The 55,610-nt window shown below is 67.8% G+C and carries 57 protein-coding genes and 4 tRNA genes (2 of these 61 cut by a window edge); 15 read left to right on the top strand and 46 right to left on the bottom strand.

The genetic code is table 11. The features are described 5' to 3' along the window. The 4 genes from carA to aroC all read right to left on the bottom strand — a co-directional run. Positions 1-851: the 5' portion of a glutamine-hydrolyzing carbamoyl-phosphate synthase small subunit gene (gene carA, locus G020_RS0106050; protein WP_024328983.1), read on the bottom strand. Its footprint begins 283 nt before the window's first position; the window shows 851 of its 1,134 coding nt (coding positions 1-851); its start codon is at positions 849-851; the stop codon falls past the left edge of the window. 79 nt (positions 852-930) lie between these two features. Further along, positions 931-1,725 carry a 4-hydroxy-tetrahydrodipicolinate reductase gene (gene dapB / locus G020_RS0106055; protein ID WP_024328984.1) on the bottom strand — a complete coding sequence of 265 codons (795 nt, stop codon included), beginning with the start codon at positions 1,723-1,725 and terminating at the stop codon, positions 931-933. 55 nt (positions 1,726-1,780) lie between these two features. Next, positions 1,781-2,947 (bottom strand): MFS transporter, encoded by a 1,167-nt coding sequence (locus tag G020_RS0106060; protein WP_024328985.1) that lies wholly within the window; start codon positions 2,945-2,947, stop codon positions 1,781-1,783. 139 nt (positions 2,948-3,086) lie between these two features. Then, positions 3,087-4,214, bottom strand: coding sequence for a chorismate synthase (aroC, locus tag G020_RS0106065; RefSeq protein ID WP_024328986.1), 1,128 nt, complete (start codon positions 4,212-4,214; stop codon positions 3,087-3,089). A 94-nt stretch (positions 4,215-4,308) separates the two neighbouring features. Between aroC and G020_RS0106070 the strand changes: the two genes are divergently transcribed. Both G020_RS0106070 and G020_RS0106075 read left to right on the top strand, forming a co-directional pair. Beyond that, entirely contained in the window at positions 4,309-4,857 is a 549-nt protein-coding gene (locus G020_RS0106070; protein WP_081647393.1) for a heme-binding protein, read from the top strand. 22 nt (positions 4,858-4,879) lie between these two features. Next, on the top strand, positions 4,880-5,341 hold the full coding sequence (locus tag G020_RS0106075; RefSeq protein WP_024328988.1) for a rhodanese-like domain-containing protein: 462 nt from the start codon (positions 4,880-4,882) through the stop codon (positions 5,339-5,341). A gap of 22 nt (positions 5,342-5,363) precedes the next feature. Here the strand turns inward: G020_RS0106075 and prmB are convergent, their stop codons facing one another. Next, on the bottom strand, positions 5,364-6,257 hold the full coding sequence (gene prmB / locus G020_RS0106080) for a 50S ribosomal protein L3 N(5)-glutamine methyltransferase (protein WP_018946373.1): 894 nt from the start codon (positions 6,255-6,257) through the stop codon (positions 5,364-5,366). Positions 6,258-6,341: 84 nt separating this feature from the next. On the opposite strand from prmB, the gene asd reads away from it, so the two are divergent. Continuing rightward, complete coding sequence (asd, locus tag G020_RS0106085; RefSeq protein ID WP_018946374.1) at positions 6,342-7,205, top strand: archaetidylserine decarboxylase; 864 nt, start codon at positions 6,342-6,344, stop codon at positions 7,203-7,205. 18 nt (positions 7,206-7,223) lie between these two features. Here asd and epmA read toward each other — a convergent pair whose 3' ends face one another. After that, entirely contained in the window at positions 7,224-8,204 is a 981-nt protein-coding gene (epmA, locus tag G020_RS0106090) for an EF-P lysine aminoacylase EpmA (RefSeq protein WP_024328989.1), read from the bottom strand. A 10-nt stretch (positions 8,205-8,214) separates the two neighbouring features. Next, entirely contained in the window at positions 8,215-8,778 is a 564-nt protein-coding gene (gene efp, locus G020_RS0106095; protein WP_019589311.1) for an elongation factor P, read from the bottom strand. 100 nt (positions 8,779-8,878) lie between these two features. Between efp and epmB the strand changes: the two genes are divergently transcribed. The 3 genes from epmB (at position 8,879) to G020_RS0106110 (ending at position 13,959) form a co-directional block, all read left to right on the top strand. Continuing rightward, positions 8,879-9,901: an EF-P beta-lysylation protein EpmB gene (epmB, locus tag G020_RS0106100; RefSeq protein ID WP_024328990.1), complete on the top strand. Its 1,023-nt coding sequence runs from the start codon at positions 8,879-8,881 to the stop codon at positions 9,899-9,901. Between the two features lie 104 nt (positions 9,902-10,005). Next, complete coding sequence (locus G020_RS0106105; protein WP_018946377.1) at positions 10,006-11,874, top strand: hypothetical protein; 1,869 nt, start codon at positions 10,006-10,008, stop codon at positions 11,872-11,874. 18 nt (positions 11,875-11,892) lie between these two features. Then, the gene (locus G020_RS0106110; protein ID WP_024328991.1) at positions 11,893-13,959 is read left to right on the top strand and encodes an EAL domain-containing protein; all 2,067 of its coding nucleotides are present in this window, start codon (positions 11,893-11,895) and stop codon (positions 13,957-13,959) included. Positions 13,960-13,983: 24 nt separating this feature from the next. On the opposite strand, the gene dnaJ is transcribed toward G020_RS0106110, so the two are convergent. The 4 genes from dnaJ to hrcA all read right to left on the bottom strand — a co-directional run bounded on the left by dnaJ (position 13,984) and on the right by hrcA (position 19,104). After that, positions 13,984-15,129: a molecular chaperone DnaJ gene (gene dnaJ / locus G020_RS0106115; protein WP_018946379.1), complete on the bottom strand. Its 1,146-nt coding sequence runs from the start codon at positions 15,127-15,129 to the stop codon at positions 13,984-13,986. Positions 15,130-15,264: 135 nt separating this feature from the next. Beyond that, positions 15,265-17,205, bottom strand: a complete 1,941-nt coding sequence (gene dnaK, locus G020_RS0106120) for a molecular chaperone DnaK (protein WP_024328992.1) — start codon at positions 17,203-17,205, stop codon at positions 15,265-15,267. A 159-nt stretch (positions 17,206-17,364) separates the two neighbouring features. Next, positions 17,365-17,943, bottom strand: a complete 579-nt coding sequence (gene grpE / locus G020_RS0106125; RefSeq protein ID WP_018946381.1) for a nucleotide exchange factor GrpE — start codon at positions 17,941-17,943, stop codon at positions 17,365-17,367. A gap of 99 nt (positions 17,944-18,042) precedes the next feature. Further along, complete coding sequence (gene hrcA / locus G020_RS0106130) at positions 18,043-19,104, bottom strand: heat-inducible transcriptional repressor HrcA (RefSeq protein ID WP_018946382.1); 1,062 nt, start codon at positions 19,102-19,104, stop codon at positions 18,043-18,045. 115 nt (positions 19,105-19,219) lie between these two features. On the opposite strand from hrcA, the gene G020_RS0106135 reads away from it, so the two are divergent. Together G020_RS0106135 and recN are read left to right on the top strand one after the other, a co-directional pair. Continuing rightward, entirely contained in the window at positions 19,220-20,098 is an 879-nt protein-coding gene (locus G020_RS0106135) for an NAD(+) kinase (protein ID WP_018946383.1), read from the top strand. 1 nt (position 20,099) lies between these two features. Next, positions 20,100-21,764: a DNA repair protein RecN gene (recN, locus tag G020_RS0106140; RefSeq protein ID WP_024328993.1), complete on the top strand. Its 1,665-nt coding sequence runs from the start codon at positions 20,100-20,102 to the stop codon at positions 21,762-21,764. A gap of 23 nt (positions 21,765-21,787) precedes the next feature. Here the strand turns inward: recN and fur are convergent, their stop codons facing one another. After that, positions 21,788-22,213, bottom strand: a complete 426-nt coding sequence (gene fur / locus G020_RS0106145) for a ferric iron uptake transcriptional regulator (protein WP_018946385.1) — start codon at positions 22,211-22,213, stop codon at positions 21,788-21,790. Positions 22,214-22,314: 101 nt separating this feature from the next. On the opposite strand from fur, the gene G020_RS0106150 reads away from it, so the two are divergent. After that, a complete protein-coding gene (locus G020_RS0106150; RefSeq protein ID WP_018869993.1) occupies positions 22,315-22,674 on the top strand; it encodes an outer membrane protein assembly factor BamE in 360 nt (119 codons plus the stop codon). A gap of 28 nt (positions 22,675-22,702) precedes the next feature. On the opposite strand, the gene G020_RS0106155 is transcribed toward G020_RS0106150, so the two are convergent. From G020_RS0106155 to G020_RS0106165, 3 genes are read right to left on the bottom strand one after another with little or no spacing between them, the layout of a single operon-like run. After that, complete coding sequence (locus tag G020_RS0106155) at positions 22,703-23,032, bottom strand: RnfH family protein (protein ID WP_018946386.1); 330 nt, start codon at positions 23,030-23,032, stop codon at positions 22,703-22,705. Beyond that, complete coding sequence (locus G020_RS0106160) at positions 23,025-23,465, bottom strand: type II toxin-antitoxin system RatA family toxin (protein WP_018946387.1); 441 nt, start codon at positions 23,463-23,465, stop codon at positions 23,025-23,027. The genes G020_RS0106155 and G020_RS0106160 overlap by 8 nt, the downstream gene beginning before the upstream one ends. Continuing rightward, the gene (locus G020_RS0106165) at positions 23,465-24,823 is read right to left on the bottom strand and encodes a sodium-dependent transporter (RefSeq protein WP_024328994.1); all 1,359 of its coding nucleotides are present in this window, start codon (positions 24,821-24,823) and stop codon (positions 23,465-23,467) included. Before G020_RS0106165 ends, G020_RS0106160 begins: the two co-directional genes overlap by 1 nt. Before the next feature lie 110 nt (positions 24,824-24,933). Between G020_RS0106165 and smpB the strand changes: the two genes are divergently transcribed. Further along, positions 24,934-25,413 (top strand): SsrA-binding protein SmpB, encoded by a 480-nt coding sequence (gene smpB / locus G020_RS0106170; RefSeq protein WP_024328995.1) that lies wholly within the window; start codon positions 24,934-24,936, stop codon positions 25,411-25,413. Between the two features lie 7 nt (positions 25,414-25,420). Here the strand turns inward: smpB and dnaQ are convergent, their stop codons facing one another. The 3 genes from dnaQ to G020_RS0106185 are packed head-to-tail and all read right to left on the bottom strand — an operon-like array spanning position 25,421 to position 27,303. Then, positions 25,421-26,137, bottom strand: a complete 717-nt coding sequence (gene dnaQ / locus G020_RS0106175) for a DNA polymerase III subunit epsilon (RefSeq protein WP_018946390.1) — start codon at positions 26,135-26,137, stop codon at positions 25,421-25,423. A 37-nt stretch (positions 26,138-26,174) separates the two neighbouring features. After that, positions 26,175-26,636, bottom strand: a complete 462-nt coding sequence (gene rnhA, locus G020_RS0106180; protein WP_024328996.1) for a ribonuclease HI — start codon at positions 26,634-26,636, stop codon at positions 26,175-26,177. After that, the gene (locus G020_RS0106185) at positions 26,629-27,303 is read right to left on the bottom strand and encodes a hypothetical protein (protein ID WP_024328997.1); all 675 of its coding nucleotides are present in this window, start codon (positions 27,301-27,303) and stop codon (positions 26,629-26,631) included. Before G020_RS0106185 ends, rnhA begins: the two co-directional genes overlap by 8 nt. 91 nt (positions 27,304-27,394) lie before the next feature. On the opposite strand from G020_RS0106185, the gene G020_RS0106190 reads away from it, so the two are divergent. Further along, positions 27,395-28,990 (top strand): LysM peptidoglycan-binding domain-containing protein, encoded by a 1,596-nt coding sequence (locus G020_RS0106190; RefSeq protein WP_081647394.1) that lies wholly within the window; start codon positions 27,395-27,397, stop codon positions 28,988-28,990. A gap of 88 nt (positions 28,991-29,078) precedes the next feature. Further along, positions 29,079-29,879 (top strand): enoyl-ACP reductase, encoded by an 801-nt coding sequence (locus G020_RS0106195; protein ID WP_018870002.1) that lies wholly within the window; start codon positions 29,079-29,081, stop codon positions 29,877-29,879. A 127-nt stretch (positions 29,880-30,006) separates the two neighbouring features. Here the strand turns inward: G020_RS0106195 and G020_RS0106200 are convergent, their stop codons facing one another. The 28 genes from G020_RS0106200 to G020_RS0106335 all read right to left on the bottom strand — a co-directional run bounded on the left by G020_RS0106200 (position 30,007) and on the right by G020_RS0106335 (position 53,804). Beyond that, entirely contained in the window at positions 30,007-31,896 is a 1,890-nt protein-coding gene (locus G020_RS0106200) for a SurA N-terminal domain-containing protein (protein ID WP_024328999.1), read from the bottom strand. Positions 31,897-32,014: 118 nt separating this feature from the next. Further along, positions 32,015-32,091, bottom strand: a tRNA-Asp gene (locus G020_RS0106205). Between the two features lie 40 nt (positions 32,092-32,131). Continuing rightward, a tRNA-Val gene (locus G020_RS0106210) sits at positions 32,132-32,207 on the bottom strand. Positions 32,208-32,218: 11 nt separating this feature from the next. Beyond that, positions 32,219-32,506, bottom strand: coding sequence for an HU family DNA-binding protein (locus G020_RS0106215; RefSeq protein WP_255349426.1), 288 nt, complete (start codon positions 32,504-32,506; stop codon positions 32,219-32,221). Positions 32,507-32,738: 232 nt separating this feature from the next. Then, the gene (gene lon / locus G020_RS0106220; RefSeq protein ID WP_024329000.1) at positions 32,739-35,219 is read right to left on the bottom strand and encodes an endopeptidase La; all 2,481 of its coding nucleotides are present in this window, start codon (positions 35,217-35,219) and stop codon (positions 32,739-32,741) included. 87 nt (positions 35,220-35,306) lie between these two features. Further along, entirely contained in the window at positions 35,307-36,587 is a 1,281-nt protein-coding gene (clpX, locus tag G020_RS0106225) for an ATP-dependent Clp protease ATP-binding subunit ClpX (RefSeq protein WP_018946396.1), read from the bottom strand. Between the two features lie 91 nt (positions 36,588-36,678). Next, positions 36,679-37,332: an ATP-dependent Clp endopeptidase proteolytic subunit ClpP gene (gene clpP / locus G020_RS0106230; RefSeq protein ID WP_018946397.1), complete on the bottom strand. Its 654-nt coding sequence runs from the start codon at positions 37,330-37,332 to the stop codon at positions 36,679-36,681. Beyond that, positions 37,329-38,636, bottom strand: a complete 1,308-nt coding sequence (gene tig / locus G020_RS0106235) for a trigger factor (protein WP_018946398.1) — start codon at positions 38,634-38,636, stop codon at positions 37,329-37,331. The genes clpP and tig overlap by 4 nt, the downstream gene beginning before the upstream one ends. 76 nt (positions 38,637-38,712) lie before the next feature. Next, positions 38,713-38,799 (bottom strand) — tRNA-Leu (locus G020_RS0106240). A 95-nt stretch (positions 38,800-38,894) separates the two neighbouring features. Then, a tRNA-Lys gene (locus G020_RS0106245) sits at positions 38,895-38,970 on the bottom strand. A gap of 103 nt (positions 38,971-39,073) precedes the next feature. Then, the gene (locus G020_RS0106250; RefSeq protein ID WP_018946399.1) at positions 39,074-40,345 is read right to left on the bottom strand and encodes a YeeE/YedE family protein; all 1,272 of its coding nucleotides are present in this window, start codon (positions 40,343-40,345) and stop codon (positions 39,074-39,076) included. Between the two features lie 162 nt (positions 40,346-40,507). Then, on the bottom strand, positions 40,508-41,194 hold the full coding sequence (queC, locus tag G020_RS0106255) for a 7-cyano-7-deazaguanine synthase QueC (RefSeq protein WP_019569110.1): 687 nt from the start codon (positions 41,192-41,194) through the stop codon (positions 40,508-40,510). Then, positions 41,194-41,892 (bottom strand): 7-carboxy-7-deazaguanine synthase QueE, encoded by a 699-nt coding sequence (queE, locus tag G020_RS0106260; RefSeq protein ID WP_024329001.1) that lies wholly within the window; start codon positions 41,890-41,892, stop codon positions 41,194-41,196. The genes queC and queE overlap by 1 nt, the downstream gene beginning before the upstream one ends. Then, entirely contained in the window at positions 41,889-42,716 is an 828-nt protein-coding gene (gene ybgF / locus G020_RS0106265; protein WP_018946402.1) for a tol-pal system protein YbgF, read from the bottom strand. The genes queE and ybgF overlap by 4 nt, the downstream gene beginning before the upstream one ends. Next, a complete protein-coding gene (gene pal, locus G020_RS0106270) occupies positions 42,716-43,285 on the bottom strand; it encodes a peptidoglycan-associated lipoprotein Pal (protein ID WP_018946403.1) in 570 nt (189 codons plus the stop codon). Before pal ends, ybgF begins: the two co-directional genes overlap by 1 nt. Positions 43,286-43,338: 53 nt before the next feature. Next, positions 43,339-44,628, bottom strand: a complete 1,290-nt coding sequence (gene tolB / locus G020_RS0106275; RefSeq protein WP_024329002.1) for a Tol-Pal system beta propeller repeat protein TolB — start codon at positions 44,626-44,628, stop codon at positions 43,339-43,341. Between the two features lie 43 nt (positions 44,629-44,671). Continuing rightward, complete coding sequence (gene tolA / locus G020_RS0106280) at positions 44,672-45,631, bottom strand: cell envelope integrity protein TolA (protein WP_018946405.1); 960 nt, start codon at positions 45,629-45,631, stop codon at positions 44,672-44,674. A gap of 10 nt (positions 45,632-45,641) precedes the next feature. Then, a complete protein-coding gene (gene tolR, locus G020_RS0106285) occupies positions 45,642-46,091 on the bottom strand; it encodes a protein TolR (protein WP_018946406.1) in 450 nt (149 codons plus the stop codon). A gap of 3 nt (positions 46,092-46,094) precedes the next feature. Then, a complete protein-coding gene (gene tolQ / locus G020_RS0106290) occupies positions 46,095-46,772 on the bottom strand; it encodes a protein TolQ (RefSeq protein ID WP_024329003.1) in 678 nt (225 codons plus the stop codon). A gap of 30 nt (positions 46,773-46,802) precedes the next feature. After that, positions 46,803-47,240 carry a tol-pal system-associated acyl-CoA thioesterase gene (ybgC, locus tag G020_RS0106295; RefSeq protein WP_018946408.1) on the bottom strand — a complete coding sequence of 146 codons (438 nt, stop codon included), beginning with the start codon at positions 47,238-47,240 and terminating at the stop codon, positions 46,803-46,805. After that, a complete protein-coding gene (ruvB, locus tag G020_RS0106300; RefSeq protein ID WP_018946409.1) occupies positions 47,237-48,265 on the bottom strand; it encodes a Holliday junction branch migration DNA helicase RuvB in 1,029 nt (342 codons plus the stop codon). Before ruvB ends, ybgC begins: the two co-directional genes overlap by 4 nt. 98 nt (positions 48,266-48,363) lie before the next feature. Continuing rightward, the gene (gene ruvA / locus G020_RS0106305; protein ID WP_024329004.1) at positions 48,364-48,975 is read right to left on the bottom strand and encodes a Holliday junction branch migration protein RuvA; all 612 of its coding nucleotides are present in this window, start codon (positions 48,973-48,975) and stop codon (positions 48,364-48,366) included. Continuing rightward, positions 48,972-49,484: a crossover junction endodeoxyribonuclease RuvC gene (ruvC, locus tag G020_RS0106310; RefSeq protein WP_024329005.1), complete on the bottom strand. Its 513-nt coding sequence runs from the start codon at positions 49,482-49,484 to the stop codon at positions 48,972-48,974. The genes ruvA and ruvC overlap by 4 nt, the downstream gene beginning before the upstream one ends. 29 nt (positions 49,485-49,513) lie before the next feature. Continuing rightward, positions 49,514-50,257 carry a YebC/PmpR family DNA-binding transcriptional regulator gene (locus G020_RS0106315; protein WP_018870022.1) on the bottom strand — a complete coding sequence of 248 codons (744 nt, stop codon included), beginning with the start codon at positions 50,255-50,257 and terminating at the stop codon, positions 49,514-49,516. Between the two features lie 57 nt (positions 50,258-50,314). Continuing rightward, positions 50,315-50,944 carry a triacylglycerol lipase gene (locus G020_RS0106320; RefSeq protein WP_018946412.1) on the bottom strand — a complete coding sequence of 210 codons (630 nt, stop codon included), beginning with the start codon at positions 50,942-50,944 and terminating at the stop codon, positions 50,315-50,317. A gap of 19 nt (positions 50,945-50,963) precedes the next feature. Beyond that, complete coding sequence (gene aspS, locus G020_RS0106325) at positions 50,964-52,751, bottom strand: aspartate--tRNA ligase (protein ID WP_024329006.1); 1,788 nt, start codon at positions 52,749-52,751, stop codon at positions 50,964-50,966. 100 nt (positions 52,752-52,851) lie between these two features. Continuing rightward, positions 52,852-53,502 carry a DUF502 domain-containing protein gene (locus tag G020_RS0106330; protein ID WP_018946414.1) on the bottom strand — a complete coding sequence of 217 codons (651 nt, stop codon included), beginning with the start codon at positions 53,500-53,502 and terminating at the stop codon, positions 52,852-52,854. Between the two features lie 5 nt (positions 53,503-53,507). Continuing rightward, positions 53,508-53,804 carry an FmdB family zinc ribbon protein gene (locus tag G020_RS0106335; protein ID WP_018946415.1) on the bottom strand — a complete coding sequence of 99 codons (297 nt, stop codon included), beginning with the start codon at positions 53,802-53,804 and terminating at the stop codon, positions 53,508-53,510. Between the two features lie 170 nt (positions 53,805-53,974). Here G020_RS0106335 and G020_RS0106340 point away from each other — a divergent pair, with 170 nt between their 5' ends. The 3 genes in view from G020_RS0106340 to G020_RS0106350 are tightly spaced (at most 19 nt apart) and all read left to right on the top strand, a layout consistent with a single transcriptional unit that may run on beyond the window. After that, a complete protein-coding gene (locus G020_RS0106340; RefSeq protein WP_018946416.1) occupies positions 53,975-54,352 on the top strand; it encodes a DsrE family protein in 378 nt (125 codons plus the stop codon). A 16-nt stretch (positions 54,353-54,368) separates the two neighbouring features. Further along, the gene (locus tag G020_RS0106345) at positions 54,369-55,229 is read left to right on the top strand and encodes an SDR family oxidoreductase (RefSeq protein ID WP_018946417.1); all 861 of its coding nucleotides are present in this window, start codon (positions 54,369-54,371) and stop codon (positions 55,227-55,229) included. Positions 55,230-55,248: 19 nt separating this feature from the next. Continuing rightward, positions 55,249-55,610 carry the 5' end (the start) of a nucleoside recognition domain-containing protein gene (locus G020_RS0106350; RefSeq protein ID WP_024329007.1) on the top strand. The gene runs 988 nt beyond the window's last position, so only the first 362 of its 1,350 coding nucleotides appear in the window; the start codon lies at positions 55,249-55,251; its stop codon lies off the right edge, out of view.

The raw sequence follows: 55,610 nt of genomic DNA on the forward strand, positions 1-55,610 counted from the left end.
ATCTTCACGCTCTGCGCCCCGCTGGCCAGCCCCAGCAGCTGGTGCCCCAGGCAGATCCCGAACAGCGGCACACGGCGTTCGCAGAAACCGCGAATCGCCTCGATTGCGTAGGTGCAGGGTTCAGGGTCCCCCGGCCCGTTGGACAGGAACACGCCATCGGGGGACAGCTCCATCACCTCGTCCACCGAGGTCTCGGCCGGGACCACGGTCACCCGGCAGCCCCGGTCCACCATCATCCGCAGGATGTTCTGTTTCATTCCGAAGTCGTAGGCGACCACGTGATACTCGGCCGCGTCCGGGCTCAGCTGCCGCGGCTCCCCGCCCAGCTGCCAGGTGCCCTCCAGCCACTCGTAGCGCTTGCGCGTGGTGACTTCCCGGGCCAGGTCCATGCCCTTGATGCCGGGGAACTCGCGGGCGGCGGCCAGGGCCGCGGACTCGTCCACCTCGCCTGCCTGGATACAGCCGTTCTGCGCGCCCTTCTCTCGCAGCAGACGGGTCAGCCTGCGGGTATCAATGCCGGAAATGGCCACGATCCCGTGGCGCAGCAGGTAATCCGGGAGCGATTCGCGCGAGCGGAAATTCGACACCAGCGGCGGCACGTCGCGCACGATCAGCCCGGCGGCCTGCGCCCGCGACGACTCGTCGTCCTCCGGGTTGGTCCCTGTGTTGCCGATATGCGGATAGGTCAGGGTCACCATCTGCCGCGCATACGAGGGATCCGTCAGGATCTCCTGATAGCCGGTCATGGCGGTGTTGAACACCACCTCGCCAACCGTCTGGCCGAGGGCGCCGATCGCCTGACCATGGAACACGGTGCCATCTTCAAGGACGAGCAGGGCGGGCGCGGGCACGGGCGAACCTCCGGCAGGGGATCATCAAACGGGATGTAACAAGTGTACGCCAGGGCCCAAATCCCCGTCCAACGCGGCGTCACAGCTCGCGCAGGCCGAGGACATCCTGCATATCGAAAAGCCCGGGGCCGCGTTCGCTGGCCCACACCGCCGCACGTACCGCCCCGGATGCGAAGATCCCGCGGTCCGAAGCCTTGTGGGTAATCTCCACCCGCTCGCCCTCGCCGGCGAACAGCGCGGTGTGCTCGCCGACAATGTCGCCGCCGCGCACCGTGGCAAAGCCGATGGTGCTGCGCTCGCGCGCGCCGGTGTGACCCTCGCGGCCGTACACCGCGTCCTGCTCCAGGTCGCGCCCCAGGGTGTCGGCCACGATGCGCCCCAGGCGCAGCGCGGTGCCCGACGGGGCATCCACCTTGTGCCGGTGATGGGCCTCAAGGATCTCCACGTCAGTGCTGTCGCCCAGGGCCCGCGCCGCCAGCTCCACCAGCTTGAAGGTCAGGTTGACCCCGACGCTCATGTTGGGGGCATACACGACCGCATGCTCCCTGGCCGCCTCGCGCAGCGCCGCCTCCTGCGTCGCATCCAGGCCGGTGGTGCCGACCACCAGGGTGCGCCCCGCCCGGCGGCAGATCTCGAGGTGTTCCATAGTTGCCTCGGGGCGGGTGAAATCGATCAGCACGTCGAAATCCCCGGTCACCGTGCCCAGATCCTCCACCAGGTGCACGCGGCCGGCCGTATCCACCGGCTGGCCGATGGCCTCGCTGCCGGGGCGTTCGCTGGCCGCACCCAGCTCCGCCTGCGGGTGTTCCTCCACCGCGCGCACCAGGTTCTGGCCCATGCGCCCGGCGGCGCCCGCGACTGCTACTCGGATCATGATCGTTGCGTCCTCCTGTCAGTTGCACAAAGCCTACGCGAGCCCCGGCGATGCGTCAGCCCGCCCGGGTCCGGGCCGCCACTCGCCGGTGGCGCCAGTGGCCGAACAGCGAGGCCACTACCCCGGCTGCCGCCAGCCCCGCGGCCAGCACGTAGACCGAGGCCGAGCCCACGCCGTCCCACAGATAGCCGGCGGCCAGACTGCCCAGCGCACCTCCGATGCCGAAGGCCAGCGACGAATAAAGCGCCTGTCCGCGCCCCTGCAGCCGGCCGGGGAAGAAATAATGGATCAGCGAGATCGCCGCCGCGTGATACACCCCGTAGCTGAAGGCATGCAGGGTCTGGATGAACAGCAGCATCGGCAGTGACTCCGGCACCGCCGCCAGCAGCGACCAGCGCAGCGTGGTCAGCACCAGCGCCAGGGTCACCAGGAACCACGCGCCGAAACGCAGGATCAGTCGCGGCGTGATCAGAAACAGGAACACCTCGGCCAGCACGCCCAGGGCCCACAGCTGCCCGGCCATCGAGCGGGAGAAACCCGCCTCCTCCACGTACAGGGTGAAGAATGCATAGTACGGCCCGTGACTCGCCTGCATGAAGAAACACGCCAGGAACAGCCCGATGACCTCGGGCCGCCGCAGCACGCTCCCGATCGACGGCACGTTGTTCTCGGCCACCTCGTCACGCGGCGGCTCCGGGACCTGCAGCGTGCTGGCATACAGTCCGACGAACAGCAGCAGCACCAGCCACGGGAGCCACGCGACCTCGATGTAGTCGAACAACCAGCCCAGCGAGGCCACCGCCACGATGAAGCCCACCGAGCCCCACAGCCGCACCAGGGCGTAGCGGTGGCTGTCGCGTCCCAGGGTCCGCAGGGTGGTGGCCTCGAACTGCGGCAGGATCGCGTTCCAGAAGAAGCTGAACACCGCCATCACCGCCGCCAGCCACCAGTAGCCGGAATACAGCAGCACCCCGGTGAAGGCGATCAGCCCCGCCAGCGCCCCCGAGCGCACCAGCGGCATGTGGGTGCCGGTACGATCCGCCAGCCATCCCCACACATTGGGCGCGATGATCTTGGTCGCCAGCACGATCGCCATCAGCTCGCCGATCTGCGAGCCGGAGAACCCCAGCTCGGACAGATACGGCCCCCAGTAGGGCATGAACGCCCCGATGGTGGCGAAATAGAAGAAGTAGAAGCTGGACAGGCGCAGATTGGGCGTCACGACCGGAACCACGGATAACGCTCCGTGCCGGATCCGGCACGGAGGGTGAAAACGCTGAAAGGCGCCGGGGCTCGACCCCGGGCATCGACGCCGGAGGCGTGACCCCGGACTCAGGAGCCGGGGTCACGCCTCCGGCGCATTACCCGGAGCGATACCCGGACTCGGGTCCCGGGCCTTCCCCGGGATGCGGGCCGCGGTCCGGCACGTCGGCATTCTGACCGCGATGGCGCAACGCGTGATCGGCCAGCACCAGCGCCGTCATCGCCTCGGCGATGGGCGCGGCGCGGATGCCCACGCAGGGGTCATGACGCCCCTTGGTCACCACCTCCACCGGCTCGCCGGCGGTGTCGATGCTGCGGCCCGGCAGGCGGATCGACGAGGTCGGCTTGAGCGCCAGGTTCGCGCGCAGCGCCTGACCGGTGGAGATCCCGCCCAGCACGCCACCGGCATGGTTGGACAGGAAACCGTCCTCCGGGGTGATTTCGTCGCGGTGCTCGGTGCCGCGCTGGGCCACGCTGTCAAAGCCGGCCCCGATCTCCACGCCCTTGACCGCATTGATGCTCATCAGGGCGTGGGCCAGCTCGGCGTCCAGGCGGTCGAACACCGGCTCGCCCCAGCCGGCCGGGACCCCCCGGGCTTCCACCGTCACCTGCGCCCCGATGGAATCCCCCGACTTGCGCAGCTGGTCCATGAATTCTTCCAGCTCGGGGACCCGGTCGGGATCCGGGCAGAAGAACGGGTTATCTTCGGTGCGTGCGAGGTCCTTCTCCTCCAGCCCCAGCGGCCCCAGCTGCGACAGCCAGCCCTGGATCACGATGCTGTAGCGCTCCTCCAGGAAGCGCCGGGCCACCGACCCGGCCGCCACCCGCAGCGCGGTCTCGCGCGCGGAGCTGCGCCCGCCCCCGCGATAGTCGCGAACGCCGTACTTGCGGTGGTAGGTGTAGTCCGCGTGTCCCGGCCGGAACTGGTCCTTGATCTCGCCGTAGTCCTTCGAGCGCTGATCGGTATTCTCGATCAGCAACCCGATGGGGGTGCCGGTGGTCACGCCCTCGAACACCCCGGACAGGATGCGCACCTGATCCGGCTCGCGCCGCTGGGTGGTATGACGCGACTGACCCGGACGCCGCCGGTCCAGGTCCTTCTGCAGATCGGCCTCGGTGAGCGGGATCCCGGGCGGGCAGCCGTCCACGATCCCGCCCAGGGCCGGTCCGTGACTCTCGCCGAATGTGGTGACGACGAACAGTCGTCCAAAGCTGTTTCCTGACATGGCGCCAGTTTACCGCCAGCCGCCGGGGATGTCGCCCGCCCATGGAAGCGACCCGGGTACCACCACCGGAATCCGCGTCGCCGTCCTTTCGTCTATGCTCCTGTCACTCAACCGCAAGGAGTTCTCCATGACCCGTCTGCAATCACTCCGCCGCACCGCCCTGGCCACCGTCCTGAGCGGGATGCTGGGCTTCGGCGGCTCGGCCGCGGCCGACGTCTACACCGAGCTGCCCAGCCTGAACCTGGACCTGGCCCAGGAGCTGGCGATGGCCACCGTGCAGTCCTGCCGCGACGACGGACACCAGGTCAGCGCCGTGGTGGTGGACCGCAGCGGCAACGATCGCGTCGTCATGCGCGACGACCGGGCCGCACCGCAGACCATCTCGATCGCCGGTGACAAGGCCCGCGCCTCGGTCATGTCCGGCCTGGACTCCGGTGACTTCGTGGCCAACCGCGAGGATATCCGTGACGAAATGAACAACGTCGACGGCATCCTGATGCTGGACGGGGCCATCCTGATCGAGGCCGCCGGCCGCATGCTCGGTGCGGTGGGGGTCTCCGGCGCCCCGGGCGGCGATCTGGACCGCGCCTGCGCCGAAGAAGGCATGGAGGCGATCCGGGAAGAACTGGACTTCGCCATGTAACCCTGCAACCGGAGACCATCGCATGAGCGAACATTCCGACCCGCACGGACACTCGCCGGACACCGGCGCCGACGTCCCCCGCATCCACCCGGTGGAGGCCCGGGAGCGCCTGCGCGAACGGCCCCGGGATCTGCTGGTCGATGTTCGTTCGACCATGGAGTTCCTGTTCGTGGGACACCCCGCCGGGGCGATCCACATCCCGTGGATCGACGAACCGGACTGGACGGTGAACCCGGACTTCGTGCCGCAGGTGCGCAAGCTGCTGCTGGGCGGGGCCATGGACACCGCCGAGGACGCCCCGTCGGTGTACCTGATCTGCCGCAGCGGAAAGCGCACCCTGGCGGCCGCCGAGGCCCTGCTGCAGGCCGGGGTGCACAACGTGTATTCGGTGGAAGAGGGTTTCGAGGGTCCGCTGGACGAGCAGCACCACCGTTCCACCGTGGGCGGGTGGCGTTACCACGGCCTGCCCTGGGAGCAGTGCTGATCCGCGCCCCTCCGGTGCGGCTTCAGTCCGCGGGCAGGTCCTCTGCCCGCACCACGAACACCCCGTGACCGCCGGCCTCGAAATCCAGCCACACCATCGGGATGTCGTGGAACGCATCCTCTACGGCCTCCTGGCTGTTGCCGACCTCCACCATCAGCACCCCCTCGTCGGTCAGATGCCGGCGCGCGCCGGCGAGGATGCGGCGCACGATGTCGAGACCGTCTTCCCCGGCCGCCAGCCCCAGTTCGGGTTCGTGACGGTATTCGTCCGGGAGTTCGGCCATGTCGCGGGCGTCCACGTACGGCGGATTGGTCACGATGAGATCGTAGCGATCCTCCGGCCCCAGCCCTTCGAAGACATCGCTCTCGACCAGCCGGACCCGGTCCTCCAGCTGGTAACGCGCCACGTTGTCGCGCGCCACCGCCAGCGCATCCGGCGAGATGTCGGCCAGATCGACGCGCGCCTGCGGCAGCACCAGCGCCACGGCGATGCCGATGCAGCCCGCGCCGGTGCCCAGGTCCAGCACGCGCTCCACGGCGTCCGGATCCACCCACGGTTCGAACCCCGACTCGATCACTTCGGCGAAGGGTGAACGCGGTACCAGCACGCGCTCGTCCACGTGGAAGGGCAACCCGGCGAACCACGCCTCGCGCGCCAGATAGGCCGCCGGCTTGCGCGACTGGATGCGCTCGCGCAGCAGGCCCTCGACCCGTTCGCGCTCCGCCTCGGTCAACCGGCTGTCCCACCAGTGCGCCTCCAGGTCCAGCGGCAGGTGCAGCGCGTGCAGGGTCAGCCAGGCGGCTTCGTCAAAGGCGTTGTCGGTGCCGTGCCCGAAGGACAGCCCCGCTGCGCGGAACTGCGACGCGCCGTAGCGAATGAAGTCGCGCAGGGTGAGCAAACCGGTACCGGGTTCCATTTTCACACTCCGGGAGGGGTTGAAGGGTCGTCATGATAAACCGCGACCGGCATCATGCACCCGATCCCACGCCACGAGAACCCCATGAGCGCCGTCGACCCCTGGCTTGCCCGCCTGTCCCACGCCCTGCCCCATCACGCCCTGTCGCGGCTGGTGCACCGGCTGGCCCGCATCGAGTCCCCGCGCGTGCAGCCGCTGCTGCGTGCCTTCGTGCGCCGGTTCGGGCTCGACATGAGCGAGGCCGCGGAGCCGGACATCGCCGCCTACCCCAGCTTCAACGCCCTGTTCACCCGTGCCCTGCGCGACGGGGTACGCCCGCTGGAGGGCGATCCCGCCACCGTGGTCAGCCCGGCGGATGCGCGGGTCAGCGCCAGCGGGCGCATCGAGGCCGGGCGCATCTTCCAGGCCAAGGGGCACGACTACTCGGTGGAAGAACTGCTGGGCGGCGAGAACGACCTCGCGGTGCCATTTCGCGACGGGCATTTCGTCACCCTGTACCTGTCCCCGCGCCACTACCACCGCCTGCATATGCCGCTGGACGGCACGCTGACCCACGCGATCCATGTCCCCGGGCGGCTGTTTTCGGTGGCCCCGCGTATCGTGCGTCACGTGCCGCGCATCTACGCCCGCAACGAGCGCGTGGTGGCGCTGTTCGACACCCGCTTCGGCCCTATGGCGACGGCCCTGATCGGCGCCCAGAACGTGGGCTCGATCGAGACCGTATGGGCCGGGGAGATCACGCCGCCCGCGGCCCGCGAGGCCAGCTGCGTGACCTGGCCGGAACGCGACATCGCACTGGAGCGCGGCGCGGAGATGGGCCGCTTCAACCTGGGGTCCTCGGTGGTCCTCCTGCTGCCCCCGGGCCCGCTGGAACTGGAACCGGCGCTGACGCCCGAAACCGAGGTGCAGGTTCGCAGCGCCCTGGGCCGTTACACCGGCCGGGACTGAGCCAACCCCGCGGGCACTTCAGGCGCGTCCCCAGGGGAAATCGATCACCCGCCGGATATCGTCCTCGCCCAGCAGGCGCATCAGCAGGCGGTCCACCCCCAGCGCCACCCCGGCGCAGTCGGGCAGTCCCGCCTCCAGCGCACCCTCCAGGAACGGATCGGCCGCGGGTTCCGGCTGGCCGCGCGCGCGCCGCCGCGCCCGGTCCTGCTCGCGGCGCCGGCGGAATTCCACCGGGTCGGTCAGCTCGAAGTAGCCGTTGGCCAGCTCCAGATCGCCCCAGTAGACCTCGAAACGCGCGGCACAGCCGGGACGCTCGCGACTGCGCCGGGCGAGGATCGCCTGGCTCTCCGGGTAGTCGTGCAGGATGGTGATGCGTCCCGGCGGAAACCCGGGCACCACGCACAGAGACACCAAAGCATCCAGCCAGGCGTCGCGGTCCAGTTCCCCGTGGACGGTCAGGCCGCGCTGCGCGGCCACGGCCTGCAGGCGCGCCGCGTCGTCGTTCAGCGCATCGACGCCCAGGGCCTCGTCAAGCAGGTCCGGGTAGGCGACCACCCGCGGCTCCGGGTCCGGCACGTGCCAGGCCGGGTCCGCCGCAGTGACCTCCTGCAGCAGGGTCACCACCTCGTCGGCCAGCGCCCGGTCGTCGAGCCCGAGACGATACCATTCCAGCAGGCTGAACTCGGGGTTGTGGCGGGCACCGCTTTCGCCGCCCCGAAACACCCGAGCGATCTGGTAGATGTCGCCCGCCCCGTCCGCCAACAGGCGCTTCATCGGGTATTCCGGCGAGGTCTGCAGCCAGCCCTCCATGCGCCCGCCGGCGCCATCGCCGGCCTGCGCGTGCCAGCTCTCCATGGCGGGGTCGAGGACCGTGCCCCGACCGAGGATCGGGGTCTCCACCTCCAGCACGCCGCGGCGCGTAAAGAAGCCCCGCAGTTCGGCCAGCAGGCGGGCCCGGGCCACGCGGGCTCCGGCGGCCCGCGGCCGCCAGTCCGACACGGACGCCGGATCAGACGCGCGAGACGTATTCACCCTTGCGGGTGTCCACCTTGATGGTTTCACCCTCCTCGACGAACAGCGGCACCTTGACCACCGCGCCGGTCTCCAGGGTGGCCGGCTTGGTGCCGCCCTGGGCGGTGTCACCGCGGATGCCCGGGTCGCACTGGGTGATCTGCAGCTCGACGAAGGACGGCGCCTCCACCGACAGCGGCTCGCCGTTCCACAGGGTCACGGTGCACATGTCCTGTTCCTTCAGCCACTGGTCGGAGCCGTTGAGCGCGGCCTTGCTCACCGCATACTGCTCGAAGCTCTCCGGGGTCATGAAGTGCCAGAACTCGCCGTCGTTGTAGAGATACTGCATCTCGGTCTCGAGCACGTCGGCGGCCTCGACCGACTCGCCCGACTTGAAGGTCTTCTCCACCACGCGCCCGGTGCGCAGGTTGCGCAGCTTGACGCGGTTGAAGGCCTGCCCCTTGCCCGGCTTGACGAACTCGTTCTCGACGATGGACATCGGGTCGCCGTCCAGCAGGAGTTTGAGACCGCCCTTGAATTCGTTGGTACTGTAGGTTGCCATTGCGCGTAGTCCTCGAAGGTTTCCAGCCAGTTCTTCCAGCCGTTCAAACGACGCGGGCCGGCCGTCCCGCCGGGAACCGACCATGCCCAAAAATCCGATCATGATAACGCGTACGCCGCCGGCAACCCATACGCCCCGCTGGCAACAGTCGCTGGCTACCGCGATCCGCGACCCGGCCACCCTCGCCCGGCGCCTGTCCCTCGCCCCGGAGCACCTGCCCGGGATGCACGCCGGCCACGCAAGTTTCCCGATCCGCGTGCCCGAGAGCTGGCTCGCCCGGATCGCGCCCGGCGACCCGGCGGACCCGCTGCTGCGCCAGGTGCTTCCGCTGGCGGAGGAGGCCGACGAGGTGCCCGGCTTCGTCGCCGACCCGGTCGGCGACCATGACGCGCTGACGGCTCCGGGCGTGGTGCACAAGTACGCCGGACGCGCCCTGCTGCTGACCACCGGGGCCTGCGCGGTCCACTGTCGCTACTGCTTCCGCCGCGAATTCGACTACGCCGACCACAACCCGGCGCGCGACGACTGGGGCCCGGCCCTGGAGTACCTCGCCGCGCGTCCCGACATCCACGAGGTCATCCTCAGCGGCGGCGACCCCCTGAGCCAGTCCGACAGCCGGCTGGCGCGTCTGGTGGCCCGTCTGGAAGCCATCCCCCACCTCGAACGCCTGCGCATCCACACCCGCCTGCCGGTGGTACTGCCGGAGCGGGTGGACGACGCCCTGCTCGGCTGGCTGGGACAGGGGCGCCTGCAGCACGTGCTGGTACTGCATGCCAACCACCCGCGCGAATTCGCGGCCCCGGCCGATCGCGCCCTGGAACGCCTGCGGGCCAGCGGCATCGCCCTCCTCAACCAGGCCGTACTGCTCGCCGGCGTCAACGACGACGCCGACACCCTGGTCGACCTGCAGGAAACCGGGTTCCGCCACGGCGTGCTGCCCTACTATCTGCACTGCCTCGATCGCACCCGCGGCACCGCCCATTTCGAGGTCGGAGCGGAGCGTGCTGCCGTGCTGTACGCGGAGATGCACCGCCGTCTGCCGGGCTACCTGCTGCCGCGCCGGGTCCGCGAGATCCCCGGCGAGCCGGGAAAGACCCCGCTCGGGGGAAACACGCCTGAATAATCCCCCGACAGACGCCAATGCGAAACAATCGTCATTCCCCGACTTTTACCCCGACTTTTGATCGGGTACCTTCTGGGGATATCCCACTATTGCCGGAACAGGCCATGATCGATTCGGATGCCGTCTTTCCACCCCTGCCCGAGACCGAACCCGAGCCGGAGGGTTTCCCGCCGCACACGGTCAGGGCCCTGCGTACGTGGTGCGAAGATCTGCCCCGCGCCGACCGCGAGGCGGCCATCGAAAAGCTCTGCGCCGTTCTCGGCTCCCTCAACCGGGTCGCGCTCAAGCCCGGCGTGCGGGACGAACTAGCAGACCTCATCGAAGAACATCTGCTGCCGCTGATCCCGGAAGTCGAACGCGGCCTGCGTCGCCGGCCGCTGCCTCTGGCCAACCGCAGTCTGCATCGTGCCCGGATCTTCGGCGACGCCCTGCGCGAACTGGCCAACATGCACCTTCTGCTGACCCCGGTCAGCGTGCCCAGCAACAAGGCATCGCGCGAAAAGGCCGTTCCCCACCTGCAGGCCGCCGTGGATGCCCTGGCCGCGCTGGCCATCCATCACTGGCGCCTGTACCAGCCGCTGCCGCGGGGGCTGTGGCGACAGATCTACGGCCTGCTGTTCTTCGCCCGTGAGCTGGGCGTGGATCAGCAAAAAGCGCTGCGCCGGGAGGCCATCAGCCCGCTGGGCCCCGACACCATCGACGCCACCACGGCACGCCTGTTCGTGCTGGGCAGCACCGGCGTCAACGCGCTGGAGATCGGCGACATCGACCTCCTGGCACGCTGGATCGCCGAGCTCCCGGTGCACGGCAGCGCGACCCCGAATCCGGAGGAGCACCCGGATCTTCCGGTGCTGCGCGCGGACCTCGATACCGATCACCCGCCCGGCCTCGTACTGCGCAACCTGCCGGCCGGAGAAAACAGCACGCATGTCGAACTCGGCCCCCTGCTCGAAGCCCTGCGCAACCAGCCCGAATCGCTGGACCCCGCACGCCGGGCCGACGGTCGCACTCTGGCCGAGCGCATGCTGCGCCTGTGGTCGCGCCTGCCCACCCGCCGCCACTCGCGCGAGAGCGTCAACGAACAACGCTACTGCCTGTTCGGCCTGACCCGCATCCAGGCCTACATGCAGGCGGCACTGGACAGCCGGCAGGGCCCTGCCCGGCCGGCACCCACCGATACGGCGACAACCGAGGCCCCGCAAGACGACGACGTTCATCCCGATGGACGACCGGCCACGGTTAACGTGATTCAGATGTCGGATGCTGCGCGCGCCGACAGCGGACTGAGCCTCAGTGACGGCCACCGTTCCACGGAGCCCGACGACGATCCGCACCCCCTGGCCGACCAGGGTACCGACCGGGCCGGCCACGCCTGGGAGGACGTTGGCCGGGGCCTGGAAATCGCAGACCACGAAGAGCCAAAGGCCCCGATCGTCAAGCGCCAGCAGCCGGAGCACTGGCAGGTCGAGGACATCGGCGCCGGCGGTGTCCGCCTGCGCCTGCAGAATCCGCAGCAGACACTGTTGATCGGGGATCTGGTCGGACTGCGCGAACAGGACCCCGGTCAGATCGGGTGGACCGTGGGGGTGCTGCGCTGGATCCGCTTCGAAACCGACGACGAGATCAGCATCGGCGTGGAATATCTCGCCCAGCGCTGCATGCCGGTCCTGGTCCAGCTGTATCGCGCCGGCCGTGCCGTGCGCGAGCCACGACCGGGGCTGTTCGCGCCGGTCCGCATCGGTCAGGAGGGGGCGGCACTTATGCTGCCGGCACAGGAACTGGATCACGAACAGCGCCTCGTGGTCTGGCTCAACGGCCGCGCACGCGTGCTGGCTCTGGACGCAGAGCGCACGGGCACTACACTGTTCACGGAAGTCGGCTGCCGCATGACCGATATCGAGCTGGACGAGGCCCCGACGGACGAACCGGGAACCCCGGATGCGGGAGATGCGCTCTCCCTGGACCCGCATTAACCGAGTGCCCCCACTTCCATGATCGAATCCATTCGCGTCCTCTTCGTGACCGCCAATCCCAACCTGGCGGAACAGGTCATCAGCAGCATCCGGTCCCGCGGGTGCGCGGTGCGCCCGGAACAGGTCGATGACGGCGAGGGTCTGACCACGGCGCTGCGGGAAACCCGCTTCGAGGTCGTCGTCTTCACCGAACCTGGTCTCAATCTGGCGCGCAGCGACGTGGATGCGGCCCTGCAGGCCAGTGGCCGCCGCACCCCCCTGGTCCTGATGACGGAACGCCCGGAGGAGGAACGCCTGCCCGACTACGAGGCCGGTGTATTCGCCGTGGTGGACCATCAGCTGGTGGAGCTCACCGCGATCCTGACCCTGCGTGCGGCCGACTCGCTGCATTTGCGACAGCAGATCAAGCGCATGGAGAACTCGCTGCAGGAGTCCGAGCGGCGCAGCCAGCTGCTGCTGGACAACTCGCGCGACGCCATCGCCTACATCCATGACGGCATGCATGTGTACGCCAACGCCTCCTGGCGCGAACGCTTCGGCGTTGACGATCCCGACGACATCGAGGGTCTGCCGCTGATGGATCTGGTCGCGCCGGACAGCCGCGACGACCTCAAGCGCTTCCTGCGCAGCTACCAGGAGGGCAGCGAGGAGGCCATGGCGCAACATTTCCAGTTACGCACGCTGGACGGCGAGGCCTTCGAGGCGGAGCTGCACCTGTCCTCCACGACCGTGGAAGGCGAGGCCGCGACCCAGGTCCAGCTCAGCTCCGGCGAAGACAAGGAGCTGGCGCAGAAGATCGATTATCTGTCACAGCGCGACCTGGTCACCGGCCTGTACAACCGGCAGTACTTCCAGGACGCCATCGAAACCACGCGCACCCGGGCCGCGGAAACCGAAAAGCCCTTCGCCCTGCTGACCGTGGCGGTGGACCATTTCCCCGAAATCCGCGCCAACGCCGGGATGTCCGGGGCCGACCTGATGCTGGCCGACGTCGGCCAGCTCATCGAGAGCCATTTCCCGGAAACCGCGGTGATCGCACGGCTGGAGGCCGAACGCTTCGGTGTGCTGCTGCCCGAAGCCCAGCAGGCCGCCGCAGAAGAACGCCTGAATGCGCTGCAGGAGGCCATCGCCTCGCGGGTGTTCGAGGTGGGCACGCTGTCCACCCACGGCAGCGTTTCGGCCGGCGGGGTCATCGCCGACGAGACCGCGCCGGACACCGAGGAACTGCTGGCGCAGACCGACCGTGCACTGGAAGACGCGGTGAAGGCCGGTGGCGGCACCCATCGCTTCTACCGCCCCGCCGAGGGCGAGCTGACCCAGGCGCAGCTGGATCAGCAATGGAAGAACCGCATCCTCGAGGCGCTGGAGGAGAACCGTCTTGAGCTGCGCTATCAGCCGGTGGTCAACCTGCACGGCGCCGACCGGCCGCGCTACAGCGTGTTCGTGCGCCTGCTGGATCCCGACGGCACGGTACACGAGCCGGTGGAATTCCTGCCCAGTGCCGAACGCACCGAAGTGGCGACCCGGATCGACCGCTGGATCCTGCGCCACGCCCTGGCGGTGCTGGCCCGGCAGCTGAAGAAGGACTCGCGCACGCAGTTCTTCCTCAAGCTGACCAACGGTTCGCTGGGCGACCCGTCCGTCCTGACCTGGCTGAACGACGACCTGCACGCCCTGCGCATCCCCGCGGACAACGTGGTGGTGGAACTCAAGGAACCGACCATCGTCACCCATCTCAAGCCGGCGATGAACGTGGGCCGCGGGCTGAAGGAAATGCACGGTCACCTGTGCGTGGACGATTTCGGCAACGGCCTCAAGCCGTTCCAGCTGCTGCAGCACCTGGATGCCGACCACATCAAGCTGGACGCCTCGTTCGTCAAGAACCTCGCCGAAAGCGAGGAGAACCAGGAGACGATCCGCGAATATACCGAGGCCGCCCACGCCAAGGGCAAGCAGGTCATCGTCCCGCACATCGAGGACGCCTCCGCGCTTGCCGTGCTGTACGGCCTCAACGTCAACCTGGTGCAGGGCTTCTTCCTGCAGGCCCCGATGCCCGAGCCGGACTTCGACTTCGAGTCCGTCTGAGGCAATCGGGGCCGGCTCGCGGCCCTATTTCGACCAGAACTTCAGGTCGTCGAAGAACGAGCGCACCCCGTCGAAGAAGGAGTGTTCCTTGGGGCTGTGCTTGGTGCCGCCGGCCCGGGTCTCTTCTTCGAATTCCTGCAGCAGTTCCTTCTGCCGTTTGGTCAGGTTGACCGGCGTCTCCACCACCACGCGGCAGATCAGATCGCCCACGCCGCCACCGTGCACCGATTTCACGCCCTTGCCGCTGACGCGGAACTGCTTGCCGCTCTGGGTCTCCGGCGGGATCTTGAGGTTCACGCGGCCGTCCAGCGCCGGCACCTCCAGCTCGCCGCCCAGTGCGGCGGTGGCGAAGGAAATCGGGACCTCGCAGTGCAGGTCGTTGCCGTCGCGGCGGAACAGCTGGTGCGGCTTGACCCGCACCTGCACGTAGAGATCCCCCGGCGGGCCCCCGTTGAGTCCGGCCTCGCCCTGCCCGGACAGGCGGATGCGGTCGCCGGTGTCCACTCCGGCAGGCACCTTGACGTCCAGGGTGCTCTGCTCCTGCACCCGGCCCTGGCCGCCGCAGGCCTTGCAGGGCGTGGGGATGATGCGCCCGCTGCCATGACAGCGGGGGCAGCTCTGCTGCACCGAGAAAAAGCCCTGCTGGATACGGACCTGACCCATGCCGTTACAGGTGGGACAGGTCTCGGTGGAGGTCCCCGGCTCGGCCCCCGATCCGTCACAGACTTCGCAGGTGCTGGTCGTCGGGATCCGGATCTGCACCTCGGTCCCGAACACCGCCTCCTCCAGCGTCAGCTCCAGGTTGTACTGCAGGTCCGAACCGCGGTAAGCCCGCTGCCCGCCGCGACCGCCGCCGCCACCGAAGATGTCGCCGAAGATATCCTCGAAGATGTCGCTGAAGTTGGACCCTCCGGCACCGCCGCCGAAGCCGCCGGCGGCCGAGCCGTCCACACCGGCGTGGCCGTAACGGTCGTAGGCCGCCCGTTTCTGGTCGTCGCTGAGGACGTCGTGGGCCTCGCGGGCCTCCTTGAAACGGGCCTCGGCATCCTCATCCCCGGGGTTGCGGTCGGGGTGATACTTCATCGCCAGACGGCGAAAGGCCTTCTTGATGTCGGCGGCGGAGGCGTCCTTCGACACCCCCAGCACCTCGTAGTAATCGCGTTTTGCCATGATCGTTTTCCTGCGGATGGTCCGGGGCGTTCAGCCGTTGCCGGGAACGAAAGCGCCCGGGTTCGCGTGCGCGGGCCCGGGCGTGGTGGCTGGCAAGGGAAACCGGCCGGCACCTGGCCGGCCGGCCACGGCGGATCAGCCGTTCTTCTTGTCGTTGTCGTCGACTTCCTCGAACTCGGCGTCGACCACGTCGTCGCCCTGCTGCTGGCCGCCGGCTTCCCCGGAGGCATCGGCCTCGGCCGCCCCGGCATCACCGCCCTGCTGCGCATAGGCCTTCTCGGCGATCTTGCCGGAGGCTTCGGCCAGCTTCTGCGTGGCCTGCTCGATGGCCTCGGCGTCGTCGCCTTCCATCGCGGTCTTGACCTCGCTCACCGCCGACTCGATCGCGGAGCGCTCCTCATCGGAGACCTGATCGCCCAGATCACTGAGCGACTTCTCCGCGGAGTGCACCATCGCATCGGCCTGGTTGCGCGCCTGCACCAGCTGCTGGAACTTCTTGTCCTCTTCGGCATGGGCCTCGGCATCCTTGACCATCTGCTCGACTTCGTCCTCGGACAGGCCGGAGGAGGCCTTGATGACGATCTTGTTCTCCTTGCCGGTCGCCTTGTCCTTGGCCGAGACGTTCAGGATGCCGTTGGAGTCGATGTCGAAGGTGACCTCGATCTGCGGCACGCCACGCGGCGCGGCCGGGATGTCCTGCAGGTCGAAGCGGCCCAGCGACTTGTTGGCGCTGGCCATGTCGCGCTCACCCTGCAGCACGTGCACGGTCACCGCGGTCTGGTTGTCCTCGGCGGTGGAGAACACCTGCTGCGCCCGGGTCGGGATGGTGGTGTTCTTCTCGATCAGCTTGGTCATCACGCCGCCCATGGTCTCGATGCCCAGCGACAGCGGGGTCACGTCCAGCAGCAGCACGTCCTTGACGTCGCCACCCAGCACGCCGGCCTGCACCGCGGCGCCGACCGCGACCGCCTCGTCCGGGTTCACGTCCTTGCGTGCATCCTTGCCGAAGAAGCCGGAGACCGCTTCCTGCACCTTGGGCATGCGGGTCTGACCGCCGACCAGGATCACGTCGTCCACCTCGGAGGCGGACAGGCCGGCGTCTTTCAGCGCCACCTTGCAGGGCTCGATGGAGCGCTGGATCAGGTCCTCGACCAGGCTCTCCAGCTTGGCCCGGGTAACCTTGATCGCCAGGTGCTTGGGCCCGGTATTGTCGGCCGTGATGTACGGCAGGTTGACCTCGGTCTGCTGCGCGGAGGACAGCTCGATCTTCGCCTTCTCGGCGGCTTCCTTCACGCGCTGCATGGCCAGCGGATCGCCCTTGATATCGATACCCTGGTCCTTCTTGAACTCGTCGGCCAGGTAGTCGATCAGGCGGTTGTCGAAGTCCTCGCCACCGAGGAAGGTATCGCCGTTGGTCGCCAGCACCTCGAACTGGTGCTCGCCATCCACCTCGGCGATCTCGATGATCGAGATGTCGAAGGTACCGCCACCCAGGTCGTACACCGCGATCTTGCGGTCACCGCGCTGCTTGTCCATGCCGTAGGCCAGCGAGGCGGCCGTCGGCTCGTTGATGATGCGCTTGACGTCCAGGCCCGCGATCTTGCCGGCGTCCTTGGTCGCCTGGCGCTGCGAGTCGTTGAAGTAGGCCGGCACGGTGATGACCGCTTCGGTCACCTCTTCGCCCAGGTAGTCCTCGGCGGTCTTCTTCATCTTCTGCAGCACGCGCGCGGAGATCTCCGGCGGAGCCATCTTCTTGCCCTGCGCCTCGACCCAGGCATCGCCGTTGTCGGCCTTGACGATGCTGTAGGACACCAGATCGATGTCCTTCTGCACTTCGCCTTCGTCGAACTTGCGGCCGATCAGACGCTTGGCCGCGAAGATCGTGTTCTGCGGGTTGGTCACCGCCTGGCGCTTGGCCGCCTGGCCGACGAGCACCTCGCCGTCTTCACTGAAGGCGACGATGGACGGCGTGGTGCGCGCGCCCTCGGCGTTCTCGATGACCTTGGCCTGGTCGCCTTCCATCACGGCGACGCAGGAGTTGGTGGTCCCGAGGTCGATTCCGATCATCTTGCCCATGGCTGAATTCTCCTGAAATTGAAAGTTCGCGGGACAGGGGGAACCCTGCCCGTTTGTCCGGTGATCTGGGGGCCGTGACGGTCTTTTCAACCGCCGCGGACAAAAAATCGTTGTCGAGCCGCCACGCCCGGGACGCTCGCCACCGGGCGCGAAGGGCGATCAGGCGTTCTCGTCGATGCCAGGGGAGCTGGGAGCCCTGGAAACCATGACCATCGCCGGACGCAGGACCCGGTCCTGCAGCATGTAACCCTTCTGCATGGTCGCGACCACGGTGTTCGGCGGCTGCTCGGGATCCTCCTGCATCGACATCGCCTGATGGCGCTCCGGATCGAAACGCTCGCCGGTGGGCTCCTCGGCCTGGATGCCGAACTTGTCGAAGACCTTGTGCAGGTTCTTGAGGGTCAGGTCCACGCCCTCGATGACGCGGTCCACGTCCTGCGACTCGCGCGCGGCCTGCAGCCCCATCTCCAGGGAATCACAGACCTCCAGCATCTCGGAGGCGAATTTCTCCATCGCATACTTGTGCGCGTTCTCCAGCTCGCGTTCGAAACGCCGGCGCTGGTTCTCCAGCTCGGCCTGCGCGCGCAGGGCCTGGTCGCGCCGCTCCTCGGCCAGCGCCTCCAGCTCCTGGATGCGATCGGCCTCGCCGGCCGCCGCGGCCGCTTCCTGTTCCTCGGGGGAGGGCGACTCCTGCGCTTCGTTTTCGGGGGTTTCCCGGGATTCCGGCTGTTCGGACATGCTTCCCTCGCGTTCGTATCGAGTGTTGTTCGGACGGGCGCCGCCTGTCGCCGGCGCACAAGCAGGAAGGCGGGGCTCGCGGCCCCGCCTTCGCGGTGTTTACTGGGAGTCTGGGGATTCCCCGCGCACATTCAAGGCCGAGCCCAGCAATCGGGCGGTGACGTCCACGATGGGGACGACCCGGTCGTAGGACATGCGTGTCGGACCGATCACACCCAGCACGCCCACGACCTCGCCATCCACGCTGTAGGGGGCGGTCACCACCGAGCAGTTCTCGAACCAGTCAAGACCGGACTCGCGGCCGATGAAGATCTGCACCCGGTCCCCGCGGATGCACTGGTCCAGGATACCGAGGATCTCGCGCTTCTCGTTGAACGCTTCCAGCAGCTGCCGCAGGCGCTCCATGTCCGCGAGCTCCTCGTAACCCAGCAGCTGGGTCTGACCGGCCACCACCACGTCGTCGGGGTCCTCGTCGCCCAGCGCCTGTTCGCCCAGGTCGATGGCAGCCAGCATCTGCACGTCCAGGTCGTCGCGCACCTCGCGCATTTCCCGCAGGAGTTCGGCGCGCACCGTATGCAGGCTCTTCCCCGCGAGATGCGCGTTGAGATAATTGGCCATGCGCTGCAGGTCGTCCTGACTGAAGTCCCGCTCCAGTTCGAGGACGCGATTCTGCACCTCGCGGCCGTCGATCACCAGGATCGCCAGCACCCGGCCCTCGCCCAGCCGCAGGAACTCGATCTGCGACAACGCGACGTTGCGATGCCGTGGCAGCCGCACCATCCCGGCCATGCGCGTCACCTGGGACAGCACGCTGCTGGCGCTGTCCAGCAGGTCCTGGGTGGAGGCGCCGGGATCGAAGCGCGATTCGATCGCATCGATCTGCTCGCGACTGGGCTTGCGCACCTCCAGCAGGCTGTCGACGAACAGCCGGTAGCCGGCGGTGGTCGGAACCCGCCCGGCCGAGGTGTGCGGCGCCTGGATCAGGCCACGATCCTCGAGATCGGCCATCACGTTGCGCACCGTCGCGGCGCTCACCTTGAGGCCCGATGCGCGCGCGAGGTTGCGGGACCCCACCGGCTGACCGTCGCTGATATAGCTCTCGATCAGCGTCCGCAGCAGGGTCCGCTCGCGGGAATCGAGCTGGATCGACGAGTCATTCATGCTGGTATCAGCGCTCCTTCCGGACGAGTGCCACAACCGTCCAAGTTTTCGGGGGCGTTGCGCCAGCGTCAAGCGGCTGGATGCAGGACCACCCCGTTTTCCGGATAATGCCGGCATGATGCCAGAGTTCAAGACCGTCGGCCTGATCGGCAAGGCCAACGACCCGCGCACCGCTCCGCTGGTGGACCGGCTGGTGCAGCTGCTGTGCGAGCGCGAGCGACACATACTGATGGAGGCCGACATCGAGGGTTTCCAGCGCCCGGCCGACGTTCCGATCCGGCCGGTCGGCGAGCTGGCGCGCGAAGCGGACCTCCTGATCGTGATTGGCGGCGACGGCACGCTGCTGGCCACCGCCCGGGTGACCGCCGGGATCGGTACCCCGCTGCTGGGGATCAACCTCGGCCGCCTCGGCTTCCTGGTCGACGTCTCGCCGGAGGACGCCGTGGAGGAACTGGGCGAGGTCCTCGACGGGGCCTATGTCCTGGAACCCCGCTCCATGCTGGAGGCGGAGGTTATCCGCGACGGCGTAACCGTGCACACCGGAGTGGCGGTCAACGACGCCGTCCTGCACGTGCTCAGCGTGGTGCGCATCATCGAGTTCGACACCACCATCGATGGCGTGGACGTCGGGCGCCTGCGGGCCGACGGGCTGGTGGTAGCCACACCCACCGGCTCCACCGCCTACGCCCTGTCGGCCGGCGGCCCCATCCTCACCCCGCAGATGGACGGCATGGTGATCGTCCCGGTCGCGCCGCACAGCCTGAACCACCGCCCGCTGGTGGTAGGCGGTGATTCGGTCATCGAGATCCAGCTGTCCCCCGACAGCCGCTCGCCGGCACAGGTCGCGCTGGACGGTCAGGAGAACGTCGACTTCGGGCCCGGCGACCGCCTGCGCATCCGCCGCCGCGAATACGGCATGACCCTGATCCACCCGCACAACCACCAGTTCCTGCGCATGCTGCGCTCCAAGCTGCGCTGGGGAGAACAGCCCTGACATGCTGCGCCTGATCCACATCCGCGATTTCGCCATCGTCGACGAACTCGAACTCGAGCTCGACGACGGCCTCAACGCCCTGACCGGCGAGACCGGCGCCGGCAAGTCCATCCTGGTCGACGTGGTCGGCCTGCTGCTGGGCGACCGGGCCGACGCTTCCATGGTGCGCGAGGGCGCCGAACAGGCGGAACTGGGGGCCGAATGCGAACTCCCGGACAACAGCCCGGCGCATGCCTGGCTCGCCGAGGCCGGCCTGGCCGGCGAGGACGGCGACCCACTCCTGCTGCGGCGCGTGCTCACGCGCCAGGGCAAGAGCCGCGCCTGGATCAACGGGCGCCCCGCGACCGTCACCCAGCTGCGGGAACTGGGCCAATGGCTGGTCGACATCCACGGGCAGCATGCCCATCAGCAGCTGCTCGGGCGCGATACCCAGCGGGCCTGGCTCGACGGCTTTGTCGAGGCGCCCCTGCGCCACGCAGTCACCACGGCTTTCCAGCAATGGCGCGAGGCCCGCAGCGCCCTGGAAAAGGCCCGCGCGGAACTGGCCGAGGCCGGCGACCGGCTGGACCTGCTGCGCTTTCAGACCGGCGAACTGGCCGAACTGGCGCCGGAGCCCGACGAATACCCCGAGCTATCCACCGAACAGAGCCGGCTGGCGCACGGCACCGAGGTCCTGCAGGCCCTCCAGGCCGCCGACGACACCATCGGCGAGGACAACGGGCTGGATGCCCTCCTCGGCCAGATGCTGCACCGGCTGCAGGAGGCGGCCCGCCATGACAACCGCCTGCAGCCCGGGATCGAGCTGCTGGAATCGGCCCGCATCCAGATCGACGAGGCCGGAGACACCCTGCGCCGTCTGGCCGAGGACATCGACCCCGACCCGCAGCGCCTGGCGGAGCTGGATACGCGACTGGGGGAGTACCTGCGGCTGGCGCGCAAGCACCGGATGGAACCGGAGGAACTGCCCGGGCTGCAACGGCGTCTGATGGACGAACTGGAGCGTCTGGAATCCGGAGACCGCACGGTAGAAGAACTGGAAACCCGGGCCGCACAGACGCGTTCCGCGCTGGAGGACGCCGCGGCGGAACTCACCCGCGCACGCGAACAGGCCGCGCGGCGCATCGAGACCGCTGTCACCGAAACCATGCAGGAACTGGGCATGGCCGGCGGGCGCTTCGAGATCGCCGTGGAACCCGACGACGAACCCCGCGCCCACGGCGCCGACCGGGTGGAATTCCGCGTCGCCGCCAACCCCGGCCAGACCCCGCAGCCACTGGCCCGGGTGGCATCGGGCGGCGAACTGTCACGTATCGGCCTGGCCCTGCAGGTGCTCGCGAGCCAGCAGCAGACCGTGCCCACCCTGATCTTCGACGAGGTCGATTCGGGCATCAGCGGCGCGGTGGCCGAGGTCGTCGGGCGCAAGCTGCGGCGACTGGGGGAACGCCATCAGGTGCTGTGCGTCACCCACCTCGCGCAGGTCGCCGCGCAGGCCCATCATCAGCTGGAAGTGGCCAAGACCACGGCCGAGGATCACACCCGCACCGGCATCCGGCGTCTGGATCACGAGGACCGGGTGGACGCCCTGGCCCGTCTGATCGGCGGCAGCGCCCTCACCGAGAGCAGTCGCGCCCACGCACGGGAGCTGCTGGAAACGCCCGGCGATTGATCCCCGCTCCCGGGGGAGAAGGTTCAGGCGGGGCGGCGAGGGCAGGCCTCGTCGCTGCAGTCGCCGTACAACACCAGGGCATGATCCCGGATCGAAAACCCATGGTCACTGGCGATCTTCTGCTGGCGCTGCTCGATGGTCTCGTCGTAGAACTCCTCGACCCGCCCGCACTGGTTGCAGACGATGTGGTCGTGATGACCGCCACGCTCCAGCTCGAATACCGCCTGATTGCCTTCCAGATGCAGCCGGCACACCAGGCCCGCGGCCTCGAACTGGGTGAGCACGCGATACACCGTGGCCAGGCCGATCTCCTCGCCGGAATCCAGCAGCTCGCGGTAGATCGCCTCGGCCGTGAGGTGCCGCGTCTCCGACTGATCCAGGATCTCCAGGATCTTCATCCGCGGCAGCGTGACTTTCAGGCCGGCCTTCTTGAGATTGCTCGTTTCCATGCACGATCCCTGCATCGCGTCGGGCTCCGGGCATTGAGAGCCACCGGATGCTTTGGTGTACCATGCGCGTTTCCAGACTCGTTCAAGGTCCCGCGCGCTTGATGTACAAGATTCTCATTACTATCGCGGTCGCCGCAAGCACGCTTACCGCGTGCAGTGGCTTTAACCAGTTCCGTCTCGACGTGCAGCAGGGCAACGTGATCGACGCCACCGACGTCGCGCGCGTCCAGCCCGGCATGACGCCCGGCCAGGTGCGTTTCCTGCTGGGGACGCCGCAACTGGACGCGGCCTTCAAGAGCGAGGACCGCTGGGATTACGTCTATTATCGGCGTCCGGGGATCGGCCCCACCGAACGCCAGCGCGTGAGCGTGTATTTCCAGGACGGCGTGGTCGCCTACATCGACTCCGACGTGCCGCAGCCGGTCGCCCTGGAGGACCACCCGGTGGACATGGACGACTGAGGGAGACGGGCGGGCCGCGTCACCGGGGTCACGCCTCCCCGCCCTTTTCTTTCGTCTTGCCCTTGCCGGCGCGCTGGCGCCGGACCTCCTTCGGATCCGCGATCAGCGGCCGATAGACCTCCACCCGGTCGCGCGGCCGCAGCACGGTATCGCGGCGGGTAATCTTGCCGAAGATGCCGACCTTCGCATTGTCCAGATCGATCTCCGGAAATTGCCGGTCGATCTCGGACTGGCGCAGCGCCTGCTCCACGGTCGTTCCGGGCGAGACCTCCAGCGCAAGGATCACCTGACGGTCGGGCCGCGCATAGGCGACCTCGACCGTCATCGGCCCCTCGCCGCCATCGTCTGCCTCAGCCATTCCCGTGCACCTCCTGCGCGCGACGGACGAAGGCGTCCACCAGGGAGTTGGCGATCTGGTGGAACACCGGTCCGATGGCGAACGACATCAGCCGGCTGGCGAACTCGAATTCCAGCTCCAGCGAGATACGCGTGCCGCCGCCCTCCAGCTCGGTGAAGCGCCAGGTACCGTGCAGGCGCTGGAACGGCCCCTTCACCAGACGGATGTCGATGGACTCCGGCCGCCGCAGCGTGTTGCGGGTGGTGAACGACTTGTGCAGCGCCCCCTTGGCAAGCTCGATGGTGCCCTCCACCTGGGTCTCGGTCCGGTTGCGTGCGGACGCGCTGCGACAGCCCGGCAGGAATTCCGGGTAGGCGTCGATGTCGTCCACCAGGTCGAACATCTGTTCGCGCGAATGCGGTACGTCGGCCGAACGCTGGATCTTCGAGCCCATCAGATCAGCTCCACCGCACGCAGGAACACCAGCAGGATCGCGACCGGGGCGACGAAACGCACCAGGAAATACCACAGTCCGAACAGGCCCGGCGAGCGCATCGCCAGTTCCGCACTCACCGAACCCCGGGTCATGCGCCAGCCGGCGAACACCGCAATCAGGAAGCCACCCAGCGGCAGCAGGATGTTCGCGGTCAGGTAGTCGAGGAAATCAAGCACGCCCATGTCGAACAGGGTGTAGTCCGACCAGACGTTGAGCGACAGCAGCGCTGCGATCCCCAGGGTCCAGGCCGCGATCGCCAGCACCGTGGTCGCGGCCACCCGCGTCATGCCCACGGTTTCCACCAGCCAGGCCACGGCCGGCTCGGCGATCGAGATCGCCGAGGTCCAGGCCGCGAAGCTCAAGAGAATGAAGAACACCGTGCCGAAGATCAGCCCGCCGGGCATCTCGCCGAAGGCCAGCGGCAGGGTCACGAAGATCAGCCCCGGCCCCTCGCCCGGCGACAGTCCGGCGCCCAGCACGATCGGGAAGATCGCCAGCCCGGCCACGATCGCGACCAGGGTATCCGCCCCCACGACCACCCCGGCGGTGCGCGGGATGGAGGCGTCGCTCTGCAGATAGCTGCCGTAGATCATGATCGCCCCCATGCCCAGGCTCAGGGTGAAGAAGGCCTGCCCCATGGCCAGCAGCACCGCGTTGGCCGACAGCTCGGAGAAGTCCGGCGCCAGCATGAACGCCAGGCCCTCGGCGAAGTTGCCCTGCACCACCGCGTAGCCGACCATCACCAGCAGCATCACGAACAGCAGCGGCATGAGGATGGTCACGGCCTTCTCCAGCCCCGACTGCACCCCGCGCGCGACCACAATGCCCACCATCACCATGAAGATGGTGTGCCAGGCCAGCAGCGCCTCGGGCGATGCCAGCATGCCGTCGAACATCGCCTCGGAGCCCCCGGCGTCCAGGCCGACAAAGCCGCCCGCCCCGCTCTTGAAGATGTACGACAGGGCCCAGCCCGCGACCACCGAGTAGAACGACAGGATCAGGAAACCGGTCACCACGCCGATCCAGCCGATGGACGACCAGCCGGCCGACACCCCTTCCTCGCGCGACAGGCTGGTCATGGTGTTGATCGGCGACTGCCGCCCGCGACGGCCCAGCATGATCTCGGCGATCATCACCGGCAGGCCAATGAGCAATATGCAGCCCAGATACACCAGCACGAAGGCGCCACCGCCGTTCTCGCCGGCGATGTAGGGGAAACGCCAGATATTCCCGAGCCCGACGGCCGAGCCCGTCGCCGCGAGGATGAAGGCCAGGCGGGTGGTCCATTGACCATGGATCGATGCGGTGGGTGGCATGCGGATCTCCGTGTTTTTGCCCGTGGATTGTGAGCCAAGGCCGGCCGGCACTCAACTGAGTGCCGGTCCATGGATGCCCGCCGTTGACGCCTGGAGTACACTCCGCCCCCATGGGCAAGAAGAAGAAAACCGCCGGGGACGGCTCCAGTACCATCGCGCTCAACCGCCGCGCGCGTCACGACTACCACATCGAGGACCGGCTGGAAGCCGGGCTGGCCCTCGAGGGCTGGGAGGTCAAGTCGCTGCGGGCCGGCCGCGCACAGATCAGCGAGGCCTATGTCCTGCTGCGCAACGGCGAGGCATACCTGTTCGGCGCCCATTTCACTCCGTTGCCCACCGCCTCCACGCACATCAATCCGGATCCGAGCCGCACGCGCAAGCTCCTGCTGCACCGCTCCGAGATCAACCGACTGATCGGTGCGGTGGAACGCCGCGGCTTCACCCTGGTCCCGCTGGCCCTGTACTGGAAACGCGGTCGGGCCAAAGTGGAGATCGGCCTGGCCAAGGGCAAAAAGTCCTACGACAAGCGCGCCGACAAGAAGGAAAAGGACTGGCAGCGCGAACGCGCGCGCATCATGAAGAACGGCTGACGCGGCCTCACTCGCGGGCCGCGCGCCAGCGGCAGGCACCCCCGGCCGCCTCGTCCAGCACCGCCAGCAGCTCGGCATGGGCGGCCGCCTCCTCCGCCGACGGCTCCACGACCGGCAGGGGCTGCCCCGACCGCCGCGCCCGCGCCGGCGCCTGATCCCCCGCATCCTGCTCGCTGTCGCTGTCCAGGGTCAGGCTCACCTGCCCGCCGGTCATCGCCAGGTAGACATCGGCGAGCAGCTCCGCGTCCAGCAGCGCGCCGTGCAGCGTCCGGTCCGAGGCATCCACCCCGTAACGCTTGCACAGCGCGTCCAGCGAATTGCGGCTGCCCGGATGCATGCGCCGCGCCAGCACCAGCGAATCCAGCACCCCGCAGATCTCGCCGATGGAGCCCGCCGGCGCCTGCTCGCCCAGCAGCGCCAGCTCGTGATCGAGGAAGCCGATGTCGAACGGGGCGTTGTGAATCACCAGTTCCGCCCCGCGCACGAACTCCACGAATTCCCCGGCCAGATCGGCGAAACGCGGCTTGTCCGCGAGAAACTCGTTGTCGATCCCGTGCACCGCCACCGCACCGGCGTCGATCTCCCGGTCCGGCTGGATATAGTGATGCCACACCCGGCCGGTCGGCCGGCGATTGTCCACCTCCAGACAGCCGATCTCGATGATGCGGTGCCCGTCCGCCGGTTCCAGGCCGGTGGTCTCGGTGTCCAGCACGATCTGGCGCATGTTGCGTTCCCTTCAGTTCGGTCGTCCCGCGGATGGCTCAGCTGGCCGCCCCGCTCAGGAGTTCATCGATGCCGGCATTCGCCAGCTCGTCGGCGCGTTCGTTCTCCGGGTGCCCGCTGTGGCCGCGGACCCAGTACCACTCGATCGAATGGCGCGCCGCCTCGGCATCCAGGGCCTCCCAAAGATCCCGGTTCTTCACCGGCTGGCCGCTGGCCGAGCGCCAGTTGCGCCGTTTCCAGCCGGGCAGCCATTCGGTCACGCCCTGCTTCACGTACCTGGAATCGGTGACCAGCTCCACCCGGCAGGGCCGCTGCAGGGTCTCCAGCGCCCGGATGGCCGCGGTCAGCTCCATGCGGTTGTTGGTGGTCTCGGCCTCGCTGCCGTACAGCTCGCGCTCGTGCCCGCGGTAGCGCAGCACCGCCCCCCAGCCGCCGGGACCGGGGTTGCCGCGGCAGGCGCCGTCGGTATAGATGTACACCTGCTCGTCGTCGTCACTCATTGCCGTCCCTCGTTCGGCCGCGTTCGCCGGCGCATGATACGCGCGAAACGGCCACGCCGGGAGCACCCGTCGGCGGCGCGAAGCGCAGCGCACGTGCCGGCCGCAGGGGCTCCTCCACCCGCTTGTGCGCGATGGTCAGGATGACCCCGGCCAGCGGGGGAAGTCCACGCAGGGCCCAGCGGTCCAGTCGTGCCAGCCGGCGCTGCCAGGCCACCGACAGGCCGGGCGGCAGCACGCTGAGGTTCCATTGCTCCAGCACTTCCAGGCCGGCGGCCGCCAGCATCCCGCGATAGCGTACGCTGCGCAGTCCCTCGGGCAGCGGGGACGGGCGCAGGCCGGCTTCCGGATCGCCGTGCAGCCGGTTGGCCTCCAGCATGAACAGATGCCCCTCGGGCTCCAGGACCCGGGCCGCCTCGTTGACCACCACCTGCGGCTCCGGACTCCAGCTGCAGGGATGGCCCAGCACGATGATCCGCGCCCCGGCGGATTCCAGCGCCCAGGACTCCGGATCGATCCGGACCTGCGCCCCCGGGCCCGCCACGCGCAGGACCCGTGCCTGATCCGGGGCGTCGGGATCCATCAACGGCGCCGGCGCCAGCTCCACCGCGACGTTCAGCGGGCTCCCGGTCGCGTGGCGGCGCATGCGGTCCAGCAGGCGCGCGCGCACCCGCTGGCCCTGAGGCTGGGCATACCACCGGGCGAGGCAATCGCGTGCGCGTGCTTGGTGCTCCGGGTTGGCTGGTTTATCCTTCGTCCCCATGAAACTTCGATGCCCCGCTGTCCCCGTTCGCCCGCTGGCCCTCGCCGTTACCGTGGCCCTGTTCTCCGGTTGTAGCCTACACGACCGCGAGCGGTCACTGGATACTGCCGACACCGGTGCCGGGAGTCCGGCCGAGGCGCGTACGCCACAGGCGCGCACCTACGACACCGAAGACGTCGAAGCCGCCATGCAGCGCCAGGCCGAGAAGGCGGAAAAGCGTGCCGCCGAAACCGACGACCTGTGGGAACGTGCCCGGCTGAACTACGGTTTCAGCGACGAACTCGACCACGATCGCGTCCAGCGTTATCTCGACCATTATCGCGATCAGCCGCGGATCATCGAACTCTCCACGCGGCGGGCCGAACCCTTCGCCTATTTTATCCTGTCGGAGCTCGAGGCTCGCGACATGCCGGCGGAACTCCTGCTGCTTCCCATCGTGGAGAGCGGCTATGCCCCGGAAGCCACCTCCAGCGGACGTGCCGCCGGGATCTGGCAGTTCATACCGTCCACCGGGGATCATTTCGACCTGCACCGCGACGACTGGTACGACGGCCGGCGCGATGTCTACCAGTCGACCCTGGCGGCACTCGACTATCTCGAATACCTGCATTCCCGCTTCGACGACTGGTACCTCGCCCTGGCCGCCTACAACTGGGGCCAGGGGAACGTCCGCCGGGCGATGGATGCCAATGCCGCGCAGGGCCGCGACACCGACTACTGGAGCCTCGACCTGCCGGCCGAACCGCATGCCTACGTTCCCCGCCTGCTGGCCCTGCGCGAGCTGTTCCGCGCCCCGGATGAACACGGTGTGACCCTGACCCCCGTGGCCAACGAACCGGCACTCGAGATCATCCGCCCGGAACGCCAGGCGGATCTGGCCCTGGTCGCGGACATGGCCGAGCTGGACCGCGCCGAGCTGGAACGCCTGAACCCCGGCTACCACCGGCACGCCACGCATCCCGAACATGCGCGGCACCTGTTCGTGCCGGCCGAAGCCGCGGACCGTCTGGAAACCGCGCTGGCGGAACACGGCGACGATCCGCTGCTGCGTTTCCGCGAATACACCGTGCGCGCGGGCGACAACCTCGGCCGTATCGCACGCGACGCCGGCACCGAGGTCGCGGTCGTACGGCAGATGAACGATCTCAATGGCGACCTGATTCGCGCGGGCCAGACCCTGCGCCTGCCAGTGGGCGGGGACGACGCCGGGGCCACCACCGCCGTCGCCGAGGCCGGCGATGCGGATTCACTGACGGAATACGAAGTCCGCCGCGGCGACAGCCTCTGGACCATCAGCCAGTCCACCGGCATGAGCCTGAGCGAACTGCGCCGGGTCAACGACCTCGGGCGCGACACCACCCTGCAGCCCGGGGATGTACTCCAGGTCGCGGCGGCACACGGCGATGAAGGCACGGTGCAGTACGAGGTCCGCCCGGGGGATTCGCTGTCCGGCATCGCCCGGCGCTTCGAGGTCTCGGTGGACGACGTGCGGCGCTGGAACGGCCTTAACGGCGACCGCATCCGCGCCGGCGAGACCCTGGTCCTGCACATCGAGCGCGACGATGACGCGACCGTGGCCCGCGCGGACACCTGACGCGCTGGCCCGACCCGGGGCACATCGGTATGATCCCGGAAACACGCGTCCGCGACGCCAATCGCATCAAACCAGCAAGGAGAGTTTCATGGGCTTTCTCACCGGCAAGCGCGCCCTGGTCGTCGGGGTCGCCAGCAACCGTTCCATCGCCTATGGCATCGCCGCGGCGCTGCACCGGGAGGGCGCGGAGCTGGCCTTCACCTATCAGAACGAACGGATGCGCGACCGCGTGGAAAAACTGGTCGCCGATTTCGACTCGGACATCCTGATCCCCTGCAACGTCGAGAGCGACGAAGAGATCGAACAGGTCTTCGAGCACCTGGACGACTACTGGGACGGCGTCGACATTCTGGTTCACTCCGTGGCCTATGCGCCCAAGGAGGAACTGGACGGCGATTTCCTCGACAACATGACGCGCGACGGCTTTCGCACCGCGCATGATGTCAGCTCCTACTCGCTGGCGGCCTTCGCCAAGGCCGGACGCGCGATGATGAAGGATCGCGATGCCTCCATCCTGACGCTCAGCTACCTGGGCGCCCAGCGATCCATGCCCAACTACAACGTGATGGGTCTGGCGAAGGCGAGCCTCGAAGCGAATGTCCGCTATCTGGCCTACACCCTCGGTCCGGAGGGCACCCGCGTGAACGCCGTCTCCGCCGGCCCCATCCGCACCCTCGCGGCATCCGGGATCGGGGATTTCAAGCGCATCCTCGACCATGTCGAGAGCAACGCCCCGCTGCGGCGCAACGTCACCATTGATCAGGTTGGCAATGCCGGGGCGTTCCTGTGCTCCGACCTGGCCTCCGGAATCACCGGCGAGGTGATGTACGTCGACTCCGGCTACAACACCGTCGGCCTCGGCCAGCACGAGATCGGCCTCGACAGCTAGGCCACAAGCAGCGGCCTGCCGGCTGCCGGGGCTCTGAACCGAGAAAGGCCCGGCCAGTCATCTGGCCGGGCCTTTTTTGTGCGCGGCCGGGCGGTCTGGGTACCGCCCGGCTCTTTCTCTACTCCCTCTAATCCAGGTTCTCCGGATACCGCTGAATATCGGCCTCGGACTCCAGCCACTCCAGATAGGCACGCATCTCGGCACCGCCGTAGGCGTTGCGCAGCTGATCGCGGGCCTGCTGGCGCAGAGCCGGGTCCTCCTGCATGCCCCCGGCCTGCACCGCCTCCAGGGCCACCACGGCAAAGTCACCACCGGACAGCGTCAGGCCCGCCAGCCGCGGTGCGTCCTCCTCGGCTGCGGCCAGACGGAACACCGGTGCCACCAGGCCGTCCGGCACGTCACCGTCGCGGGTATCCCGGCGCAGCTCGCGCGAGCGCGTCCAGCTGCCCTCGTCTTCGATGGCGGCCGCCCAGTCGTCGGCCTCGCGCAGGTCTTCCAGCAGGGCCTCGCCGGCTTCGCGCGCCGCGTCGGCGGCCGCTTCGGCCTGCAGCCGGGCCCGAATCTCGTCCTCGACCTCGGCCAGAGGACGCAGCTCCGCCTCTTCCCGCTCGGCCACGCGCAGCACGATCGTCGAGCCATCATCAAGATCCAGCGCATCGCTGTTCTCTCCGCGCTCGCGCACCCGCTCGCCGAAGGCCGCATCGCGCACGGAACGCGAGTCCGCGATCCCGCTGCCCGAGTTGCGGGTGAACCAGTCGCTCGTGCGGATCTCCAGCCCGGTCGCCTCGGCCGCGGGCTCCAGACTTTCCGGGAACTCGACACTCAGCGACATCAGGTCGTCCAGCGCATCGATCTGCATCTGCTCGGCACGCCGGTCGCGCAGGTCGGATTCCACGTCGTCACGCACCTGCTCCAGCGGCTGTGCGCGGGCATCCTCGACCGCAGTCACCTGGATGATGTACCAGCCCTGATCGGTCCGCACCGGCTGGCTCACCATCCCCTCGGGCAGACTGAAAATCACCGTCTCCAGGGTCGACGATCCCAGATCCCCGCGGGCCAGCTCACCCATGCGTCCGCCCCGCGGCGCGCTCAGGGAGTCCTCGGAGTATTCCTCGGCAAGCTCTGCAAAATCTTCGCCGTCCTCGACCCGTTGATGCAGCTCGCCAATCCGTGCCTCGGCGTCATCCTCGTCCGCCAGGCGAATGACCCGGACATCACGCAGTTCCGGTTCCTCGTAACGCGACCGGTTGGCACGGTAGTGCTCCTCGATGTCTTCCTCGCTCAGCTCGACGGCCTCTTCCAGCGATGCCGGATCGAGCTGAAGATACTCCACCCGCAGACGCTCTTCGGTCGTGAACTCGTCCGGATTCGCCTCGTAGTACGCCTCAACGGCGTCCTCATCCACCACGCCGGGGCGATCGAAGTCTTCCGCCGCGAACACCCGCCAGCTCACCGTGCGCACCTGATTGCGCAGCGCGGCGTACTCGTCCACCAGGGCTTCATCGAAACGCCCCGACTCGCGAATCCCGGTCTGGATCTGCGACATCACCAGCGAGCGACCGATGTCATCCTCGAAATCCGCGGGGCTGATGCGCTGGGCCGACAGCAGCTGGGAATAGCGCTCGGGACTGAACTGCCCGCCCTCCTGAAACACCGGCATCGCACGGATCTCGCGGCGCACCGATTCGCTGGCGGCGGTAAACCCGAGATCAGCAGCCGCCTGACGCAACAGGGTCTCGCGAATCAGGCTCTCCAGCGCCTGCAGCCGAATCCCCTCGTCGTCGAATTCGTCCGGGATCTCGCCGCCGAACATGCGGCGGAGCTCATCACGCTGGGCGCGCGCCTCCTGATGCACGGACCGGGTATCGATGTCCACGCCGTTGACCTCGGCAGCCACGATGTCGCCGGCTCCGCCGAAATATTCGCCCACGCCCCACAGGGCGAAGGGGACCGCGATCAGGCCGATGATTACGTAGGCGAGCCAGCCGGTCGCCCGATCTCGAATTGCTTGCAGCATGCTGGTTTTGTCCGTTCGGGTTCAGCAGGAAAAACAGATCAATGGTAGCAGGCGCGTCCTCCGCCGTCTGTCGGACGCACCAACAAAAAAGGCGCCCCGGAGGGCGCCTTTCGAAATATGGCGGAGCGGACGGGACTCGAACCCGCGACCCCCGGCGTGACAGGCCGGTATTCTAACCAACTGAACTACCGCTCCGTATTCTTTTCAGCGCAGCCGCATCGAGCAGGTCTGCGCCTGGTGGGTGCTGACGGATTCGAACCGCCGACATTCGCCTTGTAAGGGCGACGCTCTACCAACTGAGCTAAGCACCCGGTAAAGCTCTTTAGTTTACCCGATCCTTCAACGCTTTGCCAGCCTTGAAACCGGGCGTTTTCGACGCGGCGATCTGAATCGTCTCGCCGGTGCGCGGGTTGCGCCCCGTGCGCGCCTCACGTTCGCGGACGAGGAACGTCCCGAAGCCAACCAATGATACCTGATCACCCTTGGCAAGGGAATCCCCGATTACGCTGACCATGGCATCGACCACCTTGCCGGCCTGAGCCTTGGGAACATCGGCTTCCGCGGCGATCGCGTCGATCAATTCGGATTTATTCATGAAACGGTTCCTTATCGTTTTGGTGACTCGGGCGTGCAGCCGGCAGAGCCAAGCTTACAACAATCCGGGCCGATGCCGCCACGGCCTGTGCAGGGAACGGGAATGGGTTCGACAGCCGGATCCGGACAATGCGATCAGGGTTATAGCAAGGCTGCGAAAATGGTGTCAAACGCCGGTCGCCGCTCCCTGCGACCGGCTCGACAAAAGCCCTCTCCCCCGGGCCCTCTCCCCCGGGTGTGCGGACCGATCAGTGATGCCGGACCCGGCCACGCCCCCGCGACGGTTTCTTCTTGTCGGAGACGACTTCTTCGGCGGGCTCCTCGCCCTCCGCCGATTCGCCGGTACGGGCTTCCGGCATCTCGGCCAGGGCGACTTCCAGGACCTCGTCGATCCAGCGCACCGGGCGAATATCCAGCTTCTGCTTGATGTTCTTCGGGATATCCACCAGATCCTTCTCGTTTTCCTCGGGGATCAGGACCGTACGGATACCCCCGCGATGCGCCGCCAGCAGTTTCTCCTTGAGCCCGCCGATCGGCAGCACCTGCCCGCGGAGGGTGATCTCGCCGGTCATGGCCACATCGGCACGGACCGGGATGTTCGTCAGCGCAGAAACAATGGCCGTGCACATGCCGATCCCGGCCGAAGGACCGTCCTTGGGCGTGGCGCCCTCGGGGACGTGGATGTGGAGGTCCTTTTTCTCGTGGAAGTTCTCTTCCAGGCCGAGGGCGGCGGCGCGGGACCGGACCACCGTGAGCGCGGCGTGGACCGACTCCTGCATCACGTCACCGAGCTTGCCGGTCTGCTGGGTCTTGCCCTTGCCGGGCACCACCGAGGACTCGATGGTCAGCAATTCACCGCCCACCTCGGTCCACGCCAGCCCGGTGACCTGGCCGACCCGGTCGGCCTCGTCGGCCTGGCCGAAGCGGTAGCGCCGCACACCCAGGTACTTGTCCAGGGTCTTGGGCGTCACCGAAGTCATGCGGTCGGCGTCCCTGCCCTTCGACAGGGTGCGCTGCTTGACCACCTTGCGGCAGATCTTGGCGATCTCGCGCTCCAGCGCACGCACCCCGGCCTCGCGGGTGTAGTAGCGGACCACGTCGCGCACCGCCGCATCGGAGATGTTGATCTCGCCCTTCTTCAGACCGTTGGTCTTGATCTGCTTGGGGATCAGGTAGGTGTGCGCGATGTTGACCTTTTCGTCCTCGGTGTAGCCGGACAGGCGGATCACTTCCATGCGGTCCAGCAGCGGCCCGGGGATGTGCATGCTGTTGGCCGTGGCCACGAACATCACGTCCGAGAGATCGAAGTCCACCTCCAGGTAGTGGTCACTGAAGGTGTGGTTCTGTTCCGGATCCAGTACCTCGAGCATCGCCGAGGCCGGATCGCCACGGAAATCCATGGCCATCTTGTCGATCTCGTCGAGCAGGAAAAGCGGGTTGCGCACCCCGACCTTGGACAGGTTCTGGATGATCTTGCCCGGGAGCGACCCGATATAGGTGCGCCGGTGACCGCGAATCTCGGCCTCGTCACGCACTCCGCCCAGCGCCATGCGCATGAACTTGCGGTTGGTGGCCCGCGCGATGGACTGCCCCAGCGAGGTCTTGCCGACGCCGGGAGGCCCCACCAGACACAGGATCGGGCCCTTCAGCTTGCGCACGCGCGACTGCACCGCGAGATATTCCAGGATGCGCTCCTTGACCTCTTCCAGCCCGTAGTGATCCTCGTTGAGGATCTTCTCGGCACGCTTGAGATCCTTGGAGACGCGGGTCTTCTTCTTCCACGGCAGCGACACCAGCCAGTCGATGTAGCTGCGCACCACCGTCGCCTCGGCGGACATCGGCGACATCATCTTGAGCTTGTTGAGCTCGGCGGTCGCCTTCTTCTTCGCCTCTTCGGACATCCCGGCGTTTTCGATCTTTTCCGCCAGGTCCTCCTGCTCGTTGGGTGCGTCCTCGAGGTCGCCCAGCTCCTTCTGAATGGCCTTCATCTGCTCATTCAGGTAGTACTCGCGCTGGGACTTCTCCATCTGCTGCTTCACGCGACCGCGGATCTTCTTCTCGATCTGCAGCACGTCCATCTCGCCCTCGATCTTGGCGACCAGATGCTCCAGGCGCTGGCGCACATTGGCGATCTCGAGGACCTGCTGTTTCTCCTCGAGCTTCAGCGACATGTGCGCGGCGATGGTGTCGGCCAGACGCGAGGTGTCGTCGATCCCGGCCAGCGAGGTCAGGATCTCGGGCGGGACCTTCTTGTTCAGCTTGATGTACTGCTCGAACTGGTTCAGCGCGGAGCGCCCGAGGACCTCGAGTTCCTTGTCCTCGGTATCGAATTCCTCGTCGATCAGCTTGATGTCGGAGACGAAGTAGTCTTCTTCCTGCTCCGGATCCCCGGTGGTGGAGACATCCATCACGCGGGCACGCTGCGCGCCTTCCACCAGCACCTTGATGGTGCCGTCGGGCAGGCGCAGGAGCTGGAGGATGTTGCCGAGGGTCCCGATCTCGTGGAGATCCCCGGCGTCGGGTTCGTCCACCTCGGCGCTCTTCTGCGCGACAAGGAGGACCTGCTTGTTCTCTGCCATCGCCGAATCCAGCGCGCGAATCGATTTCTCGCGCCCGACGAACAGCGGAATGACCATGTGCGGATACACCACGACATCGCGCAGCGGCAGCACCGCAACGCGCTTCACGGGCGATTCCACCTCGTTCTGGGAAGGACGGTCGTCGGTCATGTGGCCCCCTCAGGGCTGGGCGAATGTAGGGGGGAAATGGGGGCGACCCGCGCGGCTTTCAAGGGTCGCCCGGCCGATGTTTCCCGCTCAGGAGTCCGCGGCGGCCTGCCGGGTGTACGAGGTGTTGTCGTATATCAGGTAGGGCTCGGCGTCCCCGCGGATCACCGCCTCGTCGATCACGACCTTGGTGACCCCCTCCATGGACGGCAGTTCGTACATCGTGTCCAGCAGGATGTTCTCCAGGATGGTCCGCAGGCCGCGGGCACCGGTCTTGCGCTCCAGCGCCTTCGCGGCGATCGCGTGCAGTGCATCGTCGCGGAACTCCAGTTCGACACCCTCCATCTCGAACAGCCGTGCATACTGCTTGATCAGCGCGTTCTTCGGCTGCGTGAGGATCGTGATCAGCGCATCCTCGTCGAGCTCGTCCAGGGTCGCCTGCACCGGCAGACGCCCGACGAATTCCGGGATCAGGCCGTAACGCACCAGATCGTCGGCCTCCAGCTGCTTCAGCCAGCGGTCCGAGGAGGCGTCCTCGTCCTTGCTTGCCAGCGCCGCGGAAAAACCGATGCCGGTCCCTTTCTCCGCCCGCTGCTGGATCACCTTGTCCAGGCCGGAGAAGGCACCACCGCAGATGAACAGGATGTTGCTGGTGTCGACGTTCAGGAATTCCTGCTGCGGATGCTTGCGTCCGCCCTGCGGCGGGATCGAGGCGGTCGTGCCCTCGATCAGCTTGAGCAGGGCCTGCTGCACGCCCTCGCCCGAGACATCACGGGTGATCGAGGGGTTGTCGGCCTTGCGCGACACCTTGTCGATCTCGTCGATGTAGACGATCCCGCTCTCGGCCTTCTCGACGTCGTAATCGCACTTCTGCAGCAGCTTCTGAATGATGTTCTCGACGTCCTCGCCAACGTAGCCCGCCTCGGTCAGGGTGGTCGCGTCGGCGATGGTGAACGGGACGTTGAGCACCCGCGCAAGGGTCTCCGCCAGCAGGGTCTTGCCGGATCCGGTCGGGCCGATCAACAGGATGTTGGACTTCGACAGCTCCACTTCATCCTTGCCGGCCCGCGCCTCCATGCGCTTGTAATGGTTGTAGACGGCGACGGAGAGGATCTTCTTCGCGTCGTTCTGGCCGATTACGTAATCATCCAGGGTGTCCCGGATTTCACGGGGCCGCGGCAGCGAGGCATGCTCGGTCTGGCCGGCCTCCTGCATTTCCTCGCGGATGATGTCGTTGCACAGCTCAACGCACTCATCGCAGATGAACACGGAGGGTCCCGCGATCAGCTTGCGCACCTCGTGCTGGCTTTTCCCGCAGAAGGAGCAGTACAGCAGCTTGCCGTCCGCGGGAGGGGTCTTGTCGTCGCTCATCCGTTGCCCTCGATTGGATTGCAATTCCTTTCGAACATGCCCCGTTTCGCCGACCGGTGCAAACGAGCCAAGTGTTCGTGCGGTCTAGGCATCAGGATCCGGCTTTCTCGCCGGCTTCCGCACGATCGGCCAGCACGTTGTCGACCAGGCCGTATTCCTGCGCTTCGGCCGCGGTCATGAAGCGGTCGCGATCCGTGTCCTGCTCGATCTGTTCCACCGTCTGACCAGTGTGCTTCGCCAGCACGCGGTTGAGTTCTTCCTTGATCTTGAGGATCTCGCGGGCATGGATGTCGATGTCCGTCGCCTGACCCTGGAAGCCGCCCAGGGGCTGGTGGATCATCACGCGCGAATGCGGCAGGGCGTAGCGCTTGCCCTCGGCGCCGCCGGCCAGCAGCACCGCCCCCATGCTCGCCGCCTGGCCCACGCAAAGCGTGGACACCTGCGGCTTGATGAACTGCATGGTGTCGTAGATCGCCATGCCGGCAGTGACCGCACCACCGGGCGAATTGATGTAGAGGCTGATTTCCTTGTCCGGATTCTCGGATTCCAGGAACAGCATCTGCGCGACGATCACGTTGGCCATGTAGTCCTCGACCGGCCCCACGCAGAAGATCACCCGGTCTTTCAGCAGCCGGGAGTAGATGTCATAGGCGCGTTCGCCGCGGGCGGTCTGCTCGACCACCATCGGCACCAGGTTCAGGCCCTGGGTATGCTGCGCGCCCTGATCGCCCATGTCGTGCGTCATTCGCTCGACTCCTTGTTCGGATTCATTACGTCCTGGAAGGTGGTGGGCTTGTCGGTGACGTTGCCCTGTTCCACCACCCAGTCCACCACCTGGTCTTCCAGGACGATGGACTCCAGGTTCTGCATGGCCTGGGGCTGCGTGCGGTAGTACTGCTTGACCTCTTCGGGGTCTTCGTAGGTCGCGGCCATGTTGTCGAGCTCCTGCTCGACCCGCTCGCGATCCACCTCGAAGCCCTTGTCGTCGATCAGATGCCGCAGCACCAGGCCCAGGCGCACCCGCCGTTTCGCCTCTTCCTCGAACAGGCTGTCCGGCAGCGGTTGCGTCTGCTCCGCCCCGCCGAACCGCTTCTCGGCGTCTTCGCGCAGGCGGTTGATTTCGGACTTCACCAGGGCATCCGGCAGGTCGAAGCCGTGGCGTTCCACCAGCGCATCCATGACCTGCTGCTTGATCTTGCTCTTCAGAGCCTGATTCAGCTCCCGCTCCATGTTGGACCGCACATCCTCGCGAAGTTTCTCCACCGAGCCGTCCTCGATGCCGAATTTCTCCGCAAAGGCCGCGTCGACCGCGGGCAGCCGGGCCTCTTCCACCGCCTTGACCGTGATGTCGAAGGTCGCTGTCCGGCCCTTGAGGACCTCCGCCGGGTAATCCTCGGGGAAGGTGACCTCGATGGTCTTTTCCTCGCCCGTTTTCACGCCTTCGAGCTGGTTCTCGAACTCCGCCAGCAGCCGCCCGCTGCCGATCTCCACCTGAAAGTCCTCGGCCTGTCCGCCCTCGAAGGCCTCGCCGTCGAGCTTGCCGAGGAAGTCCAGGGTGATGCGGTCGCCCGAGGCCGCCGCACGCTCGACCGCCTGCCATTCCTTGTGCTGTTCGCGCAGGGTGTCGATCACGCGATCGATGTCCTCGTCACCGATTTCGGCCACCGGGCGTTCGATCTCGACCCCGGACAGGTCGGCGACCTCGATCTCCGGGAAGACCTGAAAGGACGCCTCGAACTCGATCGGCTGACCGTTTTCCACCGATTTCGGCTCGATGCTCGGGCTGCCGGCCGGCTCCAGGCCCTCCTGCTGCACCGCCTCGCGGTAACTCTCCTGCAGGACTTCGCTGAGCACCTCCTGGTACACCCCGGCCCCGTAGCGCTGACGCACCACCTTGAGCGGCACCTTGCCCGGGCGGAACCCGTCGAGCCGGACCCGCTTGGCGAGGTTCTTCAGGCGGTTGTCGACCTCGGTGTCGACGCGTTCGGAGGGGACCTGGACGGTCATCTTGCGGTCCAGGTTGCCAGTGGCTTCAACGGAAACTTGCATGGAGGGCCTCGTCAAATGGTTCGGAAATCGTCGTGTCCGGGCGCGGGGCCGTCGTCTCGCGGCCGGACGGGGTTCCTGGTGCGAAAGGAGAGACTCGAACTCTCACGGGTGTTACCCCACTGGGACCTAAACCCAGCGCGTCTACCAGTTCCGCCACTTTCGCCGTTGGTTTCGTAACCCGACATTGTAGCGTGTCTGCATGCCGGAAACACAAAAGGCCCGCTGAACGGGCCTTGTGCCGGTCCGGGACCGGGGAGATGGTGGGTCGTGTAGGATTCGAACCTACGACCAATGGATTAAAAGTCCACTGCTCTACCAACTGAGCTAACGACCCGTGTGATCTGCAACGGGGGCGTAGTGTACGGCCCCGTCACCAAAACGCAAGGCGGGCCGCGATCGCGGCCCGCCCGGGCAGAAGGTTCCCGCCCCGCCGGCGATCAGATCGCTTCGAGGCTGCGCATCTTCGACGGCAGGAGCTTCATGTCCACCAGCGAGGTGATCAGCGCCTTGCCGAAGCTGGCTTCGTCTTCGTAGACCATCTTGTAGTACTGGATCTTCATGGTCAGGGCCGCGCCGAACACGATGAAGATGAAGGTCAGGAACCCGCCGATCGCCAGCGTGGAGACCCCGGTGATGGCCTGCCCCACGGTACAGCCCATCGCGAGGATGCCGCCCACGCCCATCAGGATGCCCCCGGCGAAGTGGTTCCAGAAATCACGCAGGGACGAGAACCACTCAATGCGGAAGCTGCGCGACACCAGCGACCAGAAGAACGAGCCCAGGATCACGCCCGCCAGCGCCATCACGCCGAAATACAGGAAGCGGCTGTCGAAGCCTTCCTTCACGTAGGCCGCGCTCTGGCCCATCGGCGCGATGAAGGTGAAGGACTGGTTGTTCCAGAAACGCACCTGGTCGGCCGGGCGCTCTTCACCGGGCTCGCCCAGGAAATCCCAGTCGGCCAGATAGGCCGTCGGGGTGTAGGTGTCACCCATCTCGTCGGCGACCTGCACGTTGCTGGTCAGCCACCAGGCACCGATCACCACCAGGCCGATCACCAGCCCGCCCAGGATGTTGTCGAAGCTCTTGCGGAAGTCCGCCGCCTTGAAGATCAGCGCCAGCAGCAGCACGCCGATGACCAGGCCCAGCACCAGACGCGCGGTGCCGTCGGCATCGCCCGCGACGATCGAGCCAAGATCCTGGCCGCCGGACAGCGTGATCGCGGTGGCGTCCATCCAGCCGAACAGCAGCTGATTGAGGGTCTCGCCGGTGCCGAACACCGACTGCGTGCTCAGCAGGAAGTAGGCGACGATGCCGATCAGGACCATCACCATCACCGACTTGATGTTGCCGCCGCCCACGCGCACCAGGGTCTTGTTACCGCAGCCCGAGCCGTAGGTCATGCCGATCCCGAACAGGAAACCGCCCAGCACGTGCCCGAGCCAGTTCAGGTTGTCCATGCGATAGGGAGGAAACGAACCTTCGGCGCTCAGCACGCCAAAGAATTCCAGGGTGCTCACGCCCAGCATGGCCACGGCGATGGCCAGCAGCCAGGAGCGCATGCGCCCGGTGTCACCCATGTTCACCCAGTCGGAGACCGCACCCATGGTGCAGAAGTTGGTCTTGTTGGCGACCGCCCCCATGATGAAGGCGAGGATGAACGTTCCGACCAGCACCGCCGTGGCGGCTGCGGAAAAGCTGGAGAATTCCATGCGTCAAACCCTCTTGATCAGTTGTCACTCGGGCTGCACGACCGACCGGAGCAAGGTATCCGGTTTCGCCGTTCAGGGCCGCGCAGCATACATCGACCACCAGACGAGATCGAGAGAGGTTTCATTCCGTGCTTCCCCGGGCGAATCTTCCGGGGCCGGGGCTCATCCGGCGTAACGGGTGGGATCGGGGATCCCGGCCGCCGCAAAACCGTCGGCACGCAGGCGGCAGGAATCGCAGGTGCCACAGGCGCGCCCGTCCGCGTCGGCCCGGTAACATGACACCGTCAGCGAATAGTCCACGCCCAGACGCGCCCCTTCGCGGATGATCTGCGCCTTGCTCAGATGCATCAGCGGGGCCTCCACCGACCATGGCGCGCCCTCCACGCCGGTGGCCGTCGCGACGCGCGCCAGCGACTGAAAGGCCTCGATGAACGCGGGGCGGCAGTCGGGATAGCCGGAGTAGTCGACCGCGTTGGCGCCCACCACCAGACGGTGGGCGCCCAGGGTCTCGGCAAACCCCAGGGCCAGCGACAGAAACACGGTGTTGCGCGCCGGCACGTAGGTCACCGGGATACCCTCGCCGCCGGCCTCGGGCACCTCGATGGCCGAGTCGGTCAGCGCGGAGCCGCCAATGGCAGTCAGGTCGACATGCACCACGCGATGGTCGGCCACCCCGGCGGCCGCGGCCACACGCCGCGCCGCCTGCAGCTCGGTGGCGTGGCGCTGCCCGTAGTCCACCGACAGGGCGTGGCATTCCAGCCCCTGCTCCTGCGCCAGCGCCAGGCAGGTGGCCGAGTCCAGTCCGCCCGACAGCAGGACCACGGCGCGTTCATTCACCCCCGTGGCCATCAACGCCCCGGCTCGTCGCCCCACAGCCACTTGTGCAGCTGCACCTGAAAACGTACCGGCTGGCGTTCGGCCACGATCCAGTCGGCCAGCAGCCGCGGCTCCAGCTCGCCATGTACCGGGGAAAACAGGACTTCCACCGCCGGATCCAGGCCCATCCCGGGGAGGGCGTCACGCGCCCATTCGAAATCCGCCCGGTTGGCGAGGACGAACTTCAGCTGGTCGCCCTCCCCCAGATACGCGAGGTTTTCCGCCCGGTTACGCCCGGACTCGCAGGACGCGGGTGCCTTCCAGTCCATGACCAGCCCGGCGCGCGGATCCACGTCGCTCACGTCCATGGCACCGGAGGTCTCGATGGTGACCGCCAGGCCGGCATCGCACAGGCCCGTGATCAGGGCACGGCTGCCCGGCTGGGCCAGCGGCTCGCCCCCGGTGACGCACACGTGGCGCACCCCCTCGCCCGTCACCCGCTGCAGCACCGTGTCCACGTCGGTGGTCTCGCCGCCCTCGAAGGCGTATTCGGTGTCACACCAGCGACAGCGCAGCGGGCAGCCGGTCAGGCGCACGAACACCGTGGGCCAGCCCACCTGCGCGGCCTCGCCCTGCAACGAAACGAACATCTCGCTCAGGCGCAGCCGGAGCGCGCCCCCGGACGCGGAGGCCGGTGCCGAGGTGCGGCGCAGCGGTGCTTCCACGCTCACGAGCCGTCCATCCGCTGCAGGCGTTCGCGCGCGAGGCGATCCAGCGTGGTGCCGCCGTATTCCTCGCGCACCTGTTCCAGCGCCTCGCTTGCGGCCTCGAAATCCTCGAGCTCGTAATGCGAGTAACCGATCTTCAGCAGGGCATCGCCCTGCTTGTCACTCTCCGGGAACTGCTCACGCAACCGCTCGAAGTCTTCCAGCGCGGCCTCGAAATCGCCACTGGCGTATTTGGCTTCGGCCAGCCAGTACCAGGCGTTGGCGGCAAAATCCCCGTCCGGGAACCGCTCGATGAACGCCTCCAGCTGCCGGATCGCCCCGGCATAATCCCCGTCCATCAGGACCGAGAAGGCCTCCTGGTAGGCCTCCTGCTCGCCCGCGTCCGGCAGATCGAAATCCACCACTTCTTCTTGCGGCGCCTCGCCTTCGCTGGCGACGCCTCCGGCCTCCAGCGTCGCCAGCCGCTCGTCCAGATGAGCAAACTGGTCCCGCTGGCGCTCTTCCAGGCGGTCAAGGCGGTGATTCAGGGTATCGACTTCTCCGCGCAGATTGCGCAGATCCCGCTGCATCTCCTCGACGCCGCGCAGCATGTCCGCCAGCGCACTGGAATCCAGCCTGCGCTCGATGCGATCCAGCCGGCGGTCCAGCTCGCGCACCTGCGACTGCGTCGCCACGATGCCGTCTTCCTGCGCCAGCACCGGGGGGCCGGCCAGCAGCAGCGCCGGAAGCATCCCGGCCAGCAGGGCGCCCCGAAGGGCACCCTGCGGGAAACGCTGCCCGGCCCGCCGCCGAATCGCCTGCATGGGACGCGTATCCATCACCATCATCACTGCCGACGGTCGTATACCAGTTCCACGCGCCGGTTCTGCGCCCAGGCCTCTTCGGTCTGTTCGAAGGCCACCGGCATCTCCTCGCCGTAGCTGACGACCTCGATCTGCTCGTCCTCGGCCCCGTTGAGGTTCAGCACCCGACGCACGGACTGCGCACGGCGCTCGCCCAGCCCCAGGTTGTACTCACGGGTACCCCGTTCGTCGGTATGCCCTTCCAGACGCAGCCGCGCACCGGGGTTGGCCGCGAGATACTCGGCATGCGCCTCCAGCATCTCCTCGTACTCGCGCTTCACCTCGTCACGGTCGAATTCGAAATACACCAAACGCTCGGCCAGCAGGCTGTCCGGGTCATCCAGCGCCGCGGCGTCCAGGCGCCGGTCCTCGCCCAGCCCGCGTGCCTCGCGCTCGCGCCGCTCGCGGGCCTCACGCTCGGCCTCGGTTTCGGCTTCGGCCGCCTCACGTGCCTCACGCTCGGCCGGATCCTCGGCATCGCGCACCGGCTGGGCGCAGGCCACCAGCGAGCCCACGACAAGGGCCAGAATGCCCCAGCGAATCAGGTGGTTCATCGTTTGTTTCCTCAGGGTGTTGTCAATCATCAAAGAATCCGGGCAGACCCTCATTATTCGCCGAGTGGCGACCAGGCCGGTTCACGCACCTCGCCGTCCCGGCCCTCCAGCCGCTGGTGTACCCGGCCATCCCGGCTCACCGAGCCCAGGACGCCACGAGTGCCTTCGCTGATGGCGTACAGAATCATGCTGCCGTTGGGAGCAAAGCTCGGGGATTCGGCGTTACCGGAATCGGTCAGTCGCGTGACACGACGGTCGCCGAGATCCAGGCGGGCCAGACGGAAGCCGCCATCGCCCCCCTCGACATACACTACCGAATCGCCATCCGGGGACACCGTGACACCCGCCGCATATCCGCTCTCGAAGGTCAGGCGCCGGACATCCCCGCCGTCGGCGTCCATGCGGTAGATCTGCGGTGCCCCGGCACGGTCGGAGGTGAAATAGATGGTCCCGCCGTCCGGCGACCACGCCGGCTCGGTCTCGATCGCGGAGGAGCGCGTCAGCTGCTCCAGGTCCCCGCTCTGCAGATCCAGCCGATAGATATTGGGACTGCCGTCGCGCGACAGGCTCAGCGCCAGGTGACGTCCGTCCGGCGACCATGCCGGCGCGCTGTTGATTCCCCGGAACCGGGCCAGGCTCACCCGCTCGCCGCTGCGCACGTCGTGGCGGAAGACCTCGGACTGCCGGTTCTCGAACGACACATACACCAGTTCGTTGCCATCCGGCGACCAGGCCGGCGACATCACCGGATCCGACGAGCGGTACAGGGTGCGCGGGTTCGCGCCGTCCGAATCGGCGACCTGCAGGCGGAACTCGCGGTCGTCGCCGTCGCGCTGCACCTGCACGAAGGCGATGCGCGCACTGAACGCGCCCGGATCCCCGGTGATGGCCTCGAACACGAGATCCGACACCCGGTGCCCGCCGCGCCGCAGCATGTCGGCCGGCACCGGGATGCGCCAGCCGCCGAGGCGTTCCTCGGCAAGCACGTCGAACACATGGAAATCCACCACCACACGGTCGCCGTCCGGGCGCTTGCTGCCGACCACCACGTACTCGGCCCCGGCCGCACCCCAGGGCTCCGGAATGAAGTCCGCAGGCCCGGTGGCCCCCGAAGGCAGGTCTTCGCGCAGCACCTCGAACAACCCGCTGCGATGCAGATTGTCCCCCAGGATCCCGCTCATGCGGGTCTCCGGCTCACCTTCGCCGCGCCACTCGAACGGCGCCACGGCTACCGGGATCGCCCCCGACACGCCCTCGGTCACCGTGACCTCCAGCACCGCGTGCGCCTGGGAGGCCCCCAGCATCAGGGCAATCCCGAGCAGGCCCGTCAGGGGCCGCAACATCTTTTTCATCATTGGTGCCTGCAATGCCATTGAAACCTCACCGTCACTGCGGTTCGAACTGGATCCGGACTCCGCGCGCCGCGGCGTCGGCATCCGGCGGCTCCGGCAGGGCACGCAGGCGCTCGATCGCCTCCTCCACGGACGCGCAGAAGGCCGGCCCTCCGGCGCAGCGCTCCACCTCGAAACTGATGATACGCCCGGTCTCGTTGACCCGCACGTGCACCGTCGCCCGGTCCGACGCGCTGACGTCCGCGGGTTCGCGCCAGCGGCGCTGGACCACCGCGCTGGCCTGTGCCTGCCACTCCTCGATCGCCTCGCGGCGTTCGGCGGCCGCCTGCGCCGCCTCGCGCCGTTCCGCGGCCTCGGCCATGCGCTGCATCTCCTCTTCCATGCGTTCGCGCCGGCGCTGCTCCTCGAGTTCGCGCTCGGCTTCGGCACGCCGCTCGGCTTCCTCGCGTGCCCTGCGTTCGGCCTCCTCCTGCTCGCGACGCTCCTGTTCCTCGCGGGCCTGACGTTCGGCCTCCTCGCGTTCGCGCCGTTCCTGCTCCGCGCGCTCGCGTTCCGCTTCCGCCTCGCGCCGGGCCTGTTCAGCGGCCTCGCGCTCGCGCTCCAGACGTTCGGCTTCTTCCTGTGCCTGCCGCCGCGCCCGTTCCGCCTCTTCCAGTGCCTCGCGTCGGGCCTGCTCCTCGGCCTCGCGCCGGCGCTGTTCTTCCAGCCTGCGCTGTTCCTCGGCGCGGCGGCGTTCCTCTTCCTCGCGCAGGGCCTCGGCGATCGCCTCCTGCTCCGCGACTTCGCGTTCATGCTGGATGCGGTCGAAGGTCTCGGCGTCGACCGCCTCGGCCTGAACCACTTCCACCTCGTCGCCGGTCGTGATCTCCAGGGGCTCCCCGGAACGGCTGTCCGGCGCAAGGTTGACGTTCAGCAACAGCGCCGCGAACAGCACGCCATGCAGCGCCAGCACCAGCAGCAGGGCAAACGGATGTTGTCGCAGCAGTTCGAACACGGCGGCCGGTTCAGTCGTCGCGCGGCGGTTCGGTGATCAGGCCCACGCGGCCGCCCCCTGCCCGCTGCAGCGCGATCATCGCGTCGATCACCCGTCCGTAGTCCACATTGCGGTCGCCGCGCACGTAGGTCTGCGTGCCCGGGTGGTCCTCGAGGAACTGGATAACGATCTCGGTCATCTCCTCGGGCGCCAGCGGTTCATTCACCCGCGGTCCCTGGTTGAGGCTCAGCGCGCCCGCGGCGTCCACCGTGACGACCAGCGGTTCGGCCGCCTCGGTCCCGTCATCCAGCGCCTCGGCCTGAGCCTCGGGCAGATCCACTTCCACCCCCTGCTGCAGCATGGGCGCGGTGATCATGAAGATGATCAGCAGCACCAGCATCACGTCGATGAACGGCACGACGTTGATCTGCGACATCGGCCGCCGGCTGCGACGCTGACTGCGGAGCGAGGTCTTCGCCATGGTTTATTCGCCGGTCGTGGCGACCGACGCCTCGCTTGCGCGCGGATGGGACTGGCGGTTCAGCAGGCCCGCGAACTCTTCGCTGAAGTTCTCCAACCGCCCGGCGATGCGATCCACGTCCCCCGAGAAACGGTTGTACGCGATCACCGCCGGGATCGCCGCGAACAGCCCCAGCGCGGTCGCGATCAGGGCCTCGGCAATGCCCGGGGCGACCATTGCCAGGGTCGCCTGCTGCACCCCGGAAAGCCCGAGAAACGCATGCATGATGCCCCAGACGGTACCGAACAGGCCGATGTACGGGCTGGTCGACCCGACCGTGGCCAGGAACTGCAGATAGCGCTCCATGCCGTCCAGCTCGCGCGAGATCGCCACCCGCATCGCGCCCTGGGCCGGCTCGGCGGGCGCCATTCCGTGCTGGCGCGCACGCAGGAACTCCTTGAACCCGGAGGAGAACACATGTTCCATCGGGTTCAGTACGGTCTTGCGCCGCAATCCCTCGTAGAGATGGGACAGATCCGCGCCCGACCAGAAACGTTCCTCGAAGTCATCGGCCGCACGGTCCACGCCGCGCAGCGTGCGCGCCTTTACGATGATGGCCAGCCACGAGAACACCGAGGCCAGCACAAGGATGATCATCACCAGCTGGACCACCAGACTGGCCTCCATGATGAGCTGGTACATCGAAAAATCGACTTCCACGGGTCCTCCCCCTCAGCCGGTTGCTTCGGTCGTGTCTGCGATGGCCGTCTGCATCGCGCGGTGTACGGGCTCGGGCACCGGGGCCGGCACGCCCCGATCCGGATCCATGCAGGCGATCATTACCTCGCCCTGCACCAGCACCTCGCCGTCGCGGATAACCTCCTGGTAAAACCCCACGCTCGCGCGGCGCAGCCGCTGCGGCCGGCACGTCACTTCCAGGGACTGGTCGAAACGCGCCGGCCGGCGCAGGTCCAGGCTGGCGCGACGGACCGCGAGCACCACACCGCAATCGGCCCTCAGACGGTCCTGCCCGTAGCCGAGTTCCCGCAGCCATTCCGTGCGCGCCCGTTCCATGAATTTCAGGTAGTTGGCATGGTAGACCAGCCCGCCGGCGTCGGTGTCCTCGTAATAGACGCGCACCGGCCAGCGAAAATCCGTGGCTGCAGTCATGCACGCCCTCCGCCGGCCAGCAGGTCCCCGTCCCCGCCGGGCAGGTCAAACATCGCCAGCGTGCGCCGGGTCGCCTGGCGGCCGCGCGGGGTGCGCTGCAGGTAGCCCTGCTGGATCAGGAAGGGCTCGACCACGTCCTCCAGGGTCCCGCGATCCTCGTTGAGCGCGGTGGCCAGGCTCTCCACGCCCACCGGCCCGCCGTCGAACTTGTCCACCAGCACCTCCAGCAGGCGCCGGTCCTGAGCGTCCAGGCCGCCGGCGTCGATCGCCAGCAGATCCAGACCGTGCTCCGCGACCTCGGCGGTGATCACCCCGCTGGCGCGCACCTCGGCATAATCGCGCACCCGCCGCAGCAGGCGATTGGCCAGCCGCGGGGTGCCACGCCCGCGCCGCGCGATGGCCTCGGCCCCGGCGGCATCGATGCCCACGCCCAGCAGCCCGGCGGCCCGCTCGACAATATGCGCCAGGTCGGTGACGGAATAATGATTGAGGCGTTGCACGATGCCGAAACGGTCGCGCAGCGGCGCCGACAGCAGCCCCGCGCGGGTGGTGGCCCCGACCAGCGTGAATGGCGGCAGATCGACCTTGATGGAGCGCGCGGCCGGCCCTTCGCCGATCACGATGTCCAGCTGCGAGTCCTCCAGCGCGGGGTACAGCACCTCTTCCACCACCGTGGGCAGGCGGTGGATCTCGTCGACGAACAGCACATCGCGCGGTTCCAGCGCGGTGAGGATCGCGGCCAGATCCCCGGCGCGTTCCAGCACCGGGCCGGAGGTCTGGCGCAGCCCCACCCCCAGTTCGTGGGCGACGATGTGCGCCAGGGTCGTCTTGCCCAGCCCCGGCGGACCGGCCACCAGGGTGTGATCCAGGGCCTCGCCCCGGCCACGCGCGGCATCGATGAACAGGCCCAGCTGTTCCACGACCTGCGGCTGGCCGGTGTAGTCCGTCAGCCGTTTCGGCCGCAGGCTCACTTCGGCGCCGGCGTCCTCGGACTGATGCTGCATGTCGACCAGGCGGGATTCCATGCGCTGCAGTATGCATCCTGCCGGGAACCATTTACAGGGGCTCCCGGCTGTGGTTTTCGCGGAATCCGGGCCGGATCACGCCCGCCCGGCATGCAGCCTCAGGAACGCACGGTCGCACGCAGGGCGAGGCGCACCAGGGTCTCCACCGAATCGGCCTGTTCGCGCACCGCGGCCACCATCTTCTCCGCGCTGGCACGCGCATAGCCCAGGGCCTCCAGCGCCGCCAGGGCCTCGTCCTCCATCGACGGGCCGGCCGTAGCCGGCGCCGCATCGCCCCCCGCCTCCGGAGCCGACCCGCCAAAGCCGAGTTCGCCCAGACGCTCGCCCAGCTCCAGGGCCACGCGTTCGGCGGTGCGCTTGCCGATCCCGGGCACCTTCGCCAGCCCGGTGGTGTCGCCGGACCGGATCAGCCCGGCGAGCTCGTCGCCGGCATAGGTCGACAGCATCGCCAGCGCCAGACGCGCACCGATGCCGTTCACCCGGATCAGCCGGCGGAACAGGTCACGGTCGCGGCGATGATGGAACCCGTACAGCTGATGGGCGTCCTCGCGCACCACCAGATGGGTGGCCAGCACCACGGTCTCGCCCGGGTCCGGCAACAGGGCCAGCGTGGACACCGGCACGTCCACCTCGTAGCCGACGCCGCCGACGTCCAGCAGCACGCCGCCGGGCTCGCGACTGATCAGGGTCCCCTCCAGACGCGCGATCATGTGCGGCCTCCGCCGATGGCGGCGGCCGGCTGCAACCGCGCCTGGCTGGCATCGGTATGCGCATGGCACAGCGCCACGGCCAGGGCGTCGGCGGCGTCGCTGGACGCCGGTTCGCCGAGAGAAAGGATCTGCTGCGTCATGTGCTGTACCTGCTCCTTGCCGGCACCGCCAACCCCGACCACGGCCAGCTTGATCGCGCGCGGGGTGTATTCGTGGACGGGCAACCCCGCCCGGGTAGCGGCACAGATGGCCGCCCCGCGCGCCTGCCCGAGCTTGATCGCGGACTGCGCATTGCGTGCGACGAACACGCTCTCGATCGCGAGCACCTCGGGGGCCAGCTCGGCGATCACCTCCTCGATCCCCACAAAGATCTCGCCGAGGCGCTCGGGGAACGCCTTCGCCCGCGGGCGCACCACGCCGTGCCCCAGCGAGCGCGACTGCCGCGACCCGGTTTCGATCACCGCGAAACCGGTCAGGCGCGAACCGGGATCAATGCCGAGGATGCGCACCGCTTCAGCCCCGCCGCCGAATCCGCAGCTCAACCATCGCCGCCCACCCCTTCGGGGAAGTTGGCGTTGGTGTAGACGTTCTGCACATCGTCCAGATCGTCCAGCATGTTCAGGAGCTTCAGCACCGTCTCGGCGGTTTCCTCGTCCAGCGGGGAAAGGGTCTCCGGACGCATGGTGACCTCCGAATTTTCCGGCTCCAGACCGTGATCCAGCAGGGCCTGACGCACGTCCTGATAGGCGTCCGGGTCGGTGAGGACCTCGATGGAACCGTCATCGTCCACCAGCACGTCCTCGGCACCGCCCTCCAGCGCCGGCTCCATCACCGTCTCCTCGTCCAGCCCCGGAGCAAAGCTGATCACGCCCTTCTTCTCGAACAGATAGGCCACCGAACCGTCGGTGCCGAGATTGCCGCCCATCTTGTTGAAGGCATGGCGCACCTCCGACACCGTACGATTGCGGTTGTCGGTCATGCAGTCGACCATGATCGCCGCCCCCCCGGGGCCGTAGCCCTCGTAGCGCAGCTCCTCGTAGGCCTCGCCCTCGGTCTCCCCGGCACCCCGCTTCGCCGCGCGCTCGATGGTGTCGCGCGTCATGTTGTTCTTGAGCGCGTTGTCAAAGGCCAGACGCAGCCGCGGATTGGTCTCCGGATCCGGCCCGCCATGGCGCGCGGCGACGGTGATTTCGCGGATCAGCTTGGTGAACAGCTTGCCGCGCTTCGCGTCCTGCGCACTCTTGCGGTGCTTGATGTTCGCCCACTTGCTGTGACCGGCCATGGTGTTCCGCCTCCTCGTTGCCTGTGCTCAGGGAAACGCTGCTCAGTGTAACGGGGTTCAGAGGTCGAATTCCCCGTGCTCCAGGAAATGCGCGACGGCCTGCGCGACCGGATCGCTGAAGATCAGGCCCATGTGGGTGACCGGTGCCTGGAGATGCCGGGACACTTCCGGCCCCCGGGTCTCCTCCACCGCGACCAGGCCATCATGCGGTTCGGGCAGTTCGGTCAGCAGCGGCCCCGGAAAACGCCCGCGGGTACCGGCGATCATCCCCACCTGACGCCCGCGCAGCACCGGGCTGCCGCCCAGCAGACCGCGATCCAGCGCGCGCCCCAACCACCAGCGCCCGGCCCGGTTGGCGGCCAGCCGCGCGGCCACCCGACTGCCGGCGAGCGGGGAACCCAGCATCACCACGCGCCCCGGCCGCTGCACCGGCGCCACCGCGAACAGGTGCCGCAGGATCACCCCGCCAAGGCTGTGGCCGACCAGGTGCACCATGTCGTCCGGCAGGGTCTCCAGCCAGGCCGCCAGGGCGCGCGCGACTTCCTCGGGACTGGCCCGGCGCGACGGATAGCGAAACGCCCGCACCCGGTAGCCCGCCGCGCGCAGACGGCGCCGCAGCAGCACCATCTCCACCCCGGTCATGTGCCAGCCATGCAGGGTCACCACCGTGGTCCGCATGGCCGTCATCGCCGCGCTGCCCCCGGGCCTATTGCGCGCCGTCGCCGGCAACCCCGGCCCGCAGGCGGATGCCCAGTTCGCGCAGCGGCTTCTCGCCCACCGGCGCCGGGGCGTCGGTCAGCAGACAGGCCGCGGTCTGGGTCTTGGGGAACGCCATCACGTCGCGGATCGAGTGGGCGCCGCTCATCAACATCACCAGCCGATCCAGCCCGAACGCCAGGCCGCCATGCGGCGGGGCGCCGAAGTTCAGCGCATCCAGCAGGAAGCCGAATTTCTCGCGCGCCTCTTCCTCGCCGATGCCCAGCGCCTCGAACGCGGCCTGCTGCATCTCCGGGTTGTGGATACGGATGGAGCCACCGCCGACCTCAGTGCCGTTAAGCACCATGTCGTAGGCCCGCGACATGGCCTCGCGCGGGTTCTCGCGCAGAGCGTCGGGGCTGTCGGTGGCCGGGGCGGTGAACGGGTGATGCAGGGCGTACAGGCGTTTGTCGTCCGGATCCCACTCGAACATCGGGAAATCCACCACCCACAGCGGGCACCAGCCGGGCTCGACCAGGCCGCGATCATGGCCGACCTGCACGCGCAGCGCACCGAGCGCCTCGTTCACCACGTCGGCGCGGTCCGCGCCGAAGAAGATCAGGTCGCCGGCGGCCGCGCCAGTACGCGCGAGAATCTCGCGGATCACGTCCTCGGGCAGGAACTTGAGGATCGGCGACTGCAGCCCGTTCGCAGGATCGGCGGGGTCGTTGACCTTGATGTACGCAAGACCCTTCGCCCCGTAGCGCCCGACGAACTCGGTGTAGCCGTCGATCTCCTTGCGGGTCAGCTCCGCCCCGCCCGGCACGCGCAGGGCGGCCACCCGCCCTTCGGGGTCGTTCGCCGGCGCGTTGAAGACCTTGAACTCCACCGCCTGCATCACCTCGGTCAGCTCGGTGAACTCCAGCGGGATGCGCAGATCCGGCTTGTCCGAACCGAAGCGGGTCATCGCCTCGGCATGACTCATGCGCGGGAACGGATCGTCCAGCTCGATGCCCATGACCTCGCGGAACAGATGACGCATCAGCTCCTCGGTCACGCCCATCACGTCGGCCTCGTCGACGAACGCCATCTCCATGTCCAGCTGGGTGAACTCCGGCTGGCGGTCGGCACGCAGATCCTCATCGCGGAAGCAGCGGGTGATCTGGTAGTAGCGGTCCATGCCGGACATCATCAGCAGCTGCTTGAACAGCTGCGGCGACTGCGGCAGGGCGAAGAAGCTGCCCGCGTGGGTGCGCGACGGCACCAGGTAATCGCGCGCGCCCTCGGGGGTCGCGCGCGTCAGCATCGGCGTCTCGAGATCGAGGAAGTCGCGCTCCTCGAGGAACCGGCGCATCGCCGCGGTGACCCGGCCGCGCAGGCGCAGGCGCTCCTGCATCACCGGGCGGCGCAGATCCATGTAGCGATAGCGCAGGCGGGTATCCTCGCCCACGTCCTCGTCATCCAGCGGGAACGGCGGGGTCTTTGCCGCGTTCAGCACCTCCAGTTCCAGGCCGAGGATCTCGACCGCGCCGGTGGTCAGTTCGGGGTTCTCGGTGCCCTCGGGGCGCCGGCGCACGCGGCCGGTCATGCGGATCACGTATTCGCTGCGCAGCTGCTCGGCACGCGCGAAGACCTCCTCGCGGTCCGGATCGAACACCACCTGCACCAGTCCGGCGTGATCACGCAGATCGACAAAGATCACGCCGCCGTGGTCGCGGCGGCGGTTGACCCAGCCACACAGGGTCACTTCGGAATCGAGGTCGCTTTCGGTGACCTGCCCACAGAGATGCGTTCGCATTGCGCCGTTCCAGCTGCCGGGCGCGGCATGCCGGTCACGGCGGCCGCGCGGGTTGATCGGGGAAAACGGGCGCGTCACGCCCGTCAAAGGGCCGGAAATGTTACGGCCTGCCCCCGTCCCGCGCAACCGGAAGCGGCGCGCTGACGGGATCATCGGACGGTATCACCACCCCCAGCGACATCACGAACTTGAGCCCGTCCTCCACCGACATGTCCAGCTCGGTAACCTCGGTGCGCGGGGTCAGCAGGACGAAGCCGGAGGTCGGGTTGGGGGCGGTGGGCACGAACACCGTCACCATGTCCTCGCCGGTGCGTTCGCGGGTCTCCGGAGTGGCGGTACCGGTCAGAAACGCGATGGACCAGGTCCCCCGACGGGGATACTCGATCATCACCACCTTGCGAAACGACTCCCCGCCGTTGGTGAAGACCGTCTCGGTAACCTGTTTCACCGCGCCATAGATGGTGCTCACCAGCGGGATGCGCCGCACCACCGCCTCGCCCAGGTGCACCAGACGGCGGCCAACGATGTTGGCCACGATCATCCCGGTCACCAGCACGATCGCCACCGCCAGCACCACCCCGGCACCCGGCAGGTCGAAGCCCAGCCATGCCTCCGGGCGCCAGGCCTCCGGCAGCACCAGCACGCTGTAATCCAGCAGGTCCACCAGCAGCTTGATGACGTAGCCGGTCACCACCAGTGGCAACCAGACCAGCAGGCCCGCGATCACGTAACGCCGGAGCGCGGCCAGCATACGGCTCAGCCTCCGGACGCGGCAGCCTTGCCACCGCTGTCACCGGAACCCGAACTCCCCGAACTGTCCGCACCGGAACTCCCCCCGGAACCTGCACCGTCCTTCAGGTTGCGCTGCCCGCCCTGCTTGAAGTCGGTCTCGTACCAGCCGCCGCCCGACAGGCGGAACCCGGCGGCCGAGACCTGCTTGGTCAGGGCTTCGGCGCCGCACTGCGGGCAGGTGGTGGCGGGCGGGTCGGAGATCTTCTGCAGGATCTCGGAGACCTGGCGGCATTCCTGGCAGGCGTATTCATAGATCGGCATGACGGTATTCTCCCGAGGTCGGTTCATCGATCAACAGTGGATAGCCGTATTATGCGGGCGGCGGCCCGGATTAAAAGCATCCATGGCGATTGCTTCGCGCGGCCGGAGGTCGGATCATGCAGCGCATTGCGCAAACCGTATCCAACCCGCCCTGAAAAGCGAGAGAAGAGATGGCCGACAAGATCGTGATCATGCTCCTGAACCTGGACCTCGACCGCCCCGGCACCCTGGGCGCGCCGTTCTTCCAGGCCACCGTGGCCGCCGCCATGGATCTGGAAGTGGAGATCTACTTCGCCGCGCAGACCACCCGTCTGCTGCGCCGGGGCGTGGCCGAGCAGATGTACCCGGGCGAAGCGCAGGAAAAATCGGTCTACAGTTTCATGCAGGACGCCCACGAGGCCGGCGCGCGATTCTACGCCTGCGCCGGCGCGATGGACGAAAACGGCCTGACGCTGGACAACGCGGTGCCCGAGCTCGATGGCATGCGTGGCGGCGGGGCCTTCATCGGCGAGGTCGTCGAGGACGGTGTCGCCTCCCTCACCTACTGATTCCGGGGGATCCCTCGTGAGTGCCGCCGATACCGATGCCCGCGCCGTCCTGATCACCGGCTGCTCCTCCGGGATCGGGGCCCACGCAGCCCGTTCTCTGCGCGACCGTGGCTATCGCGTGTTCGCCACCGCGCGCGCCGCGGAAGACATCTCGCGTCTGAAGAACGAGGGTTTCGAGGCCCTGCAACTGGACCTCAACGACTCCGCCAGCATCCGCAGCGCGGCGCACGAGGTCCTGCACCGCACCGGCGGGAAGCTCTACGGCCTGTTCAACAACGGCGCCTACGGCCAGCCGGGGGCGGTGGAAGACCTCTCGCGCGCCGCCCTGCGCGCCCAGCTGGAGACCAACGTGCTGGGCTGGCTGGAGCTCACCAACCTGGTGATCCCGGCGATGCGCCGCGCCGGCGAGGGGCGCATCATCCAGAACTCGTCGGTGCTGGGCTTCGCCCCGCTGCGCCTGCGCGGGGCCTACGTCACCTCCAAGTTCGCGATCGAGGGGATGTCCGACACCCTGCGCCAGGAACTCCACGGCAGCGGCGTCCGGGTCTCCATCATCCAGCCGGGTCCCATCCGCTCCGAATTCCGCGCCAACGCGCTGAAGGCCTTCCGCCAGCACATCCACCGGGCACACAGCCCCTGGGCGCGGACCTACGAGGCCGCCGAGGCGCGCATGGCGAACGCGGAGGCCGACGCCCCGTTCACCCTCGGGCCGGAGGCCGTGACCCGCTGCGTGATCCACGCCCTGGAGGCGCGGCGCCCGAAACTGCGCTACCGCGTGACCTTCCCCACGCACCTGTTCGCCTTCCTCCGGGCAATCCTGCCGGCGCGCTGGATGGACGCCTTCCTGCGGCTGGTCTCGCGCGGCGAGAACCGCTGAACATCACGGCCCCCGGCGCATGAACGCGATCTTTCTTGCGCTGGTCGTCATCGCGTTCACCACCGCGGCGCTGCGCGAGCTGCGCTCCACCGATCCGGAGGAACGCCCCATGGCGGACCTCTCCGAAGGCGCAGTGGAGGCAGCCGGCGCCGCGGTGGAACTGGCGCTGGGGCTGGTCGGGGTAATGGCGCTGTTCCTGGGCCTGATGAAGATCGCCGAGGCCGGCGGCCTGCTCACCGTCCTCGCCCGCCTGCTGCGGCCGCTGATGGTGCGCCTGTTCCCCGACGTCCCGCCGGAACATCCGGCAATGGGCGCGATGATCCTCAACTTCTCCGCCAACATTCTGGGCCTGGGCAACGCCGCCACGCCCTTCGGCATCCG

It is taken from the genome of Thioalkalivibrio sp. ALR17-21, assembly GCF_000420185.1.
Classification (GTDB): domain Bacteria; phylum Pseudomonadota; class Gammaproteobacteria; order Ectothiorhodospirales; family Ectothiorhodospiraceae; genus Thioalkalivibrio; species Thioalkalivibrio halophilus.

Coding starts and splice junctions, on each gene's coding strand:
- dapB (WP_024328984.1), bottom strand. CDS start 1,725: ATGATCCGAGTAGCAGTCGCGGGCGCCGCCGGGCGCATGGGCCAGAAC.
- aroC (WP_024328986.1), bottom strand. CDS start 4,214: ATGTCAGGAAACAGCTTTGGACGACTGTTCGTCGTCACCACATTCGGC.
- G020_RS0106070 (WP_081647393.1), top strand. CDS start 4,309: ATGCTCCTGTCACTCAACCGCAAGGAGTTCTCCATGACCCGTCTGCAA.
- G020_RS0106075 (WP_024328988.1), top strand. CDS start 4,880: ATGAGCGAACATTCCGACCCGCACGGACACTCGCCGGACACCGGCGCC.
- prmB (WP_018946373.1), bottom strand. CDS start 6,257: ATGGAACCCGGTACCGGTTTGCTCACCCTGCGCGACTTCATTCGCTAC.
- asd (WP_018946374.1), top strand. CDS start 6,342: ATGAGCGCCGTCGACCCCTGGCTTGCCCGCCTGTCCCACGCCCTGCCC.
- efp (WP_019589311.1), bottom strand. CDS start 8,778: ATGGCAACCTACAGTACCAACGAATTCAAGGGCGGTCTCAAACTCCTG.
- epmB (WP_024328990.1), top strand. CDS start 8,879: ATGATAACGCGTACGCCGCCGGCAACCCATACGCCCCGCTGGCAACAG.
- G020_RS0106105 (WP_018946377.1), top strand. CDS start 10,006: ATGATCGATTCGGATGCCGTCTTTCCACCCCTGCCCGAGACCGAACCC.
- G020_RS0106110 (WP_024328991.1), top strand. CDS start 11,893: ATGATCGAATCCATTCGCGTCCTCTTCGTGACCGCCAATCCCAACCTG.
- dnaJ (WP_018946379.1), bottom strand. CDS start 15,129: ATGGCAAAACGCGATTACTACGAGGTGCTGGGGGTGTCGAAGGACGCC.
- dnaK (WP_024328992.1), bottom strand. CDS start 17,205: ATGGGCAAGATGATCGGAATCGACCTCGGGACCACCAACTCCTGCGTC.
- grpE (WP_018946381.1), bottom strand. CDS start 17,943: ATGTCCGAACAGCCGGAATCCCGGGAAACCCCCGAAAACGAAGCGCAG.
- hrcA (WP_018946382.1), bottom strand. CDS start 19,104: ATGAATGACTCGTCGATCCAGCTCGATTCCCGCGAGCGGACCCTGCTG.
- G020_RS0106135 (WP_018946383.1), top strand. CDS start 19,220: ATGATGCCAGAGTTCAAGACCGTCGGCCTGATCGGCAAGGCCAACGAC.
- recN (WP_024328993.1), top strand. CDS start 20,100: ATGCTGCGCCTGATCCACATCCGCGATTTCGCCATCGTCGACGAACTC.
- fur (WP_018946385.1), bottom strand. CDS start 22,213: ATGGAAACGAGCAATCTCAAGAAGGCCGGCCTGAAAGTCACGCTGCCG.
- G020_RS0106150 (WP_018869993.1), top strand. CDS start 22,315: ATGTACAAGATTCTCATTACTATCGCGGTCGCCGCAAGCACGCTTACC.
- G020_RS0106155 (WP_018946386.1), bottom strand. CDS start 23,032: ATGGCTGAGGCAGACGATGGCGGCGAGGGGCCGATGACGGTCGAGGTC.
- G020_RS0106160 (WP_018946387.1), bottom strand. CDS start 23,465: ATGGGCTCGAAGATCCAGCGTTCGGCCGACGTACCGCATTCGCGCGAA.
- G020_RS0106165 (WP_024328994.1), bottom strand. CDS start 24,823: ATGCCACCCACCGCATCGATCCATGGTCAATGGACCACCCGCCTGGCC.
- smpB (WP_024328995.1), top strand. CDS start 24,934: ATGGGCAAGAAGAAGAAAACCGCCGGGGACGGCTCCAGTACCATCGCG.
- dnaQ (WP_018946390.1), bottom strand. CDS start 26,137: ATGCGCCAGATCGTGCTGGACACCGAGACCACCGGCCTGGAACCGGCG.
- rnhA (WP_024328996.1), bottom strand. CDS start 26,636: ATGAGTGACGACGACGAGCAGGTGTACATCTATACCGACGGCGCCTGC.
- G020_RS0106190 (WP_081647394.1), top strand. CDS start 27,395: ATGAAACTTCGATGCCCCGCTGTCCCCGTTCGCCCGCTGGCCCTCGCC.
- G020_RS0106195 (WP_018870002.1), top strand. CDS start 29,079: ATGGGCTTTCTCACCGGCAAGCGCGCCCTGGTCGTCGGGGTCGCCAGC.
- G020_RS0106200 (WP_024328999.1), bottom strand. CDS start 31,896: ATGCTGCAAGCAATTCGAGATCGGGCGACCGGCTGGCTCGCCTACGTA.
- lon (WP_024329000.1), bottom strand. CDS start 35,219: ATGACCGACGACCGTCCTTCCCAGAACGAGGTGGAATCGCCCGTGAAG.
- clpX (WP_018946396.1), bottom strand. CDS start 36,587: ATGAGCGACGACAAGACCCCTCCCGCGGACGGCAAGCTGCTGTACTGC.
- clpP (WP_018946397.1), bottom strand. CDS start 37,332: ATGACGCACGACATGGGCGATCAGGGCGCGCAGCATACCCAGGGCCTG.
- tig (WP_018946398.1), bottom strand. CDS start 38,636: ATGCAAGTTTCCGTTGAAGCCACTGGCAACCTGGACCGCAAGATGACC.
- G020_RS0106250 (WP_018946399.1), bottom strand. CDS start 40,345: ATGGAATTCTCCAGCTTTTCCGCAGCCGCCACGGCGGTGCTGGTCGGA.
- queC (WP_019569110.1), bottom strand. CDS start 41,194: ATGGCCACGGGGGTGAATGAACGCGCCGTGGTCCTGCTGTCGGGCGGA.
- ybgF (WP_018946402.1), bottom strand. CDS start 42,716: ATGATGGTGATGGATACGCGTCCCATGCAGGCGATTCGGCGGCGGGCC.
- pal (WP_018946403.1), bottom strand. CDS start 43,285: ATGAACCACCTGATTCGCTGGGGCATTCTGGCCCTTGTCGTGGGCTCG.
- tolB (WP_024329002.1), bottom strand. CDS start 44,628: ATGTTGCGGCCCCTGACGGGCCTGCTCGGGATTGCCCTGATGCTGGGG.
- tolR (WP_018946406.1), bottom strand. CDS start 46,091: ATGGCGAAGACCTCGCTCCGCAGTCAGCGTCGCAGCCGGCGGCCGATG.
- tolQ (WP_024329003.1), bottom strand. CDS start 46,772: ATGTACCAGCTCATCATGGAGGCCAGTCTGGTGGTCCAGCTGGTGATG.
- ybgC (WP_018946408.1), bottom strand. CDS start 47,240: ATGACTGCAGCCACGGATTTTCGCTGGCCGGTGCGCGTCTATTACGAG.
- ruvB (WP_018946409.1), bottom strand. CDS start 48,265: ATGGAATCCCGCCTGGTCGACATGCAGCATCAGTCCGAGGACGCCGGC.
- ruvA (WP_024329004.1), bottom strand. CDS start 48,975: ATGATCGCGCGTCTGGAGGGGACCCTGATCAGTCGCGAGCCCGGCGGC.
- G020_RS0106315 (WP_018870022.1), bottom strand. CDS start 50,257: ATGGCCGGTCACAGCAAGTGGGCGAACATCAAGCACCGCAAGAGTGCG.
- G020_RS0106320 (WP_018946412.1), bottom strand. CDS start 50,944: ATGACGGCCATGCGGACCACGGTGGTGACCCTGCATGGCTGGCACATG.
- aspS (WP_024329006.1), bottom strand. CDS start 52,751: ATGCGAACGCATCTCTGTGGGCAGGTCACCGAAAGCGACCTCGATTCC.
- G020_RS0106330 (WP_018946414.1), bottom strand. CDS start 53,502: ATGCTGGCCGCGCTCCGGCGTTACGTGATCGCGGGCCTGCTGGTCTGG.
- G020_RS0106335 (WP_018946415.1), bottom strand. CDS start 53,804: ATGCCGATCTATGAATACGCCTGCCAGGAATGCCGCCAGGTCTCCGAG.
- G020_RS0106340 (WP_018946416.1), top strand. CDS start 53,975: ATGGCCGACAAGATCGTGATCATGCTCCTGAACCTGGACCTCGACCGC.